Source organism: Bacillus sp. FSL K6-6038 (assembly GCF_038050455.1).
GTDB classification, from domain to species: Bacteria; Bacillota; Bacilli; order Bacillales; family Bacillaceae_G; genus Bacillus_A; species Bacillus_A pseudomycoides.
In genome coordinates, this window is record NZ_JBBOUH010000001.1 from 3115217 (window position 1) to 3172887 (window position 57671).

The 57671-nt window shown below is 34.7% G+C and carries 62 protein-coding genes, 12 pseudogenes and 1 riboswitch (2 of these 75 running past the window's edge); of the genes and pseudogenes, 22 read left to right on the forward strand and 52 right to left on the reverse strand.

Translation table 11 applies throughout. The features are described from left to right. Positions 1-224 carry the start of a ribonuclease E activity regulator RraA gene (gene rraA / locus NSQ40_RS16380; RefSeq protein WP_041488465.1) on the reverse strand. Its footprint begins 262 nt before the window's first position, so the window shows 224 of its 486 coding nt (coding positions 1-224); it begins with the start codon at positions 222-224; its stop codon lies off the left edge, out of view. A 499-nt stretch (positions 225-723) separates the two neighbouring features. Next, positions 724-2052 carry an RNA-guided endonuclease InsQ/TnpB family protein gene (locus tag NSQ40_RS16385; RefSeq protein WP_258248502.1) on the reverse strand — a complete coding sequence of 443 codons (1329 nt, stop codon included), beginning with the start codon at positions 2050-2052 and terminating at the stop codon, positions 724-726. 76 nt (positions 2053-2128) lie between these two features. Between NSQ40_RS16385 and NSQ40_RS16390 the strand changes: the two genes are divergently transcribed. Then, a complete protein-coding gene (locus NSQ40_RS16390) occupies positions 2129-2338 on the forward strand; it encodes a hypothetical protein (protein ID WP_258248513.1) in 210 nt (69 codons plus the stop codon). A gap of 150 nt (positions 2339-2488) precedes the next feature. Here the strand turns inward: NSQ40_RS16390 and ybaK are convergent, their stop codons facing one another. After that, a complete protein-coding gene (gene ybaK, locus NSQ40_RS16395) occupies positions 2489-2962 on the reverse strand; it encodes a Cys-tRNA(Pro) deacylase (protein ID WP_258248503.1) in 474 nt (157 codons plus the stop codon). 444 nt (positions 2963-3406) lie between these two features. Here ybaK and NSQ40_RS16400 point away from each other — a divergent pair, with 444 nt between their 5' ends. Continuing rightward, positions 3407-4699, forward strand: a complete 1293-nt coding sequence (locus tag NSQ40_RS16400) for a histidine--tRNA ligase (protein WP_258248504.1) — start codon at positions 3407-3409, stop codon at positions 4697-4699. Positions 4700-4911: 212 nt separating this feature from the next. On the opposite strand, the gene NSQ40_RS16405 is transcribed toward NSQ40_RS16400, so the two are convergent. The 7 genes and pseudogenes from NSQ40_RS16405 to NSQ40_RS16435 form a co-directional block, all read right to left on the reverse strand. Then, on the reverse strand, positions 4912-5898 hold the full coding sequence (locus NSQ40_RS16405) for an NAD(P)-dependent alcohol dehydrogenase (RefSeq protein WP_098135510.1): 987 nt from the start codon (positions 5896-5898) through the stop codon (positions 4912-4914). A gap of 274 nt (positions 5899-6172) precedes the next feature. Next, positions 6173-6429 (reverse strand): annotated as a pseudogene (locus tag NSQ40_RS16410) (aromatic ring-hydroxylating oxygenase subunit alpha); the annotation flags it as partial. A 112-nt stretch (positions 6430-6541) separates the two neighbouring features. Then, positions 6542-7195: a hypothetical protein gene (locus tag NSQ40_RS16415; RefSeq protein WP_003207723.1), complete on the reverse strand. Its 654-nt coding sequence runs from the start codon at positions 7193-7195 to the stop codon at positions 6542-6544. Positions 7196-7582: 387 nt separating this feature from the next. Continuing rightward, positions 7583-8341, reverse strand: a complete 759-nt coding sequence (locus tag NSQ40_RS16420) for an SDR family oxidoreductase (RefSeq protein ID WP_003207725.1) — start codon at positions 8339-8341, stop codon at positions 7583-7585. Positions 8342-8453: 112 nt separating this feature from the next. Further along, positions 8454-10109, reverse strand: a complete 1656-nt coding sequence (locus tag NSQ40_RS16425) for a putative ABC transporter permease subunit (protein ID WP_258248505.1) — start codon at positions 10107-10109, stop codon at positions 8454-8456. Then, positions 10102-10827, reverse strand: a complete 726-nt coding sequence (locus NSQ40_RS16430; protein WP_017151715.1) for an ABC transporter ATP-binding protein — start codon at positions 10825-10827, stop codon at positions 10102-10104. Before NSQ40_RS16430 ends, NSQ40_RS16425 begins: the two co-directional genes overlap by 8 nt. 361 nt (positions 10828-11188) lie before the next feature. After that, complete coding sequence (locus NSQ40_RS16435) at positions 11189-11383, reverse strand: hypothetical protein (protein ID WP_026008613.1); 195 nt, start codon at positions 11381-11383, stop codon at positions 11189-11191. A 117-nt stretch (positions 11384-11500) separates the two neighbouring features. On the opposite strand from NSQ40_RS16435, the pseudogene NSQ40_RS29510 reads away from it, so the two are divergent. Together NSQ40_RS29510 and NSQ40_RS16440 are read left to right on the forward strand one after the other, a co-directional pair. Continuing rightward, positions 11501-11602: pseudogene (locus tag NSQ40_RS29510) on the forward strand (DUF3796 domain-containing protein); the annotation flags it as partial. Next, positions 11581-11784, forward strand: coding sequence for a helix-turn-helix transcriptional regulator (locus NSQ40_RS16440; protein ID WP_018766293.1), 204 nt, complete (start codon positions 11581-11583; stop codon positions 11782-11784). The pseudogene NSQ40_RS29510 and the gene NSQ40_RS16440, both read left to right, overlap by 22 nt. Positions 11785-11888: 104 nt before the next feature. Here the strand turns inward: NSQ40_RS16440 and NSQ40_RS16445 are convergent, their stop codons facing one another. From NSQ40_RS16445 to NSQ40_RS16455, 3 genes are all read right to left on the reverse strand, one after another. Beyond that, positions 11889-12584 (reverse strand): YjjG family noncanonical pyrimidine nucleotidase, encoded by a 696-nt coding sequence (locus NSQ40_RS16445; RefSeq protein ID WP_018781768.1) that lies wholly within the window; start codon positions 12582-12584, stop codon positions 11889-11891. Between the two features lie 252 nt (positions 12585-12836). Beyond that, complete coding sequence (locus NSQ40_RS16450; protein WP_033797038.1) at positions 12837-13859, reverse strand: tyrosine-protein phosphatase; 1023 nt, start codon at positions 13857-13859, stop codon at positions 12837-12839. Positions 13860-13981: 122 nt separating this feature from the next. Then, the gene (locus NSQ40_RS16455; RefSeq protein ID WP_258248506.1) at positions 13982-14815 is read right to left on the reverse strand and encodes a hypothetical protein; all 834 of its coding nucleotides are present in this window, start codon (positions 14813-14815) and stop codon (positions 13982-13984) included. Positions 14816-14942: 127 nt separating this feature from the next. On the opposite strand from NSQ40_RS16455, the gene NSQ40_RS16460 reads away from it, so the two are divergent. The 3 genes and pseudogenes from NSQ40_RS16460 to NSQ40_RS16470 form a co-directional block, all read left to right on the forward strand. Next, complete coding sequence (locus tag NSQ40_RS16460) at positions 14943-15782, forward strand: DUF2785 domain-containing protein (protein ID WP_033796279.1); 840 nt, start codon at positions 14943-14945, stop codon at positions 15780-15782. 19 nt (positions 15783-15801) lie between these two features. Further along, positions 15802-15984 (forward strand): annotated as a pseudogene (locus NSQ40_RS16465) (NUDIX domain-containing protein); the annotation flags it as partial. Between the two features lie 44 nt (positions 15985-16028). After that, positions 16029-16283: pseudogene (locus NSQ40_RS16470) on the forward strand (1-deoxy-D-xylulose 5-phosphate reductoisomerase); the annotation flags it as partial. A gap of 43 nt (positions 16284-16326) precedes the next feature. On the opposite strand, the gene NSQ40_RS16475 reads toward NSQ40_RS16470, so the two are convergent. Then, on the reverse strand, positions 16327-17448 hold the full coding sequence (locus NSQ40_RS16475) for an AI-2E family transporter (protein WP_018766287.1): 1122 nt from the start codon (positions 17446-17448) through the stop codon (positions 16327-16329). A 70-nt stretch (positions 17449-17518) separates the two neighbouring features. Next, positions 17519-17679, reverse strand: a pseudogene (locus tag NSQ40_RS16480) (GlsB/YeaQ/YmgE family stress response membrane protein); the annotation flags it as partial. Positions 17680-18002: 323 nt separating this feature from the next. Between NSQ40_RS16480 and NSQ40_RS16485 the strand changes: the two are divergent. Together NSQ40_RS16485 and NSQ40_RS16490 are read left to right on the forward strand one after the other, a co-directional pair. Next, positions 18003-18461, forward strand: a complete 459-nt coding sequence (locus tag NSQ40_RS16485; protein WP_003198659.1) for a GNAT family N-acetyltransferase — start codon at positions 18003-18005, stop codon at positions 18459-18461. Positions 18462-18503: 42 nt separating this feature from the next. Then, a riboswitch (cyclic di-AMP (ydaO/yuaA leader) is annotated at positions 18504-18647 on the forward strand. Between the two features lie 99 nt (positions 18648-18746). Continuing rightward, complete coding sequence (locus NSQ40_RS16490; RefSeq protein WP_003198661.1) at positions 18747-18890, forward strand: hypothetical protein; 144 nt, start codon at positions 18747-18749, stop codon at positions 18888-18890. A gap of 306 nt (positions 18891-19196) precedes the next feature. Here NSQ40_RS16490 and NSQ40_RS16495 read toward each other — a convergent pair whose 3' ends face one another. The 4 genes and pseudogenes from NSQ40_RS16495 to NSQ40_RS16510 all read right to left on the reverse strand — a co-directional run bounded on the left by NSQ40_RS16495 (position 19197) and on the right by NSQ40_RS16510 (position 22663). Continuing rightward, complete coding sequence (locus NSQ40_RS16495) at positions 19197-19805, reverse strand: PepSY-associated TM helix domain-containing protein (protein ID WP_080547222.1); 609 nt, start codon at positions 19803-19805, stop codon at positions 19197-19199. Positions 19806-20085: 280 nt separating this feature from the next. Further along, a complete protein-coding gene (locus tag NSQ40_RS16500; protein ID WP_258248507.1) occupies positions 20086-21759 on the reverse strand; it encodes an IS200/IS605 family accessory protein TnpB-related protein in 1674 nt (557 codons plus the stop codon). A 212-nt stretch (positions 21760-21971) separates the two neighbouring features. Beyond that, positions 21972-22037 (reverse strand): annotated as a pseudogene (locus NSQ40_RS16505) (class I SAM-dependent methyltransferase); the annotation flags it as partial. A 71-nt stretch (positions 22038-22108) separates the two neighbouring features. Next, positions 22109-22663, reverse strand: coding sequence for a CGNR zinc finger domain-containing protein (locus tag NSQ40_RS16510; RefSeq protein ID WP_003198667.1), 555 nt, complete (start codon positions 22661-22663; stop codon positions 22109-22111). A 105-nt stretch (positions 22664-22768) separates the two neighbouring features. On the opposite strand from NSQ40_RS16510, the gene NSQ40_RS16515 reads away from it, so the two are divergent. Continuing rightward, entirely contained in the window at positions 22769-23953 is a 1185-nt protein-coding gene (locus NSQ40_RS16515) for an MDR family MFS transporter (protein ID WP_033796282.1), read from the forward strand. A gap of 61 nt (positions 23954-24014) precedes the next feature. Here the strand turns inward: NSQ40_RS16515 and NSQ40_RS16520 are convergent, their stop codons facing one another. After that, positions 24015-24485 carry a GNAT family N-acetyltransferase gene (locus NSQ40_RS16520; protein WP_341286133.1) on the reverse strand — a complete coding sequence of 157 codons (471 nt, stop codon included), beginning with the start codon at positions 24483-24485 and terminating at the stop codon, positions 24015-24017. A gap of 230 nt (positions 24486-24715) precedes the next feature. Further along, positions 24716-25588, reverse strand: a complete 873-nt coding sequence (locus tag NSQ40_RS16525) for a YitT family protein (protein ID WP_026008611.1) — start codon at positions 25586-25588, stop codon at positions 24716-24718. A gap of 419 nt (positions 25589-26007) precedes the next feature. Here NSQ40_RS16525 and NSQ40_RS16530 point away from each other — a divergent pair, with 419 nt between their 5' ends. Then, the gene (locus tag NSQ40_RS16530; protein ID WP_018766282.1) at positions 26008-26523 is read left to right on the forward strand and encodes a DinB family protein; all 516 of its coding nucleotides are present in this window, start codon (positions 26008-26010) and stop codon (positions 26521-26523) included. A gap of 216 nt (positions 26524-26739) precedes the next feature. Here NSQ40_RS16530 and NSQ40_RS16535 read toward each other — a convergent pair whose 3' ends face one another. From NSQ40_RS16535 to NSQ40_RS16575, 9 genes and pseudogenes are all read right to left on the reverse strand, one after another. Next, positions 26740-27180, reverse strand: a complete 441-nt coding sequence (locus NSQ40_RS16535; RefSeq protein ID WP_018766281.1) for a YaiI/YqxD family protein — start codon at positions 27178-27180, stop codon at positions 26740-26742. A gap of 477 nt (positions 27181-27657) precedes the next feature. Then, positions 27658-29205 (reverse strand): malate:quinone oxidoreductase, encoded by a 1548-nt coding sequence (locus NSQ40_RS16540; RefSeq protein ID WP_003198678.1) that lies wholly within the window; start codon positions 29203-29205, stop codon positions 27658-27660. A 352-nt stretch (positions 29206-29557) separates the two neighbouring features. Next, a complete protein-coding gene (locus NSQ40_RS16545; RefSeq protein ID WP_258248508.1) occupies positions 29558-30208 on the reverse strand; it encodes a hypothetical protein in 651 nt (216 codons plus the stop codon). Positions 30209-30673: 465 nt separating this feature from the next. Next, positions 30674-31219: a DUF2179 domain-containing protein gene (locus tag NSQ40_RS16550; protein WP_018766277.1), complete on the reverse strand. Its 546-nt coding sequence runs from the start codon at positions 31217-31219 to the stop codon at positions 30674-30676. 232 nt (positions 31220-31451) lie between these two features. Continuing rightward, positions 31452-31862 (reverse strand): ATP synthase subunit I, encoded by a 411-nt coding sequence (locus NSQ40_RS16555; protein WP_016115482.1) that lies wholly within the window; start codon positions 31860-31862, stop codon positions 31452-31454. Between the two features lie 53 nt (positions 31863-31915). After that, the gene (locus NSQ40_RS16560; RefSeq protein WP_018766275.1) at positions 31916-33238 is read right to left on the reverse strand and encodes a hemolysin family protein; all 1323 of its coding nucleotides are present in this window, start codon (positions 33236-33238) and stop codon (positions 31916-31918) included. Between the two features lie 124 nt (positions 33239-33362). Beyond that, entirely contained in the window at positions 33363-33770 is a 408-nt protein-coding gene (locus tag NSQ40_RS16565; protein WP_018766274.1) for a MerR family transcriptional regulator, read from the reverse strand. Between the two features lie 135 nt (positions 33771-33905). Then, positions 33906-34353 (reverse strand): annotated as a pseudogene (locus tag NSQ40_RS16570) (SRPBCC family protein). A 195-nt stretch (positions 34354-34548) separates the two neighbouring features. Further along, positions 34549-34923 (reverse strand): SH3 domain-containing protein, encoded by a 375-nt coding sequence (locus NSQ40_RS16575; protein WP_003207757.1) that lies wholly within the window; start codon positions 34921-34923, stop codon positions 34549-34551. A gap of 239 nt (positions 34924-35162) precedes the next feature. Between NSQ40_RS16575 and NSQ40_RS16580 the strand changes: the two genes are divergently transcribed. Next, positions 35163-36050: a DMT family transporter gene (locus tag NSQ40_RS16580; protein ID WP_003207759.1), complete on the forward strand. Its 888-nt coding sequence runs from the start codon at positions 35163-35165 to the stop codon at positions 36048-36050. A 108-nt stretch (positions 36051-36158) separates the two neighbouring features. On the opposite strand, the gene NSQ40_RS16585 is transcribed toward NSQ40_RS16580, so the two are convergent. Both NSQ40_RS16585 and NSQ40_RS16590 read right to left on the reverse strand, forming a co-directional pair. After that, the gene (locus tag NSQ40_RS16585; RefSeq protein ID WP_003198699.1) at positions 36159-37028 is read right to left on the reverse strand and encodes a pentapeptide repeat-containing protein; all 870 of its coding nucleotides are present in this window, start codon (positions 37026-37028) and stop codon (positions 36159-36161) included. 92 nt (positions 37029-37120) lie between these two features. Beyond that, positions 37121-37981 (reverse strand): LysR family transcriptional regulator, encoded by an 861-nt coding sequence (locus tag NSQ40_RS16590; RefSeq protein WP_003198701.1) that lies wholly within the window; start codon positions 37979-37981, stop codon positions 37121-37123. Positions 37982-38107: 126 nt separating this feature from the next. Between NSQ40_RS16590 and NSQ40_RS16595 the strand changes: the two genes are divergently transcribed. Both NSQ40_RS16595 and NSQ40_RS16600 read left to right on the forward strand, forming a co-directional pair. Then, a complete protein-coding gene (locus tag NSQ40_RS16595) occupies positions 38108-38668 on the forward strand; it encodes a cysteine hydrolase family protein (RefSeq protein WP_003198703.1) in 561 nt (186 codons plus the stop codon). A gap of 174 nt (positions 38669-38842) precedes the next feature. Beyond that, the gene (locus tag NSQ40_RS16600) at positions 38843-39019 is read left to right on the forward strand and encodes a DUF1272 domain-containing protein (protein ID WP_003198705.1); all 177 of its coding nucleotides are present in this window, start codon (positions 38843-38845) and stop codon (positions 39017-39019) included. 41 nt (positions 39020-39060) lie between these two features. Here the strand turns inward: NSQ40_RS16600 and NSQ40_RS16605 are convergent, their stop codons facing one another. From NSQ40_RS16605 to NSQ40_RS16625, 5 genes and pseudogenes are all read right to left on the reverse strand, one after another. After that, on the reverse strand, positions 39061-39630 hold the full coding sequence (locus tag NSQ40_RS16605) for an SGNH/GDSL hydrolase family protein (protein ID WP_003198707.1): 570 nt from the start codon (positions 39628-39630) through the stop codon (positions 39061-39063). 15 nt (positions 39631-39645) lie between these two features. Next, a complete protein-coding gene (locus NSQ40_RS16610) occupies positions 39646-40470 on the reverse strand; it encodes an MBL fold metallo-hydrolase (RefSeq protein WP_003198709.1) in 825 nt (274 codons plus the stop codon). A 39-nt stretch (positions 40471-40509) separates the two neighbouring features. Then, positions 40510-41364: an aminoglycoside phosphotransferase family protein gene (locus NSQ40_RS16615; protein WP_018766264.1), complete on the reverse strand. Its 855-nt coding sequence runs from the start codon at positions 41362-41364 to the stop codon at positions 40510-40512. Between the two features lie 125 nt (positions 41365-41489). Beyond that, positions 41490-41955: pseudogene (locus tag NSQ40_RS16620) on the reverse strand (NUDIX hydrolase). Between the two features lie 8 nt (positions 41956-41963). Continuing rightward, positions 41964-42712: pseudogene (locus tag NSQ40_RS16625) on the reverse strand (Nif3-like dinuclear metal center hexameric protein). A gap of 177 nt (positions 42713-42889) precedes the next feature. On the opposite strand from NSQ40_RS16625, the gene NSQ40_RS16630 reads away from it, so the two are divergent. Further along, entirely contained in the window at positions 42890-43099 is a 210-nt protein-coding gene (locus tag NSQ40_RS16630) for a hypothetical protein (protein WP_003198717.1), read from the forward strand. Between the two features lie 29 nt (positions 43100-43128). Here the strand turns inward: NSQ40_RS16630 and NSQ40_RS16635 are convergent, their stop codons facing one another. Genes NSQ40_RS16635 through NSQ40_RS16645 form a run of 3 tightly spaced genes read right to left on the reverse strand, consistent with a single transcriptional unit; the run spans position 43129 to position 45435 of the window. Continuing rightward, the gene (locus tag NSQ40_RS16635) at positions 43129-44028 is read right to left on the reverse strand and encodes a PhzF family phenazine biosynthesis protein (protein ID WP_003207769.1); all 900 of its coding nucleotides are present in this window, start codon (positions 44026-44028) and stop codon (positions 43129-43131) included. A gap of 17 nt (positions 44029-44045) precedes the next feature. Further along, entirely contained in the window at positions 44046-44813 is a 768-nt protein-coding gene (locus tag NSQ40_RS16640) for a GNAT family N-acetyltransferase (protein ID WP_003207771.1), read from the reverse strand. A 58-nt stretch (positions 44814-44871) separates the two neighbouring features. Then, entirely contained in the window at positions 44872-45435 is a 564-nt protein-coding gene (locus tag NSQ40_RS16645; RefSeq protein ID WP_018766261.1) for a GNAT family N-acetyltransferase, read from the reverse strand. A 411-nt stretch (positions 45436-45846) separates the two neighbouring features. Here NSQ40_RS16645 and NSQ40_RS16650 point away from each other — a divergent pair, with 411 nt between their 5' ends. Then, complete coding sequence (locus tag NSQ40_RS16650) at positions 45847-46266, forward strand: VOC family protein (RefSeq protein WP_003198727.1); 420 nt, start codon at positions 45847-45849, stop codon at positions 46264-46266. Between the two features lie 163 nt (positions 46267-46429). Here NSQ40_RS16650 and NSQ40_RS16655 read toward each other — a convergent pair whose 3' ends face one another. Next, complete coding sequence (locus tag NSQ40_RS16655) at positions 46430-46960, reverse strand: NAD(P)H-dependent oxidoreductase (RefSeq protein ID WP_003207773.1); 531 nt, start codon at positions 46958-46960, stop codon at positions 46430-46432. 124 nt (positions 46961-47084) lie between these two features. Here NSQ40_RS16655 and NSQ40_RS16660 point away from each other — a divergent pair, with 124 nt between their 5' ends. Beyond that, on the forward strand, positions 47085-47408 hold the full coding sequence (locus tag NSQ40_RS16660) for a winged helix-turn-helix transcriptional regulator (RefSeq protein WP_003207774.1): 324 nt from the start codon (positions 47085-47087) through the stop codon (positions 47406-47408). Between the two features lie 44 nt (positions 47409-47452). On the opposite strand, the pseudogene NSQ40_RS16665 reads toward NSQ40_RS16660, so the two are convergent. The 9 genes and pseudogenes from NSQ40_RS16665 to NSQ40_RS16705 all read right to left on the reverse strand — a co-directional run. Further along, a pseudogene (locus tag NSQ40_RS16665) lies at positions 47453-47692 on the reverse strand (subclass B1 metallo-beta-lactamase); the annotation flags it as partial. Positions 47693-47891: 199 nt separating this feature from the next. Beyond that, positions 47892-48557 (reverse strand): HAD family hydrolase, encoded by a 666-nt coding sequence (locus tag NSQ40_RS16670; RefSeq protein ID WP_003207775.1) that lies wholly within the window; start codon positions 48555-48557, stop codon positions 47892-47894. 84 nt (positions 48558-48641) lie between these two features. Further along, positions 48642-48923 (reverse strand): MazG nucleotide pyrophosphohydrolase domain-containing protein, encoded by a 282-nt coding sequence (locus NSQ40_RS16675; RefSeq protein WP_003198734.1) that lies wholly within the window; start codon positions 48921-48923, stop codon positions 48642-48644. Position 48924: 1 nt separating this feature from the next. Beyond that, positions 48925-49062 (reverse strand): hypothetical protein, encoded by a 138-nt coding sequence (locus NSQ40_RS16680; RefSeq protein WP_224796267.1) that lies wholly within the window; start codon positions 49060-49062, stop codon positions 48925-48927. Between the two features lie 37 nt (positions 49063-49099). Then, entirely contained in the window at positions 49100-49225 is a 126-nt protein-coding gene (locus NSQ40_RS16685; RefSeq protein ID WP_006095255.1) for a MerR family DNA-binding transcriptional regulator, read from the reverse strand. A 130-nt stretch (positions 49226-49355) separates the two neighbouring features. After that, entirely contained in the window at positions 49356-50705 is a 1350-nt protein-coding gene (locus NSQ40_RS16690) for an MFS transporter (protein WP_341286169.1), read from the reverse strand. Between the two features lie 40 nt (positions 50706-50745). Continuing rightward, a complete protein-coding gene (locus NSQ40_RS16695) occupies positions 50746-51435 on the reverse strand; it encodes a LutC/YkgG family protein (RefSeq protein ID WP_098158855.1) in 690 nt (229 codons plus the stop codon). 1 nt (position 51436) lies between these two features. Beyond that, the gene (locus tag NSQ40_RS16700; protein WP_098158854.1) at positions 51437-52849 is read right to left on the reverse strand and encodes a LutB/LldF family L-lactate oxidation iron-sulfur protein; all 1413 of its coding nucleotides are present in this window, start codon (positions 52847-52849) and stop codon (positions 51437-51439) included. Beyond that, a pseudogene (locus NSQ40_RS16705) lies at positions 52846-53564 on the reverse strand ((Fe-S)-binding protein). Before NSQ40_RS16705 ends, NSQ40_RS16700 begins: the two are co-directional and overlap by 4 nt. Before the next feature lie 184 nt (positions 53565-53748). Between NSQ40_RS16705 and NSQ40_RS16710 the strand changes: the two are divergent. The 4 genes and pseudogenes from NSQ40_RS16710 to NSQ40_RS16725 all read left to right on the forward strand — a co-directional run bounded on the left by NSQ40_RS16710 (position 53749) and on the right by NSQ40_RS16725 (position 55786). Then, the gene (locus NSQ40_RS16710; protein ID WP_098158852.1) at positions 53749-54621 is read left to right on the forward strand and encodes a LysR family transcriptional regulator; all 873 of its coding nucleotides are present in this window, start codon (positions 53749-53751) and stop codon (positions 54619-54621) included. Between the two features lie 174 nt (positions 54622-54795). Then, on the forward strand, positions 54796-55086 hold the full coding sequence (locus NSQ40_RS16715; protein WP_003207782.1) for a DUF3784 domain-containing protein: 291 nt from the start codon (positions 54796-54798) through the stop codon (positions 55084-55086). Positions 55087-55121: 35 nt separating this feature from the next. Beyond that, positions 55122-55265, forward strand: a pseudogene (locus NSQ40_RS16720) (IS1595 family transposase); the annotation flags it as partial. A 143-nt stretch (positions 55266-55408) separates the two neighbouring features. Then, positions 55409-55786: a hotdog domain-containing protein gene (locus NSQ40_RS16725; protein ID WP_003207783.1), complete on the forward strand. Its 378-nt coding sequence runs from the start codon at positions 55409-55411 to the stop codon at positions 55784-55786. Between the two features lie 159 nt (positions 55787-55945). On the opposite strand, the gene NSQ40_RS16730 is transcribed toward NSQ40_RS16725, so the two are convergent. Next, the gene (locus NSQ40_RS16730) at positions 55946-56227 is read right to left on the reverse strand and encodes a hypothetical protein (RefSeq protein ID WP_098188039.1); all 282 of its coding nucleotides are present in this window, start codon (positions 56225-56227) and stop codon (positions 55946-55948) included. Positions 56228-56578: 351 nt separating this feature from the next. Further along, positions 56579-57253, reverse strand: coding sequence for a VOC family protein (locus tag NSQ40_RS16735; protein WP_098158851.1), 675 nt, complete (start codon positions 57251-57253; stop codon positions 56579-56581). Between the two features lie 144 nt (positions 57254-57397). On the opposite strand from NSQ40_RS16735, the gene NSQ40_RS16740 reads away from it, so the two are divergent. Next, positions 57398-57671 carry the 5' end (the start) of a ketoacyl-ACP synthase III gene (locus NSQ40_RS16740; protein WP_033796289.1) on the forward strand. It continues 707 nt past the right edge of the window, so 274 of the gene's 981 nt are visible here — the first part of the coding sequence; the start codon lies at positions 57398-57400; its stop codon lies off the right edge, out of view.

Sequence of the window (57671 nt, forward strand, 5' to 3'; positions counted from 1 at the left end):
TCTCCAAGTAACGCACAGTTCGTAGAAGAACCTCCATCAACTACTAACACAGTCCCCTCTGGTAAAGTTTGCAGTGCTTCCTTTACTAATACATTATCATCTTTCACTTTAACCGTAGCAATCTTTCCATGAAATCGTTCTTTCTTCCCATATGATTGAAAAATAGGCTTACATACTTGTACGTCTCCTTCAAAAGCATCACAAAGATCTGTCGTTCTCCACATCTTTCTCCCTCTCTTCTTTTTCAATATATGTTACATATTCTTGTCGTTTTATTTTTCACCTGTCTTATATTGCGTAATTTTGTATACTATAGCTTCTTTCCCATCTGCATAATATTTCAAATTCCGTACATACTGTATAAAGGCTGGTGAATAGCTTTTATACAATTTTGTAGTACCTACAATCTTTTCTCCCTTTCCCTGGGGGCTGAGCAGTTAGCTTTTGCTAGCTGCTCTTTTGTTTTTATAATGAAGCTTTTGTTAAAAAGCTAGTTAACCTCTTTTTACTTTTTAATCATCAACACTGAAATTAGATAACTATTATGTAGTCATGAGTGAATATGACAACCTTTCCTTTTGACCACTCTCACGGCTGAAGCCATGGGATTCTTTTTCGCAAACACCCTACTTGCATTCTTCCAGAAGAAGATGCAGAGGCAAGACTTGGGCGAACAACTCTTAGCAGTGAAACACACCAAAAAGAGGGCAAGGTCTGTGCCAACTACGCCATTCGACAGGCGATACTTTTTTTCGGTTTATCATTTGGATGTTTGGTTTTTTGTCTCATATCTTCAGACAAAAAACGTCTATGCCAAACTGGTTGTTTATATACAATCGAAACGATTGGTTTTACGTCCATCTGATATAATTTACGGGCAATATTCTGCGCACCGTTTACATCACGATGGATTTCTGTTTTGTGAACAGAACATTTGAAACTTCGTCCATTTGCTTTGTGTCTACCACCACAAAATGGACAACTTTGTGACGTATAAATTTCCTCTGTTTTATCTATTTGTATACCTTTTAACCATGATTTGTATGTTAGTTTTTGTTTCATTTTCCCTTGGTTCCATAAAGATAATTGTTGTCTTCTCTTTTTTGTTGTTTTTTGTTTCTTTTTTTGGTTTTTCCTTGTGCTTTTTTCAATTCCTGATACATTTCCAATGACAAAATGTGTGACATTTTCTTGTTCTAAAAACTCAACTACTTCTTTTGTTGTTTTGAGTTCTAAATATTCGAGTTGATTTTTACTTTTTTGACGAATACGATTTCGTGCCGTTTTATATTTTTTCCATTGACGAGAACCTTTTTTGCAGCGTGCCATTTTTTTACTTAGGTCTGCTAATGCTTTTGCACGAAATTGAGAAATACTACGTATCGTTCTTCCAGAAATCAATAATGCTTTATCTTCTGTTGCGACGGTTACGGCATGAATTTCACCTAGATCACCACCAGCTACTTTTTGTTCTTGTCCAGAAAGGTCTTTTTCTGGAATAGAAACACTATAACAAAACCAATAGGCACCGTTACGCCATACAATTTCTGCGTAGTTACAATTTGATATATCTTCATGCGCCAAATTTGGAATGGTGATATGTGCATTTTTCTTTGGGAATTTTTCATTCCAGCCTTTTTTCTTTTTTTTCGTTAATAAATCGATAAGATTGATTTTAAAATCAGCGCGTTTAATTACAATTGTTTTGTCTGTGATATCCATACTTGCTTTTTTTAATGGAACGCAATAAAAATGTTTTTTTCTCCACGGATATTTTGCCTTTTTATCTGTTTTTCGCAGTTTACGAATCGTTTCACGATTGACTTCGTATTTATCCGCAATTGCTTGTACCGTTTGAGAATGCAAATTATACGTTTGTTTGCGAACTGATTGGATTTCTGTTTTACTGAGCCATTTCTTCCATGTGAAATAATAACTGGTCGCTTCGCGAACGATATCATTCCAAACAGTCGCTGCTTCTCGTTGCATAGAACGAAGAAATTCGTATAGTTCTTTTTCGTATGGAATTTGAAACGCATGCGTGACAAACATAATGTTTTCTCCTTTCTTATCTTATTTCCCCTTGCCTCTAGCATAGCAGAACAATAAAAAGGATAAGGGTGTGACAATATTGAATAGAAAAAATGATCAAATTGTTATTCATATAATAAAATGCTCAACCATAAAAAAGTTTTTAATCTTAGATTTGGTTACTGGAACAGGAATTTATTATGTAGTCAAATTTATTTCTTCAAGCGTATTAATTGCACTTATTGGCAGTATCATAGGAACCGAAGGCATTAAAAAGATACCGAAATTCCAAAATAATACGAATTAAATTTCAGTACCTAGCCCCACTATCTTCACTCCATTAAGAAGAGCAAGCCTTCTCAATAAAATAATAAAAAGAGCCAAATGGCTCTTTTTATTACATTCCAGTACATGGATCTATTATATCTCCAACTCAATCATCGGAATTAATAATATACTACTCAACTACAATATCGTGTAGTTCAAAGCGAATTATTTTTTTAAATTCATCTAGTCCTAGTTCAACTTGATACCCTATCTTCCCGGCACTAAAGATTATTGCATCCAACTCCATAGCACTATTATCAATGACCGTAGGGAAATATTTTTTCATTCCTATCGGTGAACAGCCACCATGAATATAGCCAGTGAGCGAGAGTAAATCTTTAGATTTCAGCATGCTTATTGATTTTTCACGAACGCTAGAAGCTGCTTTTTTCAAATCTAATTCTTTATTTACAGGTACAACAAAAACATAGTGCTGCCCTGATTTCCCAATGGTGACTAGTGTTTTAAATACTTGATTAGGAGATTGTCCTAATACCAAAGCAACATCTATTCCACTAATCGCATCAGTATCCACATAGCTATAATGTTTATAATTGATTTTTTTCTTATCTAATAATCGCATTACATTCGTTTTGTATTCCATTGTGCTAAAATCCTCCTGCAACAAATTTATATGTACTATTTAATATATGAATTGAGATAAAGACGTTGGAAATATAATTTCAAATACATAAGTATTGTAGCTTACTTTGCTATTTTTTAACAAGTAATGACAAGCATATTCTATGACTCAAACTGTTTATATACAGTAGAATTAATTCATCCATTAATCTTGTTTTTATTTTCAAAAAACATTGATATTTCAAAAACCATTTGTTATACTTTTGAAAAAACTTAAGGAGAGATTGAATATGTTTAATTCTAATACTTCTTTCCAACTTCATCATCATACATAATGCCGTGTATCCGAAGAATTTTTTCTTCGTGGGTACAGGGCTTTTCCTGTTACCCACGAAGCATTCATAAAGCTATGTGGGTATTTTTATACCTGCATAGCTTTTTTTAATTTAAAAAAGGAGTGATTCAAATGGATGTAAGAAATGTAAAAGGAACAAAAGATTATTTACCCGCGGAACAGTTGTTACGAAATAAAATTAAACGTGCTTGTGAAGAGACTTTTGAACGATATGGTTGTAAACCGCTTGAAACACCTACATTAAATATGTTTGAACTTATGGCTTATAAATATGGAGGCGGTGCTGAAATTTTAAAAGAAATGTACACACTACGTGATCAAGGAAATCGTGAAATCGCTCTTCGGTATGATTTAACGATTCCATTTGCAAAAGTAGTAGCAATGAACCCGGATATCAGGCTGCCTTTTAAACGCTATGAAATTGGAAAGGTCTTTCGTGATGGACCAATAAAACAAGGAAGGTTTCGTGAATTTATTCAATGCGACGTTGATATAGTCGGCGTAGAATCTGTTATTGCTGAAGCTGAATTAATGGCCATGGCATTTGATCTTTTCAAAACTTTAAACTTAGATGTTACAATTCAATATAATAATCGGAAGTTATTAACAGGTATTCTTAAATCAGTTGAAATTCAAGATGAACAAACAAACGATGTTATTTTATCATTAGATAAACTTGAAAAAATCGGAATTGACGGTGTACGGAAGGATTTACAAAGCCGTGGAATAGTAAATGACACTATAGAGGTTGTTTGTCATACAGTTGAATCTTGTATGACATTAGAACTTAATGAGTTTAAACAAATTTTCTCAAATTCACTTGTTACGGAAGGAATCAATGAACTACAGCAATTACAACAATACCTTCTTGCACTTGGTATCCAAGACAATACTGTTTTCAATCCATTCTTAGCAAGAGGACTTACAATGTATACAGGCACAGTTTATGAAATTTTTTTAACAGATGGCAGCATTACTTCAAGTATTGGTAGTGGCGGACGTTATGATAATATAATTGGAGCCTTTCGTAACGACAATACATCCTATCCAACAGTAGGGATTTCCTTTGGCTTGGATGTTATTTATACAGCTCTTACGCAAAAAGAAACGGAATCTACTTGTGCTGATATTTTCATTATTCCTATTAACACCGAAGTGGAATGTTTACGAATTACACAACTTTTGCGTTCTAAAAGTACCTTCAAAGTTGAGCTGGAACTTGCTGGACGTAAATTAAAACGGTCCCTTAATTACGCAAATAAAGAGAATATCCCTTACGTGCTTATTATCGGTGATACTGAAATCTCTACAGAAACCATTGTTTTACGTAATATGAAGGAAGGTACCGAAATGAAGCTCCCCCTATCTTGCATTGAAGATGGAACTTTAAAGGACTATTTTTAAAAAAGTAGCCTCCTAAAAGGTTAAGCCGTTCTCTTTTGAAGTATCCGCAGTAGATAAAAAAACAGAGCAATTCGCACATGAATTCGCTCTGCTTTTTTATTGTTATATCAATGTTTTTTGTGTTATTAGAGGGTTTAATCACATGTATAAATGCCATACTGTTTAGCAGCTGCCAAAAAAATTGTTATTCACCTCAGAGCATTCTTTATTTATTAGGATTTGTTATTATGCTCCACATTTATGACAACATTTCCCTTCTTGTGTCCCTGCTCGACATATCTATGAGCTTCCACAATCTCTTCAAACGAATAGTATCTGTCAATAACCGCTTTTATCCTCCCCGTCTCAACAAGTTCTTTAAGGAAGTCTAATGCTTCGGAAGTTTCAGGTGCATTTTGACCTAATATTAGTTTCTTACTACTTGTTAATTTAGTCCATAGCATTCGAACACTTGGCAACGGTTCAACGACATTTATATAGGTACCGTCCTTCTTTAACAATTTGATACAATCTGAAAATGAGCTCTTGTTTACCGCTTCAAAGATAACATCATAAGTCTCGTCTGTAGTAGAAAAATCTTTTGCAGTGTAATCAATTACCTGATCGGCTCCCAGAGATTTTACCAATTCTACATTTGTGTTACTGCACACCCCTGTAACTTTTGCTCCGAAATACTTAGAAATCTGTACCGCATAACTTCCTACACTTCCAGAAGCTCCATAGACAAGAACACTTTGACCGCTCTGAACGTTAGCTTTTCTAAGAAAAAACAAGGCTGTACGTGCCCCAATTGGAATGGCAGCGGCTTCCTCATAGGTTATATTAGAAGGTTTAATAGATACTGCTCCATCTTCAGGCAAACAAATATACTCGGCATAAGAACCAAAACCCACTTGGGTAGCCGCAAAAACCTGGTCTCCTTCCTTAAACCGCTTGACATCTTTCCCTACTGACTCAACTTCTCCAGCTAACTCCATTCCTAATATTTTTCTTTTAGGTTGGCTAAAACCAAGTGTGATTCGAGCTGGTAACCAAACAGAAGGAGGAACCGTAAAACTCCGTGATCGAATATCTCCTGCTGTTACGGTTGTTGCTTTTATTTTGACCAGTATTTCATTTTGCTTAGGAACAGGTTTCTCTACCTCTTTCAGTTGAAGAACGTCGGGGGGACCGTAATTTGTGTACACAATTACTTTCATTAATCTTCCTCCATTTTGTTCTATTTATTAATATCATACGGATAATATGAATAAATAGAACAATGGTTCACTCTTCAATAATTGTTCTAAACTATCCTGTCCTATTAATTAAAAAATGTATTTAAATCATACTTATTTTTATATATACTTTTTTCAATTCGGGTACCTCAAAAGAGGACGGCTTACTAAAAGGTTGACCACTTTTCTCTAAATAATCTTTTAGCTACAATTTTAAATAAAGTTTACATAACAATTTTATGGTATTCTTATTTTATCAATCAAAATAGCAAGTTCGTTCTTCACTTGTTAAAAATTGAAACCATCTCTGCCTAAACTTAATTTGCGCTGCATCTGCGTATACATGTGCCTCCATTTTTAAAGCTTCCGGAATTGGTCTTGAGTGCTGACTTTCTACTACCACTTGATCTTCTTGAAGAACTTTCAAACTATACCGGCTAAAATATGTAGGAACGGAATTTTTTTCGCAAAATTTCTACCTGCTAATCCAAAAATTATTGTTTCTTCTTCATCATATGTACGTTTTATAGTATGAAAATTCGATCTTTAATAGACACAAATAAAAGAAGAAACCTATATTGTTTCTCCTTTTCTATAAAATATTCTATTTTATAACCAAATTATATTATGAGAGTTTGTTTAATAGTTGATTCAAATCTTGCTTTGTTTTCGTCGTTAATGATTTTATTCGTTTCACATCTATTTTTTCTTTTTCAGCTGCAACAATTAAAGGATACATGCTTTGTCCAATTGTTTTATAATCAGTTGGATGAGTCGCTTCTAACTCTTTTTCGATTACATCCCATTTTTCATTTATTTGCTTCCCTAGTTTATTCACTGTATCTAACTTAGGGTTTGCAGCTAATTGTTTATCCAAACTGTCAATAAGTTGCGCAACTACTTTCACATTCGTTTTCACAGCCACGCCTTTATTTGTATCTTTCGTTTCAGTTTTTCCATTAGTAGCTTGGTCTGTTGTTTTTGTACTTGTTTCTTTTTCTTTCGTTTTCTCATTTGTTGTCTTCGCACTACTCTCAGTTCCAGATGATTCTTTGGAATTCTTTTGATCTTTCTCTGTTTTTTCGTTAGTAGATGTGTTTGTTTCTTTCTCATCGTTTTTCATTGTAGATGTTTCATCAGCATTCGTTGTTTTCGCTTCTTCCTGTGCGTTCGTTTGTTCCTTTTTCACTTGATCTTTTTCTGTGGAGGTATTACAAGCTGTAATGGAGAGCATTGTACCAATTGCTAGTGATGCAATTGTTATTTTTTTCATTTTCATAAAAAGCCTCCTATATTTACATTTTTATCCTCCTCTTTACGATTCTATTTATCCATAAAAATTCCTTTTTGTTCTAACCATCATCTTTCCGACAGAAATCTTCATATTTATACGACACTTAACTATGAATCTAATTTTAAAATCCGCGTTTTTTCTACTCTATATAACATGCTTTATACGATACTTTCTTCAATAAAAATCGGAGGATGTATTGACCTATAAAGAACCACGAAAAATAACCCATATATTTACAATTACATTTTTCACTATCAGAAATCCCCATTTTCTGACAATACAATTATTTTACACAGAAAATAAATTCATAAAATATTTCTCACTTCGTATTATTTCTCAACATTTTTGTTTACATAATATAATTATAAATTATCAATAAAATCCACCATTCGAATGAGTGATCTGTCCTGTTATCCATTTTGCTTCTTCACTTACTAAAAACGTTATTAAACGTGCTACATCCACCGACTCTCCTATTCTTCCAGCAGGAAATCTGGTTACTAAATATGCCTTCATTTCTTCTGTCATCCACCCTGTATTGGTTGGTCCTGGATCAACAGCATTTACAGTAATCCCCTTCTTCATTGCAACTGGTGCTACTGAAGTAGTAAAAGCTTCAATCGCTCCTTTCGTTGCTATATAAGCAAGTTCATTCGGCATTGGTCCAAGCGATTGTCCAGAGGTAAGATTGACAATACTTCCACTCGTTTCAAACGTGTAATTTTTAATAAATAATGTACTTAATAGCATCGTAGCGCGCACATTGACCGTATAATGTTTATCTAACTGTTCTACATCTAACCCTTCAACATTTGTATCCGTAGAATACGCAGCATTGTTAATCAGAATAGACGGTTCTCCTAATCGTTCTGATACCATATATAATAAGCGGTTAGGTGCATAGGACTGAGCTAAATTTACCTCAGCCATTTCACAGCGAACACCAAAATTTTCAATCTCTCTTTTCAATAAAAATGGTTCCTGATCATTCATACTCCACGGCATTGCCTTATCATACCGAGGCCAGTACGTGAAAAAAATATCAATGCCATTTTGAGCAAGCGACTTGCAAATCGCTGCTCCAATTCCATTTAAACGTGTCGCTCCTGTAACAATTGCTATTTTCGTCACTTGTTTCTCCCCCTATTTTACAAAATAAAATATACCTTCTAGTAAATTAGAATCATGCGTAATATTCCTTACAAATAAATCCCCTGCATGAATACAGAGGATTTATCGTTTTTTATTTAATATTTGCTAGAATGCGCTCTGCTCCTAATTGTAAACTGCGTGTTACTATTACATTTATAATAGTAAATACGATTAATAGAATGCTAAACATGCCCCACATACCGATTCCAAAGAAGTAGTATAATCCAACAACCACGCCTACGATTACTAGATCCATCGCAATATTTGCAAGGAAATTCCACAGAGTTGTATACCTGCTTTTAAACAACTTCTGCTCTGAATCCCAATGTATATCCGCCGTTTGAGCGTCCCAACGTGTACCGATTAAATTCGTTAACCAAAGGCCATTTGCACTTAGTAAAAACCATAGTAACATAAAGACTGGCGAAACACCGGCAACAATTGTCATGATAAGACCAAACACAGCTAAAATTGTTATATTTATAAGCCATGCTGTAAAGACTTTTGCAAAAAATATATCTGCTGCCTTTACTGGTAAATAACGATTAACAAACCACGAGCTTCCATCCCTAGAAAAAGACGTTGTAGCAATGACATTACTTCCCATTAAGAATAGTCCTGCACAAAAACCTATGCCAAGAGCTAGACCAGACCATTCTGGCTCTTTTATAAATTTTGTTAACCACTTTAAGTTTCCCTCTTGTACGAAAAGAATAAAGAATAGCATAATTGGCATCACGAAAGTTTGCACAATACAATTTATAAAAAATTGTGGTGTTCGGAATAAAATTTTGAACTCTTTTTTTACATAAGCCTTTATATGTGAACTTTGTACAGTCGATTTTTTTAAGTTCTCTGCTGAGATAGCCTCTTTTTTTGCAGTACTCGTCGAAAGTCCGATAACTCCTTTTAAATATGTACGCTGTGCAACATAGAAGAACAACCCAAAAAACGCTAAGGAAATCGCTGCAAAAATCACAACGTATATAATTCCTTTCCAAGAGGCATTTTCTATTAATCCCATTGCACCAAAGTATGTTGTTGGAAAATAATTTGTCATTTGAACGAACAGAGACGATTGGTTATCAGCAAAGTAATTTGCAACCATATCCCCTGATACTGCACTTTTGTTTCTCCACTGAATAAATACATTAATACCTACGACGAATAATAGAGTTAATATTCCGATAAATATATTACTGCGATCTTTATTCTTGGCTATATTTGTATAACGCATAATAACTGTCATTAAGAGTGATGCGAGTACTAATGGAATAACAGGGAAAAATATGTAAATTAATAGTGCATATAAATAGTATGTAATAAATGCACCACTTTGCAAACCGTAAACAATAAAGAGTGGAAATAAAATAAAAGATCCCATTACATATTGTGTAATTAATACCGTAATGAATTTCGCCGTAATAATTTGTGATGGTTGTAGTGGTAAAGGTAATAGGGTTTCAACATCATTATTATAATAAAATACAGTTAAAATGTTCGTAATACTAATTACAAATACCCATATGCTTGCAACAGCTAATCCCATTCCGATTATCGATGCTTCCTGACCAATTGATTTCATTCCAACATACATTCCATATGTAAGTGGACCAATAAATATAAAGCCCGCAAATAGTAATGCTAAAAATGAAAATGCATACGCCCACCGTTTCTTTTTATCCGTTATGATATCTGCATAATTTAATTTCAATAATACTTTTGTTAATGTCCAAATTTTATTCATTTCCTGTCATCTCCAAGAACATTTTTTCAAGTGATTCATTGGATTTAAAATGATCTCGCATTTCATTTAAATTTCCTTGGAACTGCAAATTTCCCTTATTAATAATCGCTACGCGATCACATAACTTCTCCGCTACTTCTAGTACGTGTGTAGAGAAGAATACCGTTTTTCCTTTATCTGCATGCTCCCTCATCATCTGTTTTAAAATAAATGCTGATTTTGGATCAAGCCCTGTCATTGGCTCATCTAAAATCCATACATCTGGATCATGCAGAAGAACACCGATAATAATAATTTTCTGTCTCATTCCGTGTGAATAACTTTGAATTTGGTCAGACAATGCATTGTAAAGATCAAATCTCTCTGCTAAAAATTGAATTTTTTCCTGTCTAATTGCATTCGGCACCTCATACATATCAGCCATAAAATTCAAATATTCTATCCCTTTTAATCGCAGAAACATATCTGGACTATCCGGAACATAACCAAATGTTTTCTTTGCCTCCATAGGCTCTTTCATCACATCTTTTCCGTTGATCGAAATTGTTCCTTTATCTATTGCATGAATACCTGTTACCATCTTAATTGTTGTTGATTTCCCAGCACCATTCGGCCCTAAAAATCCAAAAATTTCTCCACTAGGTACTGTTAAGCTTAAATCTTTCACAGCATAGGAAGAACCATTATAACTTTTTGACACATTCACAATTTCAATCATTTTATCCAATCCTTTCCTCATTTACCAATAAACTATATCTCTATTATAGCATACTTGTATTTTTAGATTTTTGCATTTTTTCAGATTGAATAATCTTTCACAAAATCTTTTTATAACTTATTTATGCATTCAGAAAAAGGAATTCACTATTATTCCTATAGTAAGTATATATATTCATTTTGATTTTCCCACATGTACATCACAGCCGCGAAAATAAAAAGGAATCCCCACTCGTTTTCTCCATTTGGTTTCACGTGGCATAGGGCTAAAAAAGGCATTGACCGCTTCTATCCAAAGACGGACGCTCTCTCCCACCTAAAAGGAAAGTTTTATATCGGTATTTCAATCTATATATAGTTCCTTAGCCATTAAAATATATATATATACCTAGACCAACAATTAAAACAACTGCTAACAAAAGGTAAATCATTGTAAGCCTTGTAATATTCCCTTTCGTTGATTTACTATAATTTTCATCTCCATTTTTCCCGACTACTATTGTTCCAACAACAATTACTGCCACAATCAATAAAACAATTAACATCCACTTAATCATGTGTTCCATTTCCCCCTTCCTCTTGCAACCATTTTACAATATTTTTACTGTTTATAACTTTTAAATATTATCATTTTTCTGAACTTTAATTATATATATTATTCACTTTTCATTTACCTATTTGTTTTACTTATTCTTACGTTTGGATTCTCTATTTATTTATACAACAAACCAATTGATGAAATGGAAGATGCGCCATGGCATTCACAACAAAAATAAAAGAATACCACACCCATTCACATATGACCCAAGATGATTTAGCAAAGCTTATTGGTGTTCGACGCGAAACCATTAGTCATTTGGAAAAGAGAAAATATAACCCTTCTTTACAATTGGCTTATGATATTGCAAAAGCATTGAACGCTTCTATTGAGGAAATATTCATTTTTGATGAAGTATAGTAAATCCCCCTCTCTACTATGACGTAGAAAGCGGGATTTTTGTAAAATTTGCACCTATTGTTGAGAATAGCCCAGTGTAGCTAAAAGAATTCATTAAAAAACCCTTAGTTCCCCGTCTTTCCTACAATCCTTATAATATCGGTTAAATCACGAATTTCATATGTTGGTTTAATGCCCATATTATTTTCCTTGCGATACGGGTTGAACCAGCACGTATCAATCCCGTAATTTATTCCTCCTTGAATATCGGAAGTTAACGAGTCACCGATAATTAATACGCTCTCTTTATCTGTAATCTGCAGCTTTGAAAATGCATAATCAAAAATCCCTCGCGCTGGTTTTTGAAATCCAACCTCTTCCGAAATGATAATATGCTCAAAAGTATCACAGAGAGGCGACCCCTTGATTCTAGATTTCTGCACATCTGTGAACCCATTCGTGATAATAGCTAGCCGACAATCAGCAAGCGTATTACACAAGTCTACAGCTCCTGATACCATATGTATTTCTGTCCCTAAATAGCCAAGATATATACTGTTGAATATGTCAGCATTTATTTCAAGCTTATGAGCTAGAAATAATCTCCTAAATCTCTCCACTCCCAATTCAGATAAAGTTAGAATCCCCTGCTCTAAATCCCTCCATAATACTTTGTTAATCTCTTTATAACTGTCTTCATAATCTACCAATCCCGTAGGTAATCCGAAATCTACAAACGTTTTATTTAATGCCTTTTTTTCAGACATACTAAAATCAAATAATGTATCATCCACATCGAATAAGATAACTTTATATTTCATAGGTACCTCCATTACTCACTACTGCTCTAGTTTGAATATATATTTCAATTTCTGTTCATAATCAGAACGTCTATAAACCTACCTATATTTTTTCTCTATCTTCTACTACATGTTGTGTAGCTGATCCTGGATTTCCCCTTCGAAATTCAGTTCTTTTACTACAGCTTTGTTCATTTATTCTGACTCATTCTTCATTTAATAAAACTATATTATATACATAATACAGGATTTCCCATCAAAACAATTTACATGTTACCTCTCTTCTAGTAACAATGTTTTCATATTTTCTAGTTGTTCTTTTGTAAAGCCAAGTCCTTTTTCAGCATAGATTTCAATACTGCCAAATTTATGGGTAATTTCATCAATTGCTGCCTGTAAATACTCTGCACGAGCTTCAAACATAGCCCCTAATATCTCTTTACTTTCCTCATTTTGTAACTTTGTACCTAAAAAGGCCATCATTTTTTGATTTAACTTTTCACGGAATCCGTTACTTAATAAATAATCTTGCATCACCGTTTCTTCCGGGACACCAAGAAGAAGTAATAATAAAGCAGAACCGAACCCTGTTCGATCTTTACCAGCTGTACAATGATTAACTAGCGGTAAATTTCCCGGATCTTGAGCTAGCTGTAGAAAGCGTACAAATGCTTCATTACCCTCTACAAAGCCTTTGTTCATTTCCACTAAATATTCACCTGGTTTTCCAAGCATCGATAAATCTCCGACTTGGAAAAACTCATTAATATTTAGATCTTTTGCTATATCTTGCATGACTGGTAAACAAACTTGACGAACACCATTGATACTTGGGTTTGGTTTATGCTTTACTTCAAAATCTGTTCGGTAATCACATACTAGTTTTAAACCAGACTGTTGTAAATAAGCAATATCCCATTCTGTTAATCCTGCTAATTCCTCTGAACGATATAAATTGCCCCACTTTACTTTGCGGCCATCACTTGTCTCATAACCACCTAAATCACGGAAATTAAATGCTCCTTGTAGTGATAACCTACGTTCAGCTACAGTAACTACTTGTCCATTATTTGCTACTAACCGAAAATAAGGACGTGCTTTAGGGCTTGGATCTTCTATCGTACAAGAAGATGCTTTTGATACTCTTAATAAAAATTGTCCATTTTCCTCAATCTTTTCTGATGAAGTACTCCAATAAATAGCAACTTCCTCTACTTCATCTTCCCATAATATATGTAACTTATTATCTAGATTTCGTTCTACACTTGCTTGTAACCAGCTTTTATGTTGTTTCATCATTTCACCAATACTTTCTCTATATAATCCGTTAAATCAAGCAATACTCTATTTTATTGTATTACAAATATACTAGTTCTGTCGTGACTATATTTATGACACTCCCTTGTCTTTCTTAGAAATTAAGAAAAAATTTCTTGTACTTTTAAGAATGTTGTAGTTGGAATACCACGAAATACATAGGCAATCTGCTCGTCACCTAAATCTTGATATACAACTGTGCCACGCTGAGGATGTGTATAAAATTCTAGTCCATTTATCATTTGCATTGGACTGTAATTTTTAATCCATGAAGATGCTGAATAGTAATTACGCTTCACATGGCGACACGCCCAAAGTGCATATAGTTGTTCTTTTACATCCCAGTACACATATTGCATTTCATTATTTCCTAAACCAATAGATTCGATTCGCCAAGAATTTGAGACTGTAATTGGTAAAGAGTTATATTGTATTTCATTTGGTGAAAACCACTTACTACATCTGCTTATTTCACCACCATTTGGTACTCTTGCTTGAAAACTTAATTGATGAAACGGTTTATTGATTTGTTTTTTTGCCTTCTCTAAATCTAATGGTTGCAAACCTTCCAAGAACTTTTCCATTTCTTGTTGTTGCACAAACCCTTCATCGATCGAAATTTCAATCTGCGTTTTCCATTTAGATATGGCATAACTAACTTTACCTTTATAATTCAGCCCCCTCCAATATACAAGACCATTATACTGAAAGCATTCACCTTGTGCTTGATACATACAACTATCAGGAAATGTTGGCTCCATAATATCTAGAAAAAACTCTTTTACTCGAAATACTCCTGTTCGTGTAAAAACTTGAAACCAAAGTGTTTCCCATTTCTCTCCTTCTTGACGTTCCGATACATTTTCAATATGCCAACCATCAAACAATACAACTGGGTATAGTGCAATCATATGTTTAAGCTTTTGTTTTAACATAATAAGCTCCCTCCTTGTTGACTACTTCGGGAGAGGTTATTATTTATCCTTGCATGAGCAGGATTGTCTTCGAATATATAGAATACTAGGAAACAATTCATTATTAAAGCACAGAGGAGGAGGAGCTTTGGATATCATTGCATTGCAACAACAATTGGAGCTCATCCAGCAAAATGACTATACACAGATGCAGAACATCGATCTTAACGAGTTAAGTTCCCATATGATTCAAAACATTGGCACGACTGATAGCTATGTACGTGATCAATTAATATATAAATGTTTTGCACACTTTATTCAAAATGAATTCCTACCCCATGATCAATTGGAGACTTTATTAACAACCTGTCTAAGTAATAATTACTTATATCGAGAAATTGCCTCTCCAAATACGGATGGAGTTTTCACTCGTTCTTATACCACTTTATTAATAAGTTTAATTATACAGTTCGATAATTCTCATTCATTTTTATTACAAGAAACAGTGCAAAAAGTAAAAGAAAAGCTTATTACATACATGAATCTTGAAATAGATTACCGTGGATATGTACAAGATAAAGGCTGGGCTCATAGCATTGCCCATGCATCTGATGTTTTTAACGAACTCGTACACAATCCGCATATTACCTGTTCCTGCTATGAAGAGATTGCTCATTGCATATTAAATAAAATTTTCATTTACTCTACCGTATATCATAATAACGAAGATGAAAGAATTGTAACCACCCTCCTATCTATGCTTTATTATGATTTCTCAAGAGATCAACTTTTTTCGATTATTTATAAAAAAATAAAACGTTTACCACAGCTCAAAAAAAGACTCTCTTGTCATGAATACTGTAAATTATGTGCAAATTTAAAAAATTTTTTACGAACCTTATTTTTCAGAACAAAAATAGACCCAAACCTTTCTTCTGTAGCAAATCGAGCGGAAAAAATGTTAAAAGAATTACATAAGTATTGCTAATTCTAAAGGAGAAAAGAAAATGAGATATATCGAAGACATGTGGAAGCTCGTAGGTAATCACCCGCTTATACTAATTGGTTCACACGTTATTATTGTAAATGAGATATCACTTCAACTCCGCACTGATTTTAATATGTGGGGCATTATTGGTGGTGCTCTTGAATATGGAGAAACATTAGAAGAAGCTGCAAAACGAGAAGTATAGGTTTGTAGAAAAGGATTCTATAACTTTGGAGGAATTATCATGGTAAAATATATTTCGAAAAACCAGATTTCAAAAAATCCCCTTGCCTACATTATGCTTATGAATCTGGAAAAACTGGTGGTACAACACTTGCAGTCTTAAATGCAGCTAATGAAATTTCATTTTTTGATATTGAAAAAACAATTTTTTCTACACTTGAGGCACATCACAGCATCACGAATCCCTCTTTAGAAACAGTATTAGAAGCGGATCGTTGGGCACGCGAATATGCAAATCAATTATTAGTTAAAAAATGAAAAAGAGCTAAAACAGACACATTCTCTGTTTTAGCTCTTTTCTTTACGTGTTTAATTTAATAAATCGATACCCATGTGTAACAAGCACTTTTAATATCGCATATCCCGGAATCGCTAAGATGACTCCCATAATTCCAAATAGATTACCCGCTGTTAAAATAATAAAAATAATCGTAATTGGGTGAATATCTAATTTTTTCCCCATGACTTGCGGTGAAATAAACTTTCCTTCTGCCAATTGTACAATCATCATCACAATAATGACTTTTAGAATCATTGCTGGTGAATCAATAAAGGCAATGATTAAAGCAGGTAGAATGGCAATAATCGGTCCTACATATGGTACAACGTTTACAATCATCGCTAAAACTGCAAGTAACACGGCGTATTTAATCCCAATAATTAAATAACCAATTAATAACATAATACCAATAAATAGGCTAACAATAATTTGCCCTCTAATATATGAGCTAATGGCGTAATGCATATCATCTAATATAAGCTTAGCTGAAGATCGTCTTTGTTCCGGAATAAATCTCAAAAAGTATCTTGGTAATTGTTCACCGTCTTTTAAGAGATAGAACAATATAAAAGGAACCATTACAAATGTAAGAACTACTTCTGTAAGTGTACTTAAGAACCCAGTTACATTCCCTGTCACTGATGATAGTGAATTTGTAAAATTTATTGTAGAATCTTTTACAATACTACCTACATCAATATTTAAGCTATCTTGAATCTTTCCAATTATATTACTTTCTCCAAATCTACGTGCTGCCCTTTCAACTTCATGACCGAAATATGGCAAGTTATCTATTAATGCATTTACTTGATCTTTAATAATCGGAATAACTGTTACAACAAGAAAAACAAACAACCCGATTACAAGTATGTATATAGAAGCAATGGAAATGATTCTAGAAACACCTTTTCTTTCTAAAAGCGAAACAAATGGATGTAAAATATAAAATAGTACACCAGCTAACAACACTGGAAAAAAGATTGTTTTTAAAAAGACAATGAACGGTGTAAATACAAACGAAATTTTTGTTAGTAATAATATATTCACAAATAGTAAGGCAAATCCAAGTAGCACCGCTAAATAATTTTGCTCTTTAAAAAACTTTTTCAGTTTATCTCTCTTTCGTAAATTTATTTTCTCCAAATATACCACCTCTCTAAGTATGAAAAGCCCTTAAAAAGGGCTTTATGAGACAATCAGTAATATATTTCCATTTACATGTAGCTTTTACTACAAATGATACAATTAAAGCCGATACAATTGCACCTAATAAACCAACAATAATATTATCAAACATGCCATGAAGAAATCCCTTCCCTTATCTGCTATAATACCTATAATAGCCCCAACGAAAAATGTGATAATCCATCCCATTTTTCGTTCTCTTTTTCTATTAGGATGTTAATTGATAATTAAATACAAAAGTTATAAACCACCTTATTTAATTACTAGCGCTTTGTAATTCCCATTGAATTATAACTATTCACAAAAGGAGATTTACTACAATAACACGAAATTATGTACATACATTGTATCCAAAAAAACTAAATTCTGTCAAACAACATGGAGATTATAAGTATATTAAAATATCTTTTTTTCATTCTAAATTAGGATTTTAGCACGATTCGATGTGAATTGTATCTTATTTCAAGACAAAAACCAACCTACGCTCCCTCTTTCAGAAAGGAGATCGACAAATGATTTTTAAAATGAATCCTGCTTCTATTGAAGTTGCATCCGCTATTTTAGCAATCCAAATTCCTGCTTATCAGGTGGAGGCAAAATACATTAACAGTGTAGCAATCCCACGTTTATATGATACTGTGAAAGACATTCAAAATTGTAATGAGACATTTTATGGATACATCTTTGAAAATACACTAATAGGTTTTATTTCTTTTGTAAATGAAGGAGCAATTATTGATATCCATCGCCTAGTTGTATCACCCGACTATTTCCATAGAAGAATTGCAACAAAGTTACTCCTTCATTTATTTAGCGCATCCCCTGATACAAGTAAATATATTGTACAAACAGGGAAAGCAAACATCCCTGCCCTTTCTCTATATAAAAAACACGGCTTTGTTGAAGTAAACGACATTGTAGTACCCGACGGAATCGTCCTTACTCAATTAGAAAAAGACAGAAAAAAATAAATAGTTTGACTTATATGTTTTATTATGTTATTTTTTACTTTATAAAACCTTTTGCTGAATCCAAATTTTGGAACGGGGGAACCATTTATGTAGCCTATGCTACTTGGGGCGAATCTTTTTTAAGTAGGGGAACTCTCACTTCCCGAGTCCGACAGCTAACCTCGTAAGCGTAATGGGAGAGGGAAGGTGCTTTTTACCTATGTTACACAGTATCCCTCCTTAACTATAAAGTGTATGGAATCGTTATCACAAAAAACTATATTTATAGTAAAGGAGACTTGTACAATGTTACGTTTATCAGATCATGAAATAAAAATGATGGAGCAACGCCTCCGATTGGAGCAACAGCGTACGTATCAAGCAAACAAAATTGTAGATAGTTTACATCACAAATACTTTTTTCAACATATTTTTCAGCCGAAAAGATAAATTAACATGCTAAAATTGCTAATAGGTAAAGGTAGAAACGTTGTAAATTAAAAAACTTTACTAAGTTAGGCCTTTCATGTTTTTTCTTTCTTTAAGTGAAAAAACACTATTCGATTTATTCAAAAAAACAAAACTTCATTACCATGTGTAATGAAGTTTTGTTTACTACTGAATCACTTAGAACATACGTCCTTTTAGTTCTCATATAATTTCTCTTTCTTACTAAGCCCCCTTATTATGATTATATAGGCACAAAACAAAGCACACTTTCCAAACAAGCAACTGCAAAGTTTGTAAAATAAGATACTATGCTGCAGTTACTGAATTTCTTTTCTGCTTTCTCCTATTCTTTTTCTTATACCACCACATATATATTCCAGTAAACATTAAAATAGATGGAGTAAGTCCACCGATTACATATAAGACTTTTGTAAATAGTCCACCAAATGTCCCTGTATGTAACGGAAGATGCCAAGTTTGATAGGTAAGTCCACGATCTACATTGGGATCCATCTTTGCGATTACTTTTCCACTATACTGGTCCATCCACACCTTTACATTCCCGTTGCCTGGATCATACGAGCGGCTCATACGAATTTCGATAGCCCCTTCTGCCTTTCCTTGTTTCACCTTCTCTGGAATTCTCACTTGCATAATTGTTCCTTCTGGCACTTCTTTTTCAGCTGTATGTAACAATCGATCAAGAGGAATCTTTCCTCCTGAAAGAGGTTTAGAAATTAGCTTTTCTTTCGCTGGCATCACAGTAGCCTTTGCACCAAACCATCCAAAAATAGTTTTATCATACACAAAAAGACCACCCGTTAACGAAACGATAAGTAAAAATGGAACAGAAACTGCACCAATAACTCTATGTAGATCAAATTGCTTTACATATTGATTCTTGCTTTGACGAATATTGAACTACCCCCACCTACCTCTACACGAGCCTGAGGTGGAGGATTCTCCTGTTTCGGCCCTAGCAAAAACAGTTCCTCTCGTTCAACAAAGAGAATACAACGATATAGAAGTTCCGTAGTGTCCCTAAGACGACCCATTCGATCTTCCGAGGAAAACAAAAGAGGTACAGCTACTTTTTTCTTATATCGAGAGTAGAACACCTTGTCATGCATCCAGTTCCTAGACTTGTTATCTGCTCTGGTAATAAGCGTAAAAGACTGGGACAAGGCGTTCTTTTTTATAATACAGATAATTTGGCTAGTTTCTTCTTTTCATTTTCAAATACGTCCAATCGTTCAATTTGTAATGCTTCGTTTGGCCGATTCGCATCATATAACTGATAGAAATGATGTGTGCGAATAGCCAAACGATTGTTCAATTGATGCCAATGACTCCAGTGATGTGCATCTTTCTTTGGAATATACAGCTGCAGAACCCGCGGCACTTTTTCTTTGTATCCTAACCCCCGGCGCCCAATCGTAAAAGCAGCAGATTGATGAATAGAGATACCGAATTTTCGCATATATTTCATCTTTCCTGCAATCGAAGTGTAAGCGGGATTGACTTGAAAGACAGCCACTCCCCTTTTATCCGCGCGACCTAGAATTGCACTTGTCATCTTTTCATAAGCGAACATACTCTTCATTCGATTCGCATGTTTATTTCCATAACGATCCCCTGTTTTCGATTGGGTTGTATCTAACTTCTCGATGACAATTGGCTTGTTATACCGCTCCGCTAAGTCTACTAAGCGAACGGCCTCCGCTTCGATTATCTTTGTGATTTGTCCGATGGATTTACCTAGAATTGAAAAACGGAGGGCACCACTTCCTTTGTAATTCCCGTCCTTCGTTACATTCGCCCAAGCAAAATGTTCGAGATTGCAATCCACACCAATTGTGCCATCTGATGTACTATAATTCGTATGAGAATTTTCTGGCACATCGACTAAACATTTCACAATGTAATACTCCCCATGATCTTCCACAGACCACGCAATCGGTTTGCCATGTTTTTTCTTATTCTTACACTGTAATTGGGTTGTGATTACTTCTTTCATGATTTCTTGTCCATACGGGAATGTAACAGCTGGGAACTTAAGTGTTTTTCCGGAACTTGTCGTCATCCATAATTCCTGTGTCTCAGGCACATACTGAAACCCAAAATTTCCATATTTGGCATCTTTACGGCCAGATAGAATGAGTTGTTTATTTCGAGCACGAGAAAATAATATTTTCCATTTGTCATGGTTACGTACAAACTCATCGATGGTAAATCGAAAGCGAAACAGTTTTTTGCTTCCAAATACTGCGCTTGGAATATGCGTTTTATATGATGCAAGTTTCTGTGTTAAACGAAGTTGTCTGTGGGTTAAAAGGCCGATTTTCGCCTGGATTCTTTTGATTTGAGCATCTAAGTACTGGTGTTCAAACAGATATTCATTCAGCCAAATTAATGTGTCTTTTTTACGAGATAAGGAGATGAGGTTGTTGTGCTTCGCGAAGCGGGTGTTTTTCGGAAACGTCAGCTTTTCTTTCACACAACTTTGTTTGATTTTGCGAAGATCTGTCAGTTTTGTCCGTTCTTGTTTCAACTTTTTCTTGAGTTTCTTAACCTTCTCTTGTGTTTGTTTCTCATATATTTTTTGTAACTCCATTAAACCTGTAAACAATGCCTTCGCTTCTTGCGCCGCACTGTTTGCATAGTAATCATTCAATTGATAATTCCGCTTGAGAACAAGATGAAGACTATCCGCATGCATCTTGCGGTTCCAACGTTTTTCCCGAACAATCGTTTGAAATGCAAAGCGTTTCGCCCGATTACATGTTTCGATTGTCTGTGTTAATGCCTCTACCATTTCATATGGTAAATCTGTCTTATAGATTCGTTTCGAAAAATACGCTTTCTTCATCTGTTCTCACCTCATTTTGTTTGATAAGATTATTATACAACAAAACAAACATACGTTCTATTAAAAAGAGACATTTTCTTTAAAAAAGACAAAACCGAGAAGACCCCCACCTTCACTTCGTTTAGAGGAGGGGGTCTTCTCGGTTAAAATGATAAATGAATCTCATCTTCAGAAGCAGTATACGGACCGTACTTTGGCAAAGAATCTACTTAAAAAAAGCAAGGTGCTACTACATCCCAACACCTTTTATTGAGCTCTAACATTTTTGTCTGCTCCATTTCTCATTCCCCCAGCTTTCTCAATCCTATTTATAAACGACATTTCTCCACTTCTCATTCCTCTCTAAAATTCACATCATATAACCTGAACGTCCTTTTCTCTTCGCCCGATAATTTTTCACTTTCGCAATCGTACCACACGCTCTCCCATCTTTACCTCCAGCATACATACCACACCAACGTTTACTCCCATTACGAGAATAATCATAAAAAACCCAGCGGCAATCTGGACATGCTTTTAACCGGCTCCATCTCTTTTGATCAATAGCAACCAAAATACTTTGTAAAATCATCGTATACAAATTTTCTTCTCCAATTGGTTCATATGCAACAGAATCCATATTCTCTGTCACACATACTCGAAACGGATACTTTCTAAACCATTCTTGTAGTGTCCCTTTCTCCTCAACCACGAAACGAATTCCATCTCTAAATTGCTTCAGCTCATCCAACGTACCAAAAGAGAGTTCCTCATCAAAATGGTTTCTCATAAATTGAAGTACATCATCTACTGTATTAAGCTCATCTACCTGCTTTCTTGTGTCATTTGGAATTCTCCATGTATTTAAAAAATCTCTTACAACTTCTAATTGTCCTGGTGCCTCTTGGCCGTGACTCAAATTCATTCACCATCTTTCTAAAATTTACTTTTTTCTGACTTTATGTATAATTATAATATAAAACAGTTAACCATTAAAATATTTTAATGGTTACATCACAGGAGGGATTTTATGAAAAACTTTTCAATACCCATACGTTTTATACTCATTTCTTCCTTTTTCATGGCATTTGGATACTTTGCTGTGTATGCCTTTCTCGCTATTTATTTATCTAATTTTTTACACTTTTCTGCCATGCAAGTAGGAACAATTTTAACAATTATGACTATCACATCACGAGTTATCCCTTTATTTTCTGGTATCATTGCCGACAAAGTGGGCTATATGATTATGATGATATCTGGTTTACTATTAAGAGGCATTGGCTTTATTTGTTTAGGGATATTTTCAGAGTTTCATACTATTTCAATTTCTGCTTCACTAATCGGATTTGGAACTGCATTTTATGAACCCGCTGCACGCGCTGTATTTGGCTCACAACCTGCTCGTATCCGAAAAGATTTATTTACATACTTAAATCTTGCTTTTAACAGCGGAGCTATTATCGGCCCAATTGCTGGCAGCCTGTTACTCATATGGAATCCTTTGTATCCATTTATACTTACCGGATCACTCATGTTATTATTTGCTGTCCTTTTTTATCTTCTTAGAAGTCACTTTCAAGTTTCTACAGAAAATGTACAGCTCTTATCTGGATTCAAAGTCGTCTTTGAAAACAAGCATTTCCTCTCATTCTCAGGCATCATGATTTTCTTTTACATTATGTTCACTCAACTTACTGTTGCTCTTCCTCTTCATATGACCAACATCAGTCATAATGAAAAATTAGGAGGAATTGTTATTACAATGAATGCTATTACAGGCGTTTTATTTATGATCGCCTTTAGGAAAATCTTTCACAAATACAATACACTATCGATTGTAAAATATGGCGTTCTATTAATGGGAATTTCTTTTTTACTAATCCCCTTATTTCAAGATCCGTATTGGCTATTTGTTTGTGTTATTTTATTTACAATCGGTGAAACACTTGTATTGCCTAATGCTGACATTACAATTGCGAATTATAGTAATGAATCTTATACAGCTACATATTTTGGTTTTTATCAGCTCTCACTCGCTATTGGCTTTATAATTGGAAACTATACAGGAACATGGCTTACATCACAGATGCAAGGGACGTATACACCTTGGTTTATTTTAGGAATACTTGGTGTTACAGGTTTTATTTTGCTTCATATTTTAAAAAATATGGAGCAAAAACATGAAAAAGAGATGATTCATACAGGATTATAAACGTATATAATGCAATGAAAAGCACCGTCCAGTCTATTGAACGGTGCTTTTCATAAAAAAATTATAATTTTTTTATCATTTTAAAATTAGTCAGTGTAACACCTTTACGCTCTACAGTTTGTGAACAAACAATTTTGTAGCCTCCATGTTCAAAAAATGGCTTAGCTGTAATACTTGCTTCTGTATCAATTTCTAAAAGATTTAATTTCTTCGCCTCAGATCCAAGCATATTTACTAAAGCTGTGGCTATACCTTGTCCTTGATAATCTTTATGAACATACAGTCTATCTAAGTGGCCAGTATGCGTTAGATCGCTAAATCCAACAATTTTATCATTAACTTTTGTAACAAATGTTATATTTCGATCTAATGATTCTTTCCAAGATTTCATTTTAGATTCTTTTTCATCTCTTGGCGCCCAAGCATCCAATTCTAATTGAGAATAATCTTTCAAATTTACTGAATGAACCGTTTCATAAAACAAAGAAATAATCTCTTCAGTATCAGCTTCCTTAAACTTTATAATCTTCACTTTTTGTTATGTCTCCTCTTATTATAATAAGCATATTCTCATATATTTAAAATTTCACCACCAATTTCTTCTTCCACACAACTGCTCTATCGTTCAATAAGAACAAACGAAATGTAGATCATTCCGGTTCATCTTTTTATAAACGGTTAAACTGTATTTCAAACCCACAATAATATCCAGTATAAAAAAAACCTTTTAGTAAAACTAAAAGGTTTTTTTTTGTGAAACCATTAATGAATATCATGTTTTTTGAAATTACCGCCCTTTACTTCTGCTACGTCATATACAGTAATAAAGGCATTTTCATCAATTTCATGAATGAGTTCTTTCATTTTACTTTCTTCTAAACGGTTAATGACACAAGTGATTTCTTTAAATTGTTCCTTTGAATAACCGCCGTAAACTTCATTATACGTTGCACTTCGACCTAAGCGATCTCGAATTGTTTCTACCATTAATTCAGGTTCTTTTGTGATAATTTTAAAGGTTTTAGAACCACTTAAACCTACTTCAACGATGTGAATTACTTTAGAAGCAATAAAGTAAGCAATTGCCGAAAGAATAGCTCCTTGAAGACCAAATACTGTTGAGACAAAAATAAAGACAAACATGTTTAAAAATAAGATGAGATCACTTGTCCCAAAAGGTAATTTTCGAGAAAGTAATACGGCTAACATATCAATTCCATCTAATGCGCCACCGTTACGCAATGCTAACCCCATACCAAAGCCGATGATAATTCCCCCAACAACGGTAATTAACAATGTATCCCCTTCAATAATAGTTGGTACTTGGTGCATAAGAACAGTACCGATTGCTAGTGAAGCAATACCGATAACCGAATAAACAGCAAAACTTTTACCAATTTGCTTATATCCTAACCAAACAAAAGGGATGTTAATGACTGCAATTAGAATTCCTAATGGTAATCCAAATAGTTCTGAGCTAACGATACTTAAGCCCGTCACACCACCATCTGATACGTTGTTTGGGATTAATACTGATTCTAGTCCATACGCTGTTATAAATGCCCCAATAATAATCATTAATGCTCGTAAAACGATTTTTAGTTTATGGGACTTGTTCTTTTTGATTGTACTCATATCATTTCCTCGCTTCAAACTTTTTTTCTCTTCATTACTACACATTTTTAATCAGTTAGACTCATTCCTAATAACTATTCTAACACATTTCCATCAGAATATTTCTTGAAGTATTTTTCCTCTTTAAGTGATTTTTTTCACAATCTCTTCTAACATGTAAAAAAGATAACCAATTTTCTTTTAAGCTGTTATTCAACAAGGTGCCCAATTGTGGAATTACAGAACGGGCATATTGGTGAATGACTTTATTGTAAGAGTTAAATGCGAGATCGGCCGTTATCCGTCCCTGCTTGTTCAACAAACGGGCCAGTTTGTGGAGGATTTTAACAGGCTTTTTTAGAGTTATTATTTAAAAAAGGATTTTGAAGTCTTTTGGTGAAAATTAAATATTAAATCTATAAAAGATGGAGGTTGTTGTGATGTTGAAACTGTTTCAATATAACTGGCAAGTTCGTGATGATTGGTTTACATTGTGCGAAGACATACCGGATGAAGAACTATTAAAGAAACGGGTCGGTGGGTTCGGCAGTATCCTACATACCCTATTTCACATTGTAGATGTGGAATATATGTGGATCTTAGCTTTGCGAGGTGAACCAGTGCCTGAGGAGCCATTGTTTGAGGATTATGCTAGCTTACAAAAAGTGAAAAATCTTTCAGCTCAATACCATGAGAAAGTGAAACCATTTGTGACATCTTGGACAAATGAAATGGATTCTCGGAAACTTTCAGAAACTGATTTCAATGAAGAACCGATTAGCTCTAGAGACGCACCAATCAGGCGCCGAGTCATTGAATGTACACACGGAGAGATCATACGTCATGTCATTGTCCACGAAATCCACCATATTGGTCAGTTATCTATATGGGCACGTGAAATAGGAAAGGAGCCTGTTTCCGCAAATCTGAGAGGAAGAGGGCTATTCGATAATTAGACTGCCTTTGCCAATTTCACAAACGGGCGCGTTTATTTAGAAAAGCGTCTTTTCTTGTATATTAAGTCATTTGATAGAATATGGTACCATTAATATGCTACATCAAATATTTATAATGTTTATTCATGTGAATGTAGTGTAAGGCTTAAAAAAGAACTAAAATACTTGTCAAAATATTATTTTTCTTGGTTTTCCTTAAAAATGGACAGTTCTTTTTTAAAGTGAAATCGCTCTTTTAAAAAGCTCCCTAAATTTCTCCCTATCTTCTGATGTAAATGGTTTTGGCCCCTTTGTACGCTTTCCACTTTTTCGAGCCATTGCACTCAAATAACGTGTTTGTAATAATTGGTCAATGTTTTCATTTGTATAGCTATACCCATTATGGTGAAGAACCGTACACCCCTTTGCTAAACCTAGCGAAGCAAGACCATAATCTTGCGTAACGATTATGTCTCCTTTTTCTGCTAACTTCATAATCCGATAATCCGCAGCATCTGCTCCAGAATCAACATAAATCGTTTCCACTCCTGATGGTTGTTCTGCATTAGAAAAATGAGAAAAGCTAGTAACAAGGATAACAGGAATTTCAGCATTCGTACCTTCAGAGATAATAATATCTTTTACCGGACAAGCATCTGCATCAACATAAATTTTCATCTTTATCACTCCCATAAATAAGTTCGAGTTGATGATAATGGTAGATTTAGCTTTTGTCAAACGAAGATGCTTTACCTAAAATCATTAAAAAAACAGATTTTCTATTAGAGGGCGCGATTGTGGAACAAGAATTACAAGGGTGATACATATTATACATGACTAATATGTATCACCCTTTATTTTTTATGACTTTTTTTGATTTAGGTCTTGATAATATTTGTTAAACAACTTTATTGTCAATCAACACAATTGTTATAGAATTAGTATTTTATAATGTAAAACCTTTAACACTAACTTCTTCAGATAAAACACTAACTATTTATCAGATATTTGTTTTTTATTTGCTTACAAATTACTTATAGTCTCTTTTGTATATTTCATTTTCTTTCTTTTTCCTAGTATAATCTCTTTACCATTTATATTTTTTTATTGAACTGTTTAACTTCCTTAAATACCCTTGTTCCTACATCCAAAGAATTAACTGTAAACTAGTTCTTTTTGGCTTAGATCAAGCGTCTGCGCTGTTGAAGTATGAATCTCTTGGAAAAGCTCTGGGTTTTCCGCTAGTGACACGCCATAAGAAGGAATCATTTCTTTTATTTTCAGTTCCCACTCTTTCATATGTTGTGGGAAGCATTTTTCTAATACCTCAAGCATAACGTGAACAGCAGTAGAAGCACCCGGAGAAGCGCCGAGCAATGCAGCTATCGAGCCATCAGCGGCACTAACAACTTCCGTACCAAATTGAAGTGTTCCTTTACCACCGGCATCAGTATCTTTGATAACTTGCACACGTTGTCCCGCTACCACTATATCCCAATCCTCGCTTTTGGCGTTCGGAATAAACTCGCGTAATTCTTCCATGCGCTTTTCATTCGATAACATAACTTGCTGGATCAAGTATTTTGTCAATGACATCTCTTTTACGCCTGCCGCCATCATAGTGAGGACATTATTCGGTTTTACGGAACCTATCAAATCAAAATTCGAACCAGTTTTTAAGAACTTTGGTGAGAAGCCGGCAAACGGTCCAAACAGCAATGTTTTTTTGTTGTCAATATATCTTGTATCAAGATGCGGAACAGACATTGGTGGAGCACCAACCTTAGCCTTACCGTATACTTTTGCATGGTGCTGCGCTGCAACTTCCGGATTGTTACATACCATAAATAATCCGCTTACCGGGAACCCTCCAATATGTTTTGACTCAGGAATACCGGTTTTTTGTAGTAAAGGCAGACTTCCGCCCCCACCGCCGATAAAGACGAATTTTGCAGTATGGTATTCGATTTTACTACTATTCATATCATGCACTTTCACTTCCCATGATCCGTCGCTAGCACGTTTAATATTCTCGACACTATGTTTGTAGTTTATTTCGACATTTTTACTCTGCAAGTGGTCAAACAACATACGTGTTAAAGCACCAAAGTTGACATCCGTTCCAGAATCGATTTTCGTTGCCGCTATTGGCTCATTCGATGTACGCCCTTCCATAATAAGTGGCATCCACTCCTCCAGCTTTTCATGGTCATCAGAAAATTCCATTCCTTGAAACAGCGGACTGTTTGAAAGCGCTTCAAAACGTTTTTTCAAAAACGTTACATTTTCTTCCCCTTGCACCATACTCATATGAGGTATTGGCATGATAAAGTCTTGCGGATTACGAATCAGATTACTATTTACAAGATAAGACCAAAATTGTCTTGAAAGCTGAAACTGTTCATTAATTTTGATAGCTTTGCGAATATCTATAGATCCATCAGATTTTTCGGATGTATAGTTCAGTTCACAAAGTGCAGCGTGGCCCGTTCCCGCATTATTCCATTCGTTAGAACTTTCTTCTCCTGCGTTTGCGAGTTTCTCGAACACTTTGATTTCCCATTCAGGTACTAACTCTTTCAGTAATGATCCCAAAGTCGCGCTCATGATTCCGGCACCAATTAAGATAACGTCTGTTTTTTGCTGCATGTTGCTCATGATAATCTCTCCATCCCCTATATTAGCAAAAAAGAGTAGGTGCATCTGCTTAAAGGTCGCAAAAAGCAAAGCGTCGCCTAGACCCCTACCTAGGAACCTATCTCTCCTGCCTCAAATATAACCATCTCATACTCTATTATAATAATTAATAGACTAAAATATCTAGTATTATCTGATAATTATTAACGATTTAAGAGAGAATATAGATTTTTTACAAAAATAAATTCTACTTTTCTACATAAAAAAGAGAAGTCTACTCTTACAGAATACAGAAAAACTATATAAGGTTATACATTATATATCCATTGGTACATCATTTATCTAAAGTGATGTACTTTTTTCTTTTATAAACCTCTTTATTCGCCTTCTTATGATTTCCTATTTCAGAACATATTCATTATAATAAGAGAGAAAATGCTTTTTCCAATTCTTCCAAAACCTCTGTGTAATGTCGAATCCCAGGGTATTGTTGTGGAGAAAGTGCTTTTGACCTTATTGGAAAATCATGAATGAATTCCAGGTCCTTATACTCCTTTAAATGCAGTTGATTCAACGCAGTTAGAACGTCACTTTTGTTTTCACTCCACACTTGAAAGGTTTTAAAGCTTGTCACAAAAATTTCATTATAGGATGTACCATCTTCAGTCGCGATTCCAAATTGGAGAAATCCATCATTTGTAAGTTCAAATTTATATTCTTTGAAAAGATTCATGATTCGGTCAGATTCAGTAAAGCGACTAGGAACGGGCTCTTCCCCTTTCATCCCTACAATTCCATAAGCTATCCCTTCTTTAATCATTGTATTAACTAATGTTACAAACAAGTGCCAAATTCTATCAGCATCAATATTGATTTCGGTAAAACACTGAAACTTTTCACCTTCAATCTCTCTCATCTTGTATCCTTCCACAATGTTCGCTCTCGCCCGTTTTTGTTGTATAGTGTCGTAATCATCCCCCCTTGGATAATCAATTCGATCTGGTATTCGATCTGGTATTCGATCTGGTATTCGATCTGGTATTTGTAAGCCTAACGGTAATTTATACACGCTTTTTCCTCCTCGTCTTCAATGAATATCATTATGTTGGAATAAAATAGTTTATAGATTATTAACGTATTCTCTTTTGGTAATTCAAATCCCTTCTCCAATTAACTGATCATATTCTTTCATACATCTTCGCATATGCGATTTTCAGCTGTTCCCGCAATTCCTTATCTTCTTATACGCACTGTAACGAAAAAATGATGTCTAGAACAAAATATCTCTTGAGTATTTAAAAATAAAAGATGACGATGCGAAACAAATATCAAATTTATTTAAAACTTTCTTTTTCAGCTATTATATCAACAAGTCACCCTTCCATACTACAAACCATTTATGTTGTAGTAGCAAATGAGCTCTTTTGTGGCCCAAAAAAAAAGAATAGATCACTCAGATTGCTTCTGCCTGCATCTATCTTTTTTTTTATACAATGTGTAACACTATTAAATCAAAAGAAATTAGCTAATTTTTCTATGAAGCATGATCTTTCTTCTTCATCAATGCTCGTTTTTTCATCGCTTTTGTTAAGTAGCCGCCTTTGAAAGAGCGAATCTCATAGGAAGACATAAACGCTTTCGGTGCAATTCGATTAATAATGTCCAAAAGCTCTTTCTCGCGGGAACGTTTCGCAACAATATCTAAACGGTAGCGTACGGAATTTATCCCTTCCCCTTCAAATACAGTTACACCAAATCCTGAATGTCTTAACTCATCAACTAACTCATTACAACGATCTAGTAAACTAACTTGGTATGTAATATACCCAATTGCCAATTTATTTTCTATATAACCGCCTAATAAAAGTCCGGCACTAAAACCGATCACATAGGCTATAATATTCATCCAATTTGATAAATCTTGAAACACAATTCCTAAACTTACAATATAGATTGCCCCTTCTAGTAATCCCACACCAGCAGCGGATCTTGTTTGATTCTTTACAAGCAAAATCGTCCTGATCGTTAAAACTGGAACATAAATAATTTGAAGTACAAAAATAAGTAGCGCTTGTAACATTTGCATCCACCTCTTTCAAAAAGTCTTTTGTCATAATAACATATATAACCTTTAGAAAGCGATGGGTTTTCTAAACTTTTTTATTTTTCCATGAAAAAATAAGAAAATAAAAAAAGAACCGTTTTCGGTTCCCTTTTATCCCGCATTAACGGGCAGTAAGACCCCGATTGGTTCAACTAATAATCAGTGGGGGATAAAGAACCCTCACTGATTAAAGTTTCACTTTATCTTCTTATTTTGAATCCTGTGTAACCCTTTTTCTTTTTTCCTCTTCTTCTCTTACTAACTGCATATTCGCATAAGCTAAATTCGCAATCATTAAAAAGTGACCACCTAAAATGCCCGTACCAAATGCCCACATTTCCATTTCATGTTCAATTTCATACATAATGATCGCACCTAGTATCGCAGCTGCAAAACGATTTAAAATTCCTAATCCAGGCGCACGTTGTTTTAATACAATACTTTTCCCAATCTTTTCAACTCGTCTGGCTAACAACCAAAGACAGTATGCACTTACAGCTAATCCGATCCCGAATCCAGTAACTTGCTTTGAAAAAGGCGTTATCGTCCATAGAAGTAGTAAACCACTAAAAATCATATATAATTGTAGTTTGTATACTCGTAACGCAACTTCAATCAAAATATCCGCTCCTTGTTTCAAGTTTTGCGATAGGTGAAAAAGAAAGCAGCAACCTATACAGTTGCTGCTTTCTCTTGTTGATGATCAATTTTTCGAATTTCAACGCGCTTAATTTGATATGCGTCTTTTTCAAGAACTTTAAACTCATATCCCTCTGCTTCGACACATTGTCCTTCTTCAATTTCATGATTCTGCATCATAATCCATCCACCAATTGTATCCACATCTTCTTCCTCGATGTGTAGACCAAATAAATCTTTCACTTCTGAAATCAACACTTTTCCATCAACAATTTTATGATGTTCATTTACGTGTTGAATTGGTGGATGTTCATCTTCATCATATTCATCACGAATTTCGCCGACGATTTCTTCCAATATATCTTCAAGCGTTACAATTCCGGCTGTACCTCCGTACTCATCATATAATACAGCCATTGGAATTCGCTTTTTCTGCATTTGCAGAAGTAAATCATGAATTGGAGTTGTTTCCATCACTTCAATAATCGGACGCATATACGTACGAATAGATGATAAATCTTCTGTATCGCCTTTCATATATCGAATAAAGAAGTCTTTTACGTTGACCATACCGATAATATCATCTTTATCTTCTCCAAAGATTGGATAACGTGTGTATCGTTCGCTTTGGATAATTTTCATGTGTTCTTCTACTGAATCTTCGAGATAGAAACCGACGATTTCTGTCCGTGGTACCATAATCTCTTTCGCAATGCGATTATCAAATTCAAAGATATTATTTACATACTTATATTCTGCTTGATTAATTTCTCCACTTTCATAGCTCTCTGAAAGAATAAGACGTAACTCTTCTTCCGTATGTGCTACTTCATGTTCAGAAGCTGGTTTCAAACCGAATAAGCCAGTTACGACACGCGCTGAACTATTTAGTACCCAAATAAACGGATACATCACTTTGTAGAACATCATTAAAGGTCCAGCAAATAATAAAGTTACTCTTTCAGCCTTTTGAATTGCCATTGTTTTCGGAGCTAATTCCCCTACTACAACGTGCAAATACGTCATTGTCATAAATGCAAGGCCAAAAGTCAATACTTGTGAAATAGAAGGGTTTAAGTTCCATTTCTCAAATAATGGATGCAATAGCTTTTCTATTGTCGGTTCACCTAACCAACCAAGTCCCATTGCCGTTACTGTAATTCCTAACTGACAAGCAGATAAATATTCATCTAAATTTGTTGTTACCTTTTTTGCTGCTAACGCACCGCGTTTTCCTTCCGCAACAAGCTGATCTATACGACTTGAACGTACCTTAACAATCGCAAACTCTGCTGCTACGAAAAATCCAGTAAATGCGATTAAAATCGCAACCATGACTAAATTAAATATTTCCAATGAATCCCCTTAGTAAAAAAACTAAGGTGTTCACCTCCTGTATACTTATAATGTTTTCTTATTCTCTGTTTCTTTAGAAAACATAGCCCTATACAGAAATTAAAAGAGTTGGATCCAACTTCAACTATAAAAATAGTATCAGTGTTTGTATTAAAGCTGTCGTTTGACCCGATAAAGATTTCGATATTTTTTCACGTTGTGAATCTGTTAACCCATCTAACAGAGGTTTCAACTGTGTTAGCTCTGTTTCTAATCGATGGATATGATTTGTCACTTCATTCACTTGTTTCGAAACGTGTTCATTGATACCGAGCAGCTTCTTCCTCTCCTCGATCCTCTCTTTAATCTCACAAAGCGGCATATGCATTTCCTTGCATTTCTCAATAAATTGTAATGTTTCAAATGCTGTTTCGTCGTAATAGCGATAATTAGATTGAGATCGCTCCGCTTTTAAGATACCTAGATTCGTATAATAATCAATCGTTCGTTTCGATACGTGAGCCAAGTGAGCCAACTGTCCGATTCGATACACCTTCCCAACGATTTTTCCCTCCCCATTTATGTTAAGAACATCATACAATACATAAACTATACAGTCAAACGTGACGGTTTATTATTCACAATATATGCAAAAAAGATCCGCTATATGTTGCAGATCTCCTTCTTCCTATATTTCTTTTTCTTTATTATGAGTAGCTTCTACACACTCTGCTAAACGTTCAAGCTGATCCATACATCCAACCTGTTAATTTATATAAAATACGATAGAATAGATTGCTAGGTGTATACTCAGCAATTAATGTAAGAAGTGTGCCTTCCTCTTCTTACAATATGTATGTTGTAGTAGAATATCCTTGTTTCATCTCACCACCAAGAGTAATGATATACGGTGCTTCATATTCTAAAAATTCCACTTCCGATTCAAATATTTTCTTACCCATTTTTTGAACGGAAATAAATGTATCTCCTACACGTGGATTTTCTTTCACTCGCTCTAACGGATAACGATTTTCGATTAAAAATGTATTCCATTCCTTCGTTTTTTCATCATCTTTTACATATTCAAACACGACATCAATTGCTGCTTGAATTAAAACTTCAATAGCAAAACTCATTCATTTTCTCCTTTTACATACCCTTATTTTTCTATATATTTTGCGACAAAATGATTATGCCATATTTTATCCAGTGAAATACAAGGGTTATTTTACTATTATTTCTCTTATTTAGAGTTTCATGAGTTTGAATTTATAATTTATAACACAAGGGCGAAAAGAATTGAGTTATATTTTTATCCATATTTCATCATATTAATTTTCAAAATACATCTTTTGCTTTAACCGTACATTTACTTTCGGAATCCAACCAACTTCTTCACATTCTATTTTCTTGCACCATAGCCAACCATTTAATTCCTTTAAACCAATGAGAATATCTCCTTTTTCTACATTTAATTCTTTCGCCGTATATGTTTCAAGCACAATACCAGAATCACTGTTTTCACATGTTATTATTTGCTCTGGAACCCATCCCGCCAGACCACTATGCTCAGCACGGCAATATACCCAATTGTTCCAGTTTTCTGGCCCTGAATATATATTACCAACTCGCACTTGATCTCCTTTTTCTAAACTAATTGGTTCTGGATAATTACTAGTGTGAGACTGAATCACAACATATTTCATTTTATCCCTCCAATAATCTGAAAATTAAGTTATACTTTTATTATAAAACTTATTTATGATAAACAAATACAAAATATTGAGAGGAGAAATTCTTATGTACTACAACAACCTATTTGAAAACGATCAACCTGTAATCCGTCTATAATCTAAGACGGGCATACGTATTTTTTATAAAAAAACATGCCTCGTCTTAGGATTCCCTATTTTACAATCCTATAAATAGACGGAGGTATTTCACAATGAAACAAACAATTTTAGGCGCTATATGTTTATCACTTGCAGCAAGTATTTGGGGTGGTATGTATGTTGTTAGTAAATATGTACTAGACTTTATTCCGCCTCTCACACTTGTCTGGCTTCGCTTTATTATTGCCTTTGTAGTTTTGTACATGATTTTAAAAACGACAAAACGAAAACAAAAAACAACGATACAAATAAACAAAAAAGATTGGCTACTCTTTGCTTGGATTGGCTTCATCGGCTACTTTGTTTCAATTACGTGCCAATTTGTTGGAACAAAATTATCAGATGCGCACACAGGCTCTTTAGTTACATCGGCCACTCCAGCATTTATGGTCGTGTTTGCTACATTGATTTTGAAAGAAAACTTAACGACTCGCAGAATACTCTCTACCGTCTTAGCTACACTAGGCGTCACAATTGTTATTGGGTGGGATATAGAAGTTGGCTCTTATTTTATCGGCACAATCATTTTAGTGGGGGCTGCGATTACATGGGCTCTACTATCTATTTATGTAAAGATTGCTTCTCAACAATTTTCATCTTTAGTCATTACAACGTACGCAATCTTCTTTTCACTATTTTTCATTACACCCTGCATGATTTGGGAATTACAATCTAATCCAATTGGGGACTTAAATACCACTATCATTTTAGGTATTTTATATTTAGGAATCATCTCGACCGCTGGAGCCTTTTTTCTTTGGAATAAAGGACTTGAGTTAATGGATGCCAGCATCGGTTCATTGTTTTTCTTTTTTCAGCCTATTGTTGGTTCATTATTAGGCTGGTTACTTTTAAATGAAACGTTAAATCGTAACTTTTTTATTGGTGGTGCTCTTATTATATTTAGTGTAATCATTGCCACATTTGAGAAGAAAAACTAACAATATCAAAAACACAGGCTATAAAAAAAATACGGCCTGTGTTTTTGATTATAAAGCTATTACATACATTTATATTGAATTAAACCTAATGTTTCATTTACCTTTTTCTCAAGCAGACCAGTGCGCTGGACGAGAAAGTAAACTTGGTAATTTCGTGTTTGCGTCCCCTTTCGCTGCATTAATCTGGACTTGAGTTAGAAAAATAGTGTCTGTTAGATTTGCTCCACTTAAGTCAGCATCTCGTAAATCAGCACCGATAAAGTCAGCCATTCTTAAATCAGCACCTCGAAGATCAGCAGCAATGAGGTATGCTCCTCTTAAATTCGCTCCCCTAAGATCTGCCCTTCTAAGCTTTACCCCCATGAGATTTGCTCCTCGGTGGTCAGTTCTCTTATTTTTTTTCGTCCCTTTATACCGGTGACGTGACTCCATCCATACTAGTTCACTCGTCCTTAAAAGAAGAGTATTTACATCTACTCTGTGTAATGGAACATTTATTTTCATTAGTAAATCTGGACTAAGCCTTGAAAGTCGTTCTGTCTCCTCAATCGCGTCACGAAGCTCCCCATAAATCGGACTTGTCACCTTTAACGTTAAAGCTTCATTCAAATACCAAAGCATCTCATGAAGTTGGTGCATAATTGGAAAAACATCATACATTTTCTTTGCCTGTTCTGGACCTTTGCGCCAATCAACTCCCTCAAAGGTAACTTGAGAAACTTTTTGCCCCGCACCAAAGCACTCAAATACAGTACATCCTTTAAAACCTTTCTGCCTAAGGTTTTTATGAATACTGCAACGAAAATCTGATTGTAGATTAGAGCACGGCTTACCACCATCTTTATTAACAGCAAAATCGGCTGAAGCTGCAAAAGGAAGCGCAACACAGCACAAGCCGAAGCAATTCTCACAGTCAGCGCGTAAACTGTTAAAACTCACACCACTTTTTGAATCCAAAAAATTATTATTCTCTAACAAAACATGTACCCCCTGTTGCTGTATTACTTGTTCAATTTTGTATAGATATGTATATAAAAGAAATAGTTTATAATAAAAGTACCTTCCAACAATTACAAAGCAGTTCCTGTAAACATCTTAAAGAGAGCTTTACCAATCCTTTCATTTCGTGCAATCAAATATATTGCTCTTTGTTTTTGAAAATCCCGGATGGGTATCGTACGCAGTGGCAAATGTTCAATACGTTCTGAAATCGTCCGTGGAACAATTGTAATTCCTGCCCCTGCAGCAACCATCCCAAGAATAAAGTCTCGAAACGATACCTCAGAACTAATATTAGGTTTTACTTCCAATCTTTCAAACTCTTCCATAATCGCTCTTCGAATATCGCAACCGATTGGATACATAACTAAATTCTCTGATAACAGCTCCTTTATGGTTACATTTTCTCTTTTACTAAGCGGATGTGTCTTTTGAAAAACTACATCATATGGTTCCACAAACAACTGCCTATTCCAAAGCTTTTTTGGTACCCACTTTTCATCTACTAAACCTACATCTAATTTCCCTGATAAAATATCTTCCATAATCTCTTTAGACATATCATATACTTTCGTTTCTAAATTCATATTCTCACTTTGGCCTCCAACAAGTTTTTCTGGAAGATAGAATGCTGCAAGACTAGGTAGTAAACCTAATATTACACGTACGGATTCTCCCATGTCTTTCATTTCTTGTTTAATGCCATCCCATTCTTTAACGAATGGAATTATTCTTTTTTGAAAATACATACCAGCCTCTGTTAATTCTATACCTTGTGGAGATCTACTTAATAATTCCACTTCTAATTCAGCTTCTAATTTCTTTATCTGCTTACTTACTGCAGGTTGTGTCATATGAAAATGCTCTGCTACTTTTGAAAAACTTTTATACTCTGAGCAAAGTAAAAAACATCGTAACCACTCAATCTCCATCCTCTTTATCCCCTTGTTCAAACTTTTTGTTATACCCTTCAAAAATACTGGAAATTCTCTACTTTTACAATAATTGATATCATTACCATATGGAAAATAAATCATTTTTGAAAAGGAGAATACCAAATGAATCGATTACCTAAAAATGCTGCACTTATTCTAGTTGATATTCAAAAAGGATTCGATGATTCTTACTGGGGACAACGCAATAATATACATGCTGAAACAAACATGGAGCTTATATTACAAACATGGAGAAAAACAAATCGTCCTGTAATTCATGTGCAGCACATCTCAAATAAAGAAAATCACCCATTAAGAAAAGAAAGCAGCGGAAGTGAATTTAAAGACTTTGCTACTCCACTTCCAAATGAACCAGTATTTCAAAAAAATGTGAATAGCGCTTTTATCAGAACCAATTTAGAAGCATATTTACGAGAACACAATTATGAAACTGCCGTCATTATCGGTTTAACAACGGACTATTGCGTATCCACTTCAGCACGTATGGCTGGTAATTTAGGTTTTTCAACTTATGTCGTTTCAGATGCGACAGCTACATTTGGTAGAATCTCATATGATGGAAATTATCATCATGCAGAAGATATCCATAAGCTTGCATTAGTAAGTCTTCATGAAATGTTTGCTACCGTTTTAGCAACTAACAAACTTATAGATTTGCTTTAAATCCCCTTTAATGAATCTTTAAAAGTCACTAAACAATCAATTTCAAAATAAAATAGCACATTTCATTGCAAATGCTAATTTAACTTCCAAATATACTTTCATATGAAAAAGACATATTCTCCCGTTTATATTATCATTAAATTACAAACATTCATACAAGTAGGAGGAAATCATATGGCATTAGAAATGAAAACAAACTGTCAAACTTGCAACACTTCACTTCAAACAGATTCGGAGGCTTATATTTGTACGTATGAATGTACATTTTGTGCACCATGCACAGAAAAAACGCATCATGTTTGTCCAAACTGCGGTGGTGAATTAGTACGTAGACCAAAAAGGAAACAATAAAAGCAAAGCTACCAGTAGCTTTGCTTTTTCTTTTCCACCGTTTATTCTAAAATTCCTGTTAACTTCTCCCCGATTAACGCTGATAAGTATTCATAGCCAGTCTCTCCAAAATGCAGCCCATCACGATCTTCATTTTCTACAAACCTCATATAATCCAATTCTTGAATCATATGAGAATGTAGATCAAGAAAATAACTTCCTGTTTGTTTTGCCACTTCTTCCACCACTTTTGCATACTGTGATAATACTTCATTTGTTCTTGCATGCTGTCTTTCCTCATCCACTGGTGCCGGGCTAATTAACAGCACCTTTTCTGGTGAGATTTTTTTCACAATCTCGATTAAATTTTCTTTATATTCTTGTAGTGATACTTGTTTATGAAACGCTGCATCATTCGCACCAAAAAAGGCTGTTACAAATGTCGGCTCATAAGATAACACATCTTCTTCTATTCTTCTCAAAGCATCGAACGTATTATCACCAGGAACACCTGCATTTTCTACTTTCCAATTCGGAAACTGCTCTTGTAAACGTGGTGTTAATCTCGGTGTTCCATTCCAAAATGTTTCATCAGCTGTGATACTATCACCAAAGCATACTAATATATTCATTTTTGTTTCTCCTTTTTATGTATGGAATAATTCCCCTTCTAATGCAGCAATATAGCGTTGTGCCGAACGCTGAACCGCCTCATTTGCATCATCTTTTACTACTCGATGAAAAGCGTTGTATAAACGATTAAAAGGCAGTGACTTTACTCTTTTAGCCATCTTTTCAACCTTATTAGTTGGTAACGGAATTAGATTTGGATAGCTGTACATAAAGCTCACCCACTGCTGATCCGCTACAACTTGAATAATATCCCCTGTTAATAAAATCCCTTTCCCTTCACTACCCTGTGACCAGTGTAAAACAGAACCACCTTTAAAATGTCCGCCTAGACGATGTATAGTGAGTCCATCAGCTAATTGCAATGATTCTCCTGACCAAAAAACAATATGTTTACTCGGACGCATAACCCACTGTTTATCATCTTCATGTATATAGATTGGTACATCGAACCGTTCTGCCCATTCAACTTGAGTAGAATAATAGTGTGGATGGGATAACGCAATCGCATCTAACCCTCCTAATTCTTTTACCTTTTCAATTGTATTTTCATCAAAATAAGTAATACAGTCCCATAATAAATTATATGAATCTGTTTTTACCAAATAAGTTGTTTGGCCAATCGCAAATTCTGATTTTGTTGTAATACTATAAAGCCCTGTTTCTTCTTCAATGATTTCATTTTTATATGTATTACTCTCTTGTAAATCCTCCAGTGTTGTCCAAGATTGACCTTTCGGATTAATATACTGTCTCTCCTCATTGCAAATCATACAATTCACTGGTTCTTCTATACTTGCTGCATATTGTACGCCACATGTTGTACAAATAAAGTTTTTCATAACATTTCTCCTATCCCCATTTTATTTTCTATTAAACTTTCACTGTTCATGAATCAGATTCATCCAATAACGCCAAGCTTTTAAATAGGCTTCTAAATCTTCTGGATGATGTCTCATACAAGCGTCTAACCTGCAATATAAAACGATTACGACTTCTTCATATAAAAATTTTCTCTCTCTATTATGAAATATACTCTTTTCTACTATCTCGTCTATCGTTTCCCTCGTTAAATCTTTTGGCGTCGAACAAAATGCATAAATTAAATCATATATTGGATCTCCCAAAACTGGCAAAGGATCAATCACACCATATAATTTATGCTCCTTAAATATAAAATTATGGAATCCACAATCCCCATGTAATACATATGGTTGATTGCTATGTGCCGTTCTATTTGGACTGTGTACTAATTTAAGAACACTATGAAACTCTTCTTGTGTAATGTAAGATTTTACATTCTCATTAGCCTCCATCACTCTGTTTAAAAGAAAATCCTGCCAAGAGTCTACCGGTCCTTCTTTCCATCCCCACTGATCCATTTTCATAGCCACTTTATATTTATTAATCACTCCCTGTACAAGTGTACAAAGAGCATCCCTTTTATTCCCGACATCATAACTTGTGGAACCAGGAATAAATGAGTAGACCATATATCTATTTAGTGGATCCACGTACAAAAGCTTAGGAAATATACTTTCATTTTCATAAAAATTGAGAAAATATGCTTCTTCTTCGATGACTTTTGGTTCATTCAATTTTATAACACACTGCTCTTTTCCTTCTATAAGATACAGTCTACTTGTGGTACCGCCAGTTAATTTCTTGTACCCTTTCGGATAATCAGTAATAACTTCATTAACAACCAATTGTTCAATAATTTCCGAAATATTCATTTTTCTCATTCCTATTCTGCACCCGTACTTGAATATCACTACTATTAAATGAAACGACTTTATAATTATTTGACAAATATAAGAAAAAACCTTTAAAAATCCTTATATTATAAAAGAAGGAATCTCTATCTTTCTGAAACCAATAATGCAGCAGCTACTATTTCATCATAAATCTCATTCCACTTTGGATAATACAATGTAACCTCGTTCGGTTTCACAAACATCCTTCTGTTTGATTCATACTCTCCGATAAAATGGTTGATATCCTACTTTTGGGTATGGACTCTTTTCATTCCATTTTGGATTTTCGCTATGGTCTACAATAATATATCCAAGCAAGGTACATTCTCCTTTCACATACCCTTCTTCCCATGCCTCTCTCTGAAAACATTCTTCTGGTGTTTCATCCTTTTCAATATGACCTCCTGGAAAATCCCAACTGCGATTATAATGATCTATTAATACCACTTTGTTTTTATAAAAACAAAAACCATGGACACTCGTAATCCCTTCATAATCTGGTAATGTATTTGCTTTTAGCCATGTTAACTTCACCCTTGATTCCCCATAGTTCACGTATATCGTTGGCATTCTCTCCCTCACTCCAAATGCTCTTCATATAATCTAGTAATTTCTAATGCCCGATTCAGCTCTTTTAATTTATAAGCTAAACTTTCCACCCCAAAAACTTCCGTAAACGTATGACTACCAACAATAAGATTGATTCCCTTAAATTTTGCATATTGAACTGTATATAACGTTTTCTCTCCCGTTATATATGTATCGCAACCTTTTTCTAATGCTCTTTTTATAATATTTGTGTTGTTCCCTGCTCCTGTTAAGATTGCTACTCGTTTCACCGGACGATTATGATTCTTCCATGCTTTTACCTTTTCCTCTAATCTCTCTTCTACTCTTTCCACTAAATCATAAAACAAAATAGGAGATTCATATTCTCCAATCCCAGGTAACTCTTCTTCCTCATACGAAGAATATTCGAGTATTTTATCAATCCCAATTTCGTTAAATAATGAAGTGCAAGTTCCAAAGTTCACAAAATCTAAAGGTAAGTGTATCCAAAAATGATTGATTTCATATTCTTTTAATTTCTCAACACAAGATTCTTCCATACCGAATAAAAAGCTCCACGGTGCATGATGTGTAATGATCATATCGACTTGATTTACTCGTGCTTCTTCGATTGTTTCCAGCGTTAGGTTCGTTGTATAACCTATTTTACAAAATTCCTCTTTGCTAATATGGTGAAGCCATATTCATCATCACCATATTTATGAAGATGCTCTCCAAATAACATTTCAATCGAATTTTTAAACCCTGATATATTCATTTCAATTCTCCTTTTCACACTTCTTTCCCTCATACATATTTTATTTTCACGTAATGAAAACCTGCTTCGAATTAGAAGTATGAAACAATGAGCCCTTCTTGTATTCCCGCCAACTTTTAATTTTGATAAATACGGGCATGCTATAAAAAAATACCTGTACATATTAGGAGGATATATATGAAACCCGATTTTTTACAAGCTGTAAATGAGGCTATCGGTAAGGTTGAGCATCTCCACATTGAAGAAAGCGGAGCAGATAGTTTACTAATTCATCATGATGATGTGAGACAGTTAAAACAGGTTGCCGAAACGTTAGAAAATAACAATTTTCATTCTGTAATGAGACAAAATGGAAATGCCTCTTTTATTGAAGTTTTAAACAGATGAAAAAAGTTCGGTATATGACCGGACTTTTTTCAAATCGAAATTTGAAATTCTTTTACATACACTGCAGTTCCAGAAATCTCAATTTGTAGGGACTCATCTTCCTGCTTCTTTGTTACATAAACAGCGACCCGACCATCTTTATTCATTTCTTGCCCTTGTTCCACAATGAATTTCATTTCACTATTAAAATCTTTTTTCAAAAACTTAGCATAGTAAGCTCCCATTACCCCAGAAGCAGTTCCCGTCACTGGGTCTTCTATCGTTCCAGAATAAGGTGATGAAAAATGACGGCCATGCATATGTGCTGCTTCATCATACGTCTCTAAACAAAGAGGATGAATCGATGCCTTCGGTACTTCTTTTAGAATAGATGGAAACTCTTCATTATTTGGTTTCATTCTTTGAAAAGCATCCAACGTTTTAATTGGAACTAATAAAGTCCAAATTCCAGTACTCCCATACACAATTGGTAGCGTTTCATCTAAATCATTCCCATGAAGTCCAATGCTGTGCGCTAACTCTTCAATGGAACCATCAAACTTTTGAAACTGTGGCGCCGTTTGTCTCATTTTAATAAATGATTCTCCATTTTCATCTATATCTATATGTACTGGTAAAACACTCGCTTTCGTTTCGATTGTGAGATTTCGTTTCCCCTTCAGTAGCCCTCTTTCGTGAAGTGCAAATATAGTTCCCACTGTCGCATGTCCGCAAAGATTCATTTCATGCCCTGGTGTAAAATAACGGATCCTTATATCCGCTACATTCGAAGGAAGCACAAAAGACGTTTCGTTAAATCCTACTTTTTTTGCAATAAGCTGCATTTCATCATTAGTTAATCCTTCTGCATCTATTACAAGCCCAGCTGGATTTCCCATATTCGGCTTTGTACTAAATGCATCATAATGGAAAACTTTTATTTCCTTCATTTTCTCATCTCCTGAATTTATTTAAATATTTTGCAATACAATTCCGTTTCTGTCCTTATAGAGCATCCGTTTTTCCAAAAAACCTTTTGCATTTTTTCATTTGTCATATGAGTACTTCCAATATAATAAGTAGCCCCCATCTGTTCTAACATGTATAAAGATTGAAGATGGATATGAGCACTAAGTCCTTTTCCACGTTCCTCCGGCAATAGTCCAAAATAAAATAATCGACCTTCATTCTTCGTACCAGGTTCAATATGAGGAATGGATATTCCAATCGGTTGCTCTTTATCATAAAAAGCAATACATGATTTTTCCCACCCCTTACCTAATTCTGCTTGTATAGCATGAAAATGTTCATTAATGTTAAGACTTGATGATTTGTTGTCCGAATCTGACATACATCGTTCCCAAAGCGACTTAAATTCCTCTTCAGACAACGTCCCTACGTCTATAGAGCAAAAATCATACTGTTTTTCTAGAGTTACGCTATCCGAAAGCTTACGAAACACCTCTATTTTCGCTGCATAAAGCTCAAAGCCAAATTCACGTAACACTTTTGCACTCGGAGTATAACTATTGAAACTTTTATCTAGTAAAATGCTTGCTCTTTTTACATTCCAACTTGAACAAAGCTCTTCAAACTTTTTTATCTGCTCTTTATAATTTTGAGCATCATAAAAAGAATCTTCATCCATTTCTTCAATTGTTACTGCATTTGGCAAACCATTTAATACTTTTTTCGAGGGGCCAAATATGTTTTGAATAGTTGTAAGATTGTACATTGTGTTCACCCTTCTATACAAAAATTGAAACTACCAATCTAACTCTCCTAAAGATGGATCAAACCTCTTCAGGACGATTTTTATAATAAATTAAATAATCAGTCCATTTTCCGTTCTCAAGAGAAAACGCTTTTCTTGTACATTCAAAAACGAATCCTGCTCTTTCCGCCAGACGAATCGATGGCTCGTTATCAACATTTATATGCAGTTCAATGCGATGGAATTTAAGATGATCAAAGAATAAGTCCATAGCGGCCCGTACACTTTCTAAGCCATAGCCCATTTTCCCGTACTGATTATGGATTGAATACCCTATCATCGCCCATTGATAATCCATTCGTAAAATTGTAATAAGCTCAACTTTACCAACATTCGCACCATCTTCTTTACGAAACACTCCTAACACATACATTTCATCTCGTTTTGCTGATTCATCAAAGCCACGTATCCATTCGGTAAACCATTCTTTTGTTGAAGACGACATATCTCGATAACCATCATCATACTTATATTGAGATGGTAAACGATTGTGGAAACCTTCATACCAACTTATATAATCTTCTTTTAGAACAGGACGGATCATAAGCCTTTCGGTTTCTACTTGTAACAATGGCTGTTTCAATTTTTATCTCTTCCTTTATACTCAAAGACTGAAATTTACGAATCATACTTCCTGCCAAATAATTTATATTATTAGAATTTTCTTTATCATTTTAAATGAAATACAGAATTTAGTAAATCAATTAACATATTCATCATTTCTTGTTCACTTCTCATTGTTTTAAAATCCCTCATTCTAACCGCTAAAACTTGTATAGGGTTAGCAAAAATAGATTCACTAGTTTGTTGTTCTATTTCTAGTAAAGATCAAAAGGTACGAATAGAATAATTATGATGTTACATAGCATATATATAGTCTAGTTGCCCTAACTATAACTAAACAGAAAGCCATGACCGTAACATTCAAATACTTGTCTATTCCCTTTCAAATGTTACTAATATAGGGATTTCCTGTTTAAAAGGAGATGATTGAATGAGGTTAAACCATTTAAATCTATGTGTTGATGATTTATCAGAAGCTAGACATTTCTTTGAGACATTTTTTGATTTTCAATTTTTAGAACAAAAAGGAAAGGCTCTTGTAATAATGAGTGATGAGAATGGATTTATTCTCGTGTTAAGTGACCCGAAAGCATTCAAAGGGCAAAAGGCTGTTAGATATCCTGAAGCTTTTCATATTGGATTTTTAGTGGAAACTTCAAGTGAAGTTGATCAAGCATATAATCGCTTAGTAGCTGGAGGCATTGAAATAGACAAGGAACCTTATACAATGAGAGGTAGTAGTTATGGGTTTTATTTCACAGTATTTAATGGTTTATTAATTGAAGTTTCTTGCCTTGACTATAAAGATGGTAAGAAAGTTTCAAAACCCACTAACACATCTCTTACATAACAAATTTCAACCGAACAAGTCATAACTCATATGAAGTAATTATGAAAAAAGTCCCTCTTTTTTCTATCCGGCGATTTTTTATATTGGAATCCATTCTGTTCAAACTTTATTTCAAACCAATAAAAATATCCCGATACCTATAAAGGATCGGGATATTTTTAAATCATATATAAAGATTACTTTTATTCATAATATAGTTAATATACTCAGCTGCACTTCTTTCGATATCTTCATCCTTTAGTTGGTATTCTGCTCCATACAACGTAAATGTTGGTATGAACTTCATTCCTGTGTATAGACAAGTTGCCTGAAATGGTTTTGTTAGTTCGTTCATTGTAAACCCATCTTTATACTGCGTTTCTAATCCCCCTATAGAAATCGCCAAACCAAATTCTTTATTACGTACTTTATCCCCTGTAGAACCATATGCAAAACCGTACGTCAGCACATCATCAAACCACTTTTTTAATAATGGTGGTGAACTATACCAATAGAACGGAAATTGAAATATATAACGATCGTGTTCTAATAATAGTCTTTGTTCATAATCAACATCGAATTCCCAATTGGGAGCTGCTTTATACAATTCATGTACTGTTATCTCATTAGAATATTTCTCCAGTTCTTCTATCCATCTTTTATTAATTCTTGATTTTTCAATATCTGGATGTGCTACAATTACAAGTGTTTTCATAAATTCCCTTCCCCCTTATAAATAAATGAAATCCTTTAGTATTAGTATGTATTAGTTACATATAATTGAAAAGTACGTACTTTCAGGTGCTATAGGAACCTCAAAGTACCTATGGAGGTGTAATATGAAGATGAATCAGAACTTCCCTATCGCTACTACCCTTGAAGTCATCGGAGGAAAATGGAAGAGTAGTATTTTATGCATTCTCATGAACGGAAAGCAGCGGACACACGAACTGAAACGTGCGATCCCAGATATTACACAAAAAGTTCTAACGCAACAATTGCGACAACTTGAAGCTGATGGGATTATCCATCGTACTGTATATCAAGAAGTTCCACCAAGAGTTGAATACACAATAAGCGAATACGGAAAATCTTTAATTCAAATTATGAATGAACTGTGTGAATGGGGAAAAGATCATCAAGTCAAAAGATTATCAAAATAAAAGAACCCTTAAAAGGGTTCTTTTCTATCACTCTTTCAATTTCTCTATTTTATTTGTAATAACTCTAACGTATGAGAAAGCAAACTTTTATCTCCTACATCTCCATGCCCTGGTATAACTGATTTTATATTTTCATATCGATTCATCACATTTCCGACTGAATATGCCTATTCATCTACGTATGCATCCGCAACATTTCCTAAATCTTTCGCACCTGCTGATTTTACTAAACAACCTCCAAAAAGAATATTATATTGAGGGAGCCATACTGTTATATTGTCTTCCTCCTAATAAAGCTATGCATACAAAAATTAACAAAAACTAACGGGATCTTCTTATCTTCATACTTTTCTAATCGTACAATTACATAATTTATTCACTCTTGAAATGTGCTATTTGTTCAATAGAACACCTACAATTATTCTAATATCTGCGATGTAGCATAAAAAAAGAACTTGGTGTTTCCCAAGTTCTTTCTCCTCTTTACTCATTAAAGATAAATTCTTTAAACTTCTCTACACTCTCAAAATAATAATCTGATTCCTCTTCCATTCGCTTTCTGATTTTCGGAATATGATGCGACCAACCAGCTGCTGCAAATGTAACGTTGCAGCTCTTTGCCATTTCCAATGCTGGCTTCAAGTCATCTAATACGATGACTTCATCTACATGAAGATGAAACATAGACAAAATCTTTTTCACTGGATACGGATGTGGCTTTCTCTGATTTTCTTCTAACTCCCATCCAAACACTGCATCTGGGACAAATCCACAATGCTTTTCATAATCCCTCTTAATGCGACTACTTTCAGAGTGAGAAACAACCGTTACAATTCCGCCCTGTCTCTTGAACTCCCGTACCAATTCGGGAAACCCTTCATAAAAGTCTGGAATTTTCGATTCGGTGTATTTTTTCCAAACTTTTTGTTGGTGCTCTTGCTCTTCTGGTGTAAAACGAATAATATCTTTACATAAACTCAAAAAACCAGGATGAAAACAATTTGAAACAAACTCTTCTAATGATAATGGCGTTTCATTAGGTCTTAAATCTTTTAAAGCTTCTACAAATGATGGATAATGTATATCCGGTGTACTTTTCACTGCTGTATCGTCATGATCTAATATTAAGCATTTATATTTCAAATTCATTTTCTTCCTCCATCACAATCCTACCTATTGCATTCCTTTCTCTATTATCTCATGTTAGCGTCATACCATCCACACTTTCTATCTTTACCACTCTCTATCTCGATTGATTTCCATCTTTTCCTGAAATGCTTCCTCTAAATCAATTTCTAATTTATTCGCTAAATCACACACATTCCAAATTACATCGAACATTTCTAAGCCTATTTCTCTTTTGGTATCCTTACCTTCACTATGCTTTATAATTGCCTCTGTTAATTCTCCTAATTCCGCCATTAAGTACATTGTACGCCTCTCAATCGTTGCATCAGCAAACCCTTTTTCTTTACTAAAATTTGATACATACTGCTGAAATTCAGAAAGCTTCACTTTATATTCCCCTTCTCTTTTTATAAATTTCTTCTACCAATCTTTTATCTTCTTTATATTTACAACGATTCGGTTGTCCTTCTGCACGATGGATTCTCAAATTATTTAACTCATACACGACCGAATATAATGTCCCCAAATTATATTTTTTCAGATTCAAACATACATGCTCTTTACTATTCGATAAAATATCCTGTTACAGAATCAGTATGCAGCGGTTTCACAAGATGAATTTCATCATAATAATGTAACGTTTTAATGGATACACCACATATTGTTGAAAACTGTCCAACTGTATACATCTACAATCCCAGCCTTTATTTTCAATTTATTTCCTATCAAACAATATTTTACTATAGAAAGTATTTATTTTAGCAAATGAAAAAACGAGTTTTACTTAAACTCGTTTTTCACACAACTTATTTTAAGCAATTACATATTAGTACGAGGTTCCTCTAATCCTTCCTTACTCTTCCAATCAAACAAACTTTCAGCCTTAGTTTGCTGCCCTGGCTTCACAAATAACATCGCTCCCATTGCAATAGCGGCCAAAATGGCAGCTACGATAAACATAGAAGGATAGCCATAACTTACAACTAAGTATCCAGTTAAGGTCGGGGCTAAGATTGTCGCGATATTCGCAATAAAATGCATAATTCCACTATAGGTTCCTGCTTGAACAGGAGCTGTGTCGACAATGATTGCCCAAAATAATGAACTTGGTAAAAAAGCAAATGCATTCCCAAGTGACATAAGTGCTAATACAGCTACATAATTATCCATCGCTGGAATGAAACTAAAGCAAACCGCTGTAAGGAATAAAGCGATAATCGGCAATCCTGTTCGAGCTAAACGAAGATTTCCTGTTTTACGTAAAATACGATCGGATAGCTTCGCCCCTAACGGTAATGTAATACAAGCTCCAAGCCAAGGAATCATGCCAAGATACCAAAGAGAAGATAATTGAAAATGGAATACATCTTGCAGATATTTCGGTGTCCAAGTTAATATTAAGAAATTGATATATTGAAAGCAAAAATACGCTAACGTAACCATGACGAATGTCGGAACTTTAAAAAAAGAATACCTCGGCTCTTTTTGGATCCCTTTCTCTACTTTTACTGATTGAAGCACACCTTCAGAGCTACGAATTTCAGCTAGTTCTTCTTTCGTCACTCGCGGATGATCTTCAGGCATATTTGTAAAAGTAAAATACCAAATAATCGCCCATACAATCCCAATTGCACCAAGGATGAAAAACATCATTTTCCAACTTGTAAAAGAGAGTAACATAACCGCTACTGGTGCAGTTAATACTGCGCCTAACGGAACACCAACAAAACCAAGGGATGTTAGAAAAGCTCTTTCTTTTGGCGCTGCCCAGTTTGCTGCTGTCTTATTCGAAACCACGAAAGATGGACCTTCTGTGAATCCAAATAAAACTCGGAACAGAGCAAATCCTGCTAAAGCAGAGCCTCCAAAAACAGCCATCCCTATTTCTCCAGCAAAAGCGGTCGCAATTTCAAAAATAGACCAAGCGGTTGCTGCTACAATCCATACAAACTTTGGTCCTTTTTTATCCGAAAAAATACCTCCTAATAAAGAACCAAGCATATAACCGTAACCAAAATAGCCTAATATAGCTCCCCATTCTTTCGGGTCAAATCCATATTCTTTTATAATAAAAGACTGTGCATAAGCAATGGCCCCACGATCAATATAATTCACCATCGTAATTAACGTAAGCATCGCAAAAACATAATAGCGGAATTTATTCTTCATCAAACTCCTCACTCCCCCTCGTATACTTTTGTTTTTCTCTCTAATCCTTTAATAAAATGACATGAACCTTTCCAGGACCATGAACTCCAAAAGCTAATTCCATTTCAATATCACCCGTCCGGCTTGGACCAGTTATAAAATTAATACAAGCAGGTAATCCATTTGGAACGTGTTCATGCACTGCAGTCACTCCTTCTGTCAAACGTCTATAAATTGTATGTTCCGAAAGGATCACTACATAAACTGGCGGCAAAACACTAACTAAACGTCCACGCCCACCACCATTCCACAAAATAACTGTTCCAGTTTCAGCTAGCCCCATTTCGGCATATGTAATTCCCATATCAACTCGAGCTACATAGTCTCGTAGTTCTCTTTCATCTTCTTTATTCTGCCAAATTCGATAAGAAACGAAATTTTTTGTTAAATACTTTCCTATTTCAAGCTGGTGTAATCTATCATCATCCCAGTACACCGCAGATTGAACATCAAATTTTCCTGCAACGTACTGAAGGGCATTCTCTATTTCTGAGCGGTATATATGACTTACTTCTGTATGTAATGCATTCAAGTTTGCAATAAACTGTTCTACTAAACTCTCGTGATCTATCTCTTTAGAAAAATACCTAAGTGGATCGTTATTCCACTTAGGAGGAGTTATCCCGGAGCGACGATTTCGCCCTAGTTTACGTGCGATATTGTTTAAAAAAGATTCTTGTACATCCGTCATGTTATGAATCCCTCTTTTCTTTTTCCCACCAATCACGAAATGATTGTTTCGCGGGTTTTGGAAAATCTCTGCTTTCTGTCCACCCTTTTAATGGACCAGGGCCATTCGCAATATAACCATCTTTTGCAAATATCGATAAACCAGTGCGAGCCATTTTAACGGCTTTCTCGTAAACAAAAGGATGACTCGCCATAAACGAAAAACCTTTAAAGGCCAGTTGCTCAAATTTCGTTACAAATCCTTGTTCCACCTCATCTTTACGATGCTCAATGAGAAGGTCATGTAATGGAATTTTCACCGGGCAAACATCTGTACATGCACCGCACAAACTTGATGCAAAAGGCAATTCTTTTAATTCCTCATACCCTTCTAATAAAGGAGCTAGTACCGCACCAATTGGTCCGCTATAAGTACTTCCATACGCATGTCCTCCAATATTACGATATACAGGACAAACATTCACACACGCTCCGCACCGAATACACTTCAACACTTCTTGATAAGTGGTTCCTAAAATATTAGAACGACCATTATCTAAAATGATTAAATGAAATTCTTCAGGCCCATCCATATCTTCAGGTAAGCGAGGCCCATTAATTCCCGTTACATAGGATGTAATTTTTTGACCGGTAGCACTTCTAGTTAACATCGAAACGACAACATCAAGATCTTGCCATGTCGGAACAAGGCGCTCCATTCCCATAATAGCAATATGAACTTTTGGCAATGTAGTGGTAAGGCGAGCATTTCCTTCATTACTTATTAGAACAACGGATCCAGATTCTGCCACAGCAAAATTACAACCTGAGATACCAATATCAGCCTCTAAAAATTCTTTACGCAATTGCTCCCGAGCAAATTGTAGTAATTGATTTGTATCAACTGGTATTTCCCTTCCAGCCTCCTTAGAAAAAAGCTCTGCTACTTGTTCCTTCGTCTTATGAATAGCTGGAGCAATTAAATGTGATGGAGCTTCTCCCGCTAATTGAATGATATACTCTCCGAGATCGGACTCTACCACTTTTACCCCCATTTCTTCTAAGTTTTTATTGAGGTGTATTTCTTCCGAAACCATGGACTTCGATTTAATAATTGTTTTTGCTCCTTTTTTTCTCGCGATTTCAGAAACATACAATACGGCATCTTCTGCTTTGAAAGCAAAATGGACATGCCCCCCATTTTCCCGAACATTTGTAGCTAATTGTTCCAAATAACTATCTAAATTTTCAATTGTATGCATCCGAATTTCAGATGCTGCCTCACGCCATTCCTCAAAATTTCCTAATTCATGTGTAGCTTGTTCCCGTCCCATCCGAAGCCTATCTTGTGTAAATGGAACCGCACTTCTCATCTGCGAATCGTGTATGGCTTTATCTACTCTTTCCAAAAATTCTAGTTCTCCCACTACACTCATTTGTTCAGCTCCTTCGCCAGTACTTCTGCTATATGTAACACTTGAATGTCTTTATTTTTTCTGCGTAGCCGCCCTCCAATATTCATAAGACATCCCATATCTGCCCCGATTAAGAGATTGGCTTCTGCTGCCTCAATATGTTTTATCTTTTCATCAACCATTGTTTCAGAAATCGGGCTCATTTTCACTGCAAAAGTACCACCAAAACTTGGCAATATGGTAATTCTTTTACGTCTAGGCCTTCTACTTGTGATAGTAACTTAAGTGCTTCATCTTTTATCCCAAGTCCGCGACTCATATGACACGATTGATGAAAAACTGCTGCCCTAGCTAGCTTAGATTTTAAATTACTTGTTCCGAGTACATTCATTAAAAAATCCGTCAGCTCATACGTCCTATCCACTAAACGAACTGCTTTTTCATACCATTCACTATCATCTTTAAACATTTCTTTATAATAATGATGAATCATGCTAGCACAAGATCCTGAAGGGGTCACAATATATTCACTATGCTCAAATGCTTTTATCATTTGTTTCGCTGCCGCTTTAGCTTCTTTTTGATATCCACTATTGTAGGCAGGTTGCCCACAGCAAGTTTGTCCTTCAGGAAAATCTATTTCTACTCCACATTGCTCCATAATTTCCACAACACTCTTACCTACTTGAGGAAAAAACACATCGGATAAACATGTAATGAATAACGAAACTTTCATAAATATTCCCTCCTCAGAACGATACAATCTACTTTCAAGTTATTAATCTACCAAAAAATATTTTTAATTTTTAGAATTTTCTACATTTAATTTGTTTTATTTATGATATCATGTGACGTATTATATAAAAACTATTTATAAGGTTGTTTTTGTATATAAAAAAGGTATAGAAAGAGGATTGGAAATGGATATAAGACAACTTCGTTACTTTATTGTAATCGCCGAAGAAAGACAGCTTACCCGTGCTGCTCATCGACTTCATATGGCACAGCCACCTCTAAGTAGACAACTATCGTTACTAGAACAAGAATTATCAGTAAGCCTCTTTGAAAGAAACGGTCGAAATATGCATTTAACTGAAGAAGGTAAAATATTATATAGGAAAGCAAAAAGTATTATCCAACAATTAGAGGAAACAATTACAGAGATTAAAGATACCGGTGAAGGATTACGAGGAAATCTGTCTATTGGCGCATTTCATTCGTGCATTCCTTTTTTATCTGAAAAAATCCGCTATTTTCAAGAGAACTATCCAAATGTAAACTTAAAAGTATGGGAAGGTGGTCCTTTATACTTAATAGAGCAATTAGAAAATCGGAATATTGAACTCGCTGTCTTACGTACCCCTTTTAATAAGAAGGCTTTTTCTAGTATTTGTGTATCAAAGGAGCCATTCGTATTAGTCATGCCTGCAAAATGGGAGCTTCATCATTCAAATCTTCCAATCTCCATAACTAAACTAGATCATATCCCCCTCTTACTTTTACATAAAGATAAAGAAGACAGTTACCATCAGCTCGTCATTGATGAATGCAGTCGTCATGGTATAAAATTAAATATAGCATGTGAATGTCCCGACTCTGCATTTGTACTTATGCTCATCATGGCTGGGATCGGAGCCTCGATTCTACCTAAAAGTGCTGTATCTTATATCCCACAAGAATTTATCATAATAGTAGATTTAATAGATTTTCCATTCCAATCTGAATCATCGATAATATGGTTGAAAGATCGGAAACTCTCTAACAGTGCTAGACGATTTATAGAATGCACATAAAGTAAAACTTTAATCAGTGGGGGTTTTCTCCATCCCCCACTGATTATTAGTTGAACCAATCGGACTTTTACGAACAGTTCATCGCCCACCTAACTTCTTCGCTTCCGCTGAATTTTGAGGTGGGAGTGTTACTGCCCGTTAATGCGGGATAAGAATGATTTCGGAGGTGTAATCATGGCCCTATTCGCTTCTCCATCATTATGTATCATCGCTATAATTTCTTTCGCATTATCTTACTTTGTAGGAGTAAAACAGTATACTTGGCTCTTATCTGGATTTAACGAAAAGCGTGTACAAGATAAGCAAAAACTAGCAAACATAGTTGGGCTTTATAACTTAGCAGCTGGTGTTATTGCGGCAATTGGTAGCGTCTTCACTACGCCCAACATACAAATTATTGTTCCTATTATTATCGTTGGACATGTTGTATTAGCAGCTTACGTGAATACAAGAATGGTTCACTAATCCTTCTAAAAAGAAGGCTCTGTTAAGGGGAAATGGTGAACAAAGTGTTTAATAACTTATTAAAGCATATGAACAAACTATCTCAAACGAAAAAAGAGCAAGCTTTTCAATGAGAGAAACACTCTGTTGAACCTACATCCTCTGTTGGTGGTCGTCTAATCAATGAAATGAGAAAAACGTATGACGGTTTACGCTTATCAAAATTCAATATGTAGTCCTTATTGAACTAACAGTCGGAATGGTTGAACACCGTTCTATATTGTTATAATATTCAGATTAAACATGACCATAACAGTATTTAAACTTCAGGGAGGAGATTTATATGTCTTTAAAAGTCGGAGATATAATTACGTTTGAACGAACTTTTACAGTAAAAGATGTTGAATTATTTACAGAGGTTTCAGGTGATGAAGGGATTCACCATATAACCCCAGATAAACAGGGAAGACTTGTAACTCAAGGGTTACTAACGGCAACTCTACCAACGAAAATGGGTGGAGATAATAACGTACTGGCTCGTACTATGAATTTTGAGTTTTTAAGACCTGTATTTACAGGGGATACAATAATTTGTGAAGCTAAAATTGAAAAGTATGAAAGGCAAGAAAATCATAGAACAGCTATTATCGCATCCTTTTCATGTAAAAATCAGAATGAAAAAGTAGTATTAAAAGGCAACTTTTCAGGTGTAATACTGTGAATTCTTTCTACCTTCTTCAATTAACTGGAGCGTTAGAATCTGATTAGCAACATTAAAATTTAACAGAGAGAAAAAGAAAAAAGATAAGCAAATTTGCTTATCTTTTTTCTGCTTTCCATTCAGTATAATCCATATTAAGATATGGATCTATTTATATTGTTATAAAGAATCCACATATTCTTTCGCTTCCAGCAATGAATACCCAAATGCTTCGCGCGCTTTCTTAACTGCTGTAATTGTTTTTCCATCTTTCACAAGCTGCCGCAGTTCATTATTAATTTCGGGCTCTACCTCTCTAATTCCCATTTGTTTTTTTATTAATTCTAATCTAGTTTCCATACGCCTTAGTCTAGCATCCGTTCTTTTTTCCATTTGCTTTAATTTCTCTCCAATATAAATGGCTCCAAAAACAATAAATGGTATTACAATCCAAAATTCCATATTCTCCTCTCCTTACAATCTATGTATTTCGCACCAATGTTCAATATCAAAATTTTACCATGAAATGAATTTCATATATAGTTATTACATTGATGTGAAGGAGGGCATACACTATGATTCGTTACCTCAAATTTTCATTGCAATTTGTCGTCCTTTGCATTGTATTGACTTTACTATTCGATATGATTGGCTGGTTCATTTTCAAAAAAACAAATCGAAAATAAAACAGTTATCATCCCGCTCATTATGGCAAGATGGACTTTATACATATTTCGATACAAGACTCCCTCAAAAACACCATAATACTACTGCCCTCATCATAAACAAATGAGGGCATTTATCTGGATCCCTTTACTTCTTAATGGATATGTTACATTCCCCTTGTCTATTCACCTCAATCTGTTTTTCGTTATCAACTTCTATGATTAACGGATGAACTTCTGCATCTAACTCTGAGAAAAACCACCGACGCCCTGATGGCCCTAATAATAAGTAGACTCCATTTTCTCCCATAAAGTGAAAACCATCACTTAACGCTTCTCCGTCTCTTACTGAAATCCCATATTCTATCAATTGGTTCCCTACTGCGAGAACTTGATCTGTCGTCATACTCATTTCACTTACATTTAATATAGAATGAACCGAAAAAGGCTCATTACTTTCTAGAGATATAGTATGCCTAGAGATAAACTCTACAATATTCCCCGCAGGATCCATAAAATAGAACGAATGTGCATTTGAGTGTGAAAAATATACTTCATCCTCTCCATCTTCTACATTTAAAACGACCTTCTTTTTTGCCCATTCTTTTGCTTCAGAAAACTGATTGGACGGTATATTGAAAGCAAAATGATAAAAAGGCTTGGTATTCGAATTATTTTTACGAAACTCTAATTCACTCTCTCCTACTTGGATGCTAAAACTTACTTCACTACTATCTAATAACTGAAAATCTAATTTATTTAAATAGAAATCTTTCATTTCTTCTAATGCGTTACTGTATAAAGTAACCCTACTTATCAACATCAAAAACTCTCCCTTCTAGTCCAGTTCCATATTCAGATCATATAATTAATGACTTATTTTTACAAATAATTGAATTAATAAGAAATTTTATTTATAATCAGAACCAGGTGTTATAACTTAGTGATAAAACGAGGGGGGATTTGTATGAATTCAAAAGCACGAATTACAGCTGTTGGGACTTATGTACCCGAGAAAGTTCTATCAAATGAAGATTTATCGAATCTTGTTGAAACGACAGATGAATGGATTGTGCAACGAACCGGTATGCATGAGAGAAGAATCACTTCCTCTGATGAATTTTCTACAACTTTATGTATTCGAGCTGTTCAAAATTTAATCGACCGATTCCACGTTTCTATTGATGACGTTGATTTAATTATTGTCGCAACTGCTACACCTGATTACATGTTTCCAAATA

Bases quoted from the DNA above. Each gene is read 5' to 3' on its own strand.
- NSQ40_RS16385 (WP_258248502.1), bottom strand. From the start codon at position 2,052: ATGTTTGTCACGCATGCGTTTCAAATTCCATACGAAAAAGAACTATAC.
- ybaK (WP_258248503.1), bottom strand. From the start codon at position 2,962: ATGGAATACAAAACGAATGTAATGCGATTATTAGATAAGAAAAAAATC.
- NSQ40_RS16400 (WP_258248504.1), top strand. From the start codon at position 3,407: ATGGATGTAAGAAATGTAAAAGGAACAAAAGATTATTTACCCGCGGAA.
- NSQ40_RS16405 (WP_098135510.1), bottom strand. From the start codon at position 5,898: ATGAAAGTAATTGTGTACACAAATTACGGTCCCCCCGACGTTCTTCAA.
- NSQ40_RS16415 (WP_003207723.1), bottom strand. From the start codon at position 7,195: ATGAAAATGAAAAAAATAACAATTGCATCACTAGCAATTGGTACAATG.
- NSQ40_RS16425 (WP_258248505.1), bottom strand. From the start codon at position 10,109: ATGAATAAAATTTGGACATTAACAAAAGTATTATTGAAATTAAATTAT.
- NSQ40_RS16430 (WP_017151715.1), bottom strand. From the start codon at position 10,827: ATGATTGAAATTGTGAATGTGTCAAAAAGTTATAATGGTTCTTCCTAT.
- NSQ40_RS16435 (WP_026008613.1), bottom strand. From the start codon at position 11,383: ATGATTAAGTGGATGTTAATTGTTTTATTGATTGTGGCAGTAATTGTT.
- NSQ40_RS16440 (WP_018766293.1), top strand. From the start codon at position 11,581: ATGGCATTCACAACAAAAATAAAAGAATACCACACCCATTCACATATG.
- NSQ40_RS16445 (WP_018781768.1), bottom strand. From the start codon at position 12,584: ATGAAATATAAAGTTATCTTATTCGATGTGGATGATACATTATTTGAT.
- NSQ40_RS16450 (WP_033797038.1), bottom strand. From the start codon at position 13,859: ATGAAACAACATAAAAGCTGGTTACAAGCAAGTGTAGAACGAAATCTA.
- NSQ40_RS16455 (WP_258248506.1), bottom strand. From the start codon at position 14,815: ATGTTAAAACAAAAGCTTAAACATATGATTGCACTATACCCAGTTGTA.
- NSQ40_RS16485 (WP_003198659.1), top strand. From the start codon at position 18,003: ATGATTTTTAAAATGAATCCTGCTTCTATTGAAGTTGCATCCGCTATT.
- NSQ40_RS16490 (WP_003198661.1), top strand. From the start codon at position 18,747: ATGTTACGTTTATCAGATCATGAAATAAAAATGATGGAGCAACGCCTC.
- NSQ40_RS16500 (WP_258248507.1), bottom strand. From the start codon at position 21,759: ATGAAGAAAGCGTATTTTTCGAAACGAATCTATAAGACAGATTTACCA.
- NSQ40_RS16510 (WP_003198667.1), bottom strand. From the start codon at position 22,663: ATGAATTTGAGTCACGGCCAAGAGGCACCAGGACAATTAGAAGTTGTA.
- NSQ40_RS16515 (WP_033796282.1), top strand. From the start codon at position 22,769: ATGAAAAACTTTTCAATACCCATACGTTTTATACTCATTTCTTCCTTT.
- NSQ40_RS16525 (WP_026008611.1), bottom strand. From the start codon at position 25,588: ATGAGTACAATCAAAAAGAACAAGTCCCATAAACTAAAAATCGTTTTA.
- NSQ40_RS16530 (WP_018766282.1), top strand. From the start codon at position 26,008: ATGTTGAAACTGTTTCAATATAACTGGCAAGTTCGTGATGATTGGTTT.
- NSQ40_RS16535 (WP_018766281.1), bottom strand. From the start codon at position 27,180: ATGAAAATTTATGTTGATGCAGATGCTTGTCCGGTAAAAGATATTATT.
- NSQ40_RS16540 (WP_003198678.1), bottom strand. From the start codon at position 29,205: ATGCACCTACTCTTTTTTGCTAATATAGGGGATGGAGAGATTATCATG.
- NSQ40_RS16550 (WP_018766277.1), bottom strand. From the start codon at position 31,219: ATGTTACAAGCGCTACTTATTTTTGTACTTCAAATTATTTATGTTCCA.
- NSQ40_RS16575 (WP_003207757.1), bottom strand. From the start codon at position 34,923: ATGAAATATGTTGTGATTCAGTCTCACACTAGTAATTATCCAGAACCA.
- NSQ40_RS16580 (WP_003207759.1), top strand. From the start codon at position 35,163: ATGAAACAAACAATTTTAGGCGCTATATGTTTATCACTTGCAGCAAGT.
- NSQ40_RS16590 (WP_003198701.1), bottom strand. From the start codon at position 37,981: ATGGAGATTGAGTGGTTACGATGTTTTTTACTTTGCTCAGAGTATAAA.
- NSQ40_RS16595 (WP_003198703.1), top strand. From the start codon at position 38,108: ATGAATCGATTACCTAAAAATGCTGCACTTATTCTAGTTGATATTCAA.
- NSQ40_RS16600 (WP_003198705.1), top strand. From the start codon at position 38,843: ATGGCATTAGAAATGAAAACAAACTGTCAAACTTGCAACACTTCACTT.
- NSQ40_RS16605 (WP_003198707.1), bottom strand. From the start codon at position 39,630: ATGAATATATTAGTATGCTTTGGTGATAGTATCACAGCTGATGAAACA.
- NSQ40_RS16610 (WP_003198709.1), bottom strand. From the start codon at position 40,470: ATGAAAAACTTTATTTGTACAACATGTGGCGTACAATATGCAGCAAGT.
- NSQ40_RS16615 (WP_018766264.1), bottom strand. From the start codon at position 41,364: ATGAATATTTCGGAAATTATTGAACAATTGGTTGTTAATGAAGTTATT.
- NSQ40_RS16630 (WP_003198717.1), top strand. From the start codon at position 42,890: ATGAAACCCGATTTTTTACAAGCTGTAAATGAGGCTATCGGTAAGGTT.
- NSQ40_RS16635 (WP_003207769.1), bottom strand. From the start codon at position 44,028: ATGAAGGAAATAAAAGTTTTCCATTATGATGCATTTAGTACAAAGCCG.
- NSQ40_RS16640 (WP_003207771.1), bottom strand. From the start codon at position 44,813: ATGTACAATCTTACAACTATTCAAAACATATTTGGCCCCTCGAAAAAA.
- NSQ40_RS16650 (WP_003198727.1), top strand. From the start codon at position 45,847: ATGAGGTTAAACCATTTAAATCTATGTGTTGATGATTTATCAGAAGCT.
- NSQ40_RS16655 (WP_003207773.1), bottom strand. From the start codon at position 46,960: ATGAAAACACTTGTAATTGTAGCACATCCAGATATTGAAAAATCAAGA.
- NSQ40_RS16660 (WP_003207774.1), top strand. From the start codon at position 47,085: ATGAAGATGAATCAGAACTTCCCTATCGCTACTACCCTTGAAGTCATC.
- NSQ40_RS16670 (WP_003207775.1), bottom strand. From the start codon at position 48,557: ATGAATTTGAAATATAAATGCTTAATATTAGATCATGACGATACAGCA.
- NSQ40_RS16685 (WP_006095255.1), bottom strand. From the start codon at position 49,225: ATGTATACAGTTGGACAGTTTTCAACAATATGTGGTGTATCCATTAAA.
- NSQ40_RS16690 (WP_341286169.1), bottom strand. From the start codon at position 50,705: ATGAAGAATAAATTCCGCTATTATGTTTTTGCGATGCTTACGTTAATT.
- NSQ40_RS16695 (WP_098158855.1), bottom strand. From the start codon at position 51,435: ATGACGGATGTACAAGAATCTTTTTTAAACAATATCGCACGTAAACTA.
- NSQ40_RS16700 (WP_098158854.1), bottom strand. From the start codon at position 52,849: ATGAGTGTAGTGGGAGAACTAGAATTTTTGGAAAGAGTAGATAAAGCC.
- NSQ40_RS16710 (WP_098158852.1), top strand. From the start codon at position 53,749: ATGGATATAAGACAACTTCGTTACTTTATTGTAATCGCCGAAGAAAGA.
- NSQ40_RS16715 (WP_003207782.1), top strand. From the start codon at position 54,796: ATGGCCCTATTCGCTTCTCCATCATTATGTATCATCGCTATAATTTCT.
- NSQ40_RS16725 (WP_003207783.1), top strand. From the start codon at position 55,409: ATGTCTTTAAAAGTCGGAGATATAATTACGTTTGAACGAACTTTTACA.
- NSQ40_RS16730 (WP_098188039.1), bottom strand. From the start codon at position 56,227: ATGGAATTTTGGATTGTAATACCATTTATTGTTTTTGGAGCCATTTAT.
- NSQ40_RS16735 (WP_098158851.1), bottom strand. From the start codon at position 57,253: ATGTTGATAAGTAGGGTTACTTTATACAGTAACGCATTAGAAGAAATG.